We start from the raw sequence: 57,671 nt of genomic DNA, 5'->3' as shown, positions 1-57,671 counted from the left end.
CTTTTTCTAAAAGCACACCTTCTCTATTTGGATAGTTAAATCCGTAGCTTGCTTTTATACAAGTAGAAATAAATTGAACCCCTCTATCTAGAGCCAAAGGAAGGCTATCCCCTTGAAGAAGACTGCCTACAAGTACACTGGTAAAGGCATCTCCTGTACCTGGATAAAAGGTTGGTATGTGTTTACTGCTTACCTTCCAAAACACATTATCTTCTTTATTGTATGCTAATACATGGGTTTTCTTATGCTTTTTATGATTATCTGGTACGCTAGTTATTATTACTATTTTTGGTCCCATTTCACTAAGACGCTTCATCCAGCCTTTAATTTCACATTCCGATAGGCTGGTATTAACATCCTCACCTAGGAGGTATGCTGCCTCTGTAAAATTAGGAGTTATAATATCTGCCTTTTTAATTAGGCACCTCATATTTTCCACCATATCCATGTCCATAGTAACGTAAAGTTTTCCGTTATCGCCCATGACAGGGTCTATTACAACTAAGTTATCCTTTGTTCTAAATAGATCAATAAATTTTGAAACTATATTAATTTGCTTTGAAGAACCTAGAAATCCACTATATATGCAGTCAAAGTCTATATCAATTTTATGCCAATGATTCATAAAAGCTTCCATAGAGTCCGTTAAATCAACAAAAGTATAGTCTTCAAAGCCACCAGTATGAGTGGATAGTATAGCTGTAGGCATTGGACATACTTGTATTCCCATGCTAGATAAAATAGGTATTATAGAAGTAAGTGATGCTCTTCCAAAACCAGATAAGTCATGAATAGCAGCAATTCTTTTTACTGGATGCATTGCTTATACCTCCTTAATTTGTAACTCTATAAGTAAAATATCCTCTATATTCAACTACTTGCACTGAAGGGTCGTTGTTTAGTTTATTGAAATAAAAATCTATTTCTTCCTGATTGCAATTTCTATCTTTAAAAAAACTATTTATTTCAAATTGATTCATAGGGTGTCTTTTTATTATGCTTAAAATTGCATGGTAATTATCCGCAATTCCACTGGAAAAACTTCCTGTAGTCAAGGAATCTATAGAAAAACCTCCTAAAATCTTTGCGGCTCTTTCAACGCTCTCTTTAGGTGGAATAGAAATATTTTCTTCTGCTGGAGGTCTTACAGGAGCATTTATAAATATCCTTGAGTAATTTATTTTATCTATTAAAGCTTTTAATTTAATCAAGTCCTCTTCAGAGGTGTTTATTCCTTCAATAAGCATTACTTCAAGCCAAAGTTCCCCTTTAAATTCTTTAGAAAACTCTACTAACCCTTCATAAGAGTCCTGAAATTTTATTCTTCCATGAGGGCGGTGAATTTTCTTAAAGGATTCCTCATCAAAGGCATCTATGGAAGGTAACAGTATATCGCATTCCATTAAATCTTCTCTAACTTCTGCTTCCCCAAGGGTTGCCCCGTTGGTAATTACCACAACAGGCTTTGAAGTTAGCTTTTTTAGTTCATGTATAAGTCTACCTAAAGATTTATACAATGTAGGTTCCCCTTCTCCAACCACAGTTACTACATTAAAATCCTCATTATGTTCTACGTAATCTTTAAATTCTTCTATTATATCATCTAAAAGAAAAAAATCTTCTCTTTTATCTGTTAAGTGGTCCGTTCTACCTACCTGACAATAAACACAAGAATAACTACAATATTTTTTAGGAATTGGACTTACCCCTAAGGACATACCTAATCTTCTAGAGGGTATAGGTCCAAAAATAAATTTATAATCTCTCAAAATAATCCCCACCTTTTATATTTATCAAGTGATTCTTAGCTTCAGATGGAGTTTGCTTAAAAGGAATACTTACTCCAACTGAAGCTTAGAAGAACTTATCCAGGGACGTAGCATCCGTTATGCACAGCATAAGAACTCTAAATCCCTGAAGCTCAAGAGTTCTAGTATCTCCCACTTGTAGAAGATGGGAGTATTACGGATGGTAGTCATCGGATAAAATAATTATTTCATATGTTATGAGAAAATTCAAATGTATGGGAACGCTTTTTAATAAAAAAGGATATACACCCTATAAAGTGCATATCCTTTTGTAAACTTTGTTATTACATTATTTTAATTTGAATTCATTTATTTTGCTAGATACTGATTCGCTAGTATCTTTAAGTACTTTAGCGTACTGTGATAATTCTTCTATAGAAGAGTTCATTTCTTCAGAGGAAGCTGCAATCTCTTCAGAGGAGGCTGCTATTTCTTCTGATATAGAAGAGGAATTTTCTATAGAGTTTATTATGTCATCCTTTTCTCTTGCTATGCTAGTAGAAGCATTGTTTATAGCATGAATCTTTGGTATTAATACAGTTAACTCATTATTTATAGAATTAAATGAGCTTATTGCTGAATCTATATTTTCCATTTCCACATCCATGTTTTTGTCAACTTCCTTTGATAAGTTGATTATATTATCTGTGTGCTTGGACACTGTATTAATTATGCTTGTAATTTGTACTGAAGAATTTTTACTTTGTTCTGCAAGTTTTCTTATTTCATCAGCAACTACAGCAAAGCTTCTTCCAGATTCTCCTGCTCTTGCAGCCTCGATAGCTGCATTTAAAGCTAGAAGATTTGTTTGTTCTGCTATATTATTTATAAATATATTTATTTCATTTATCTTGTTAACATTTTCGTGAAGAGTAGTTATAGTGTTAATTAACTCCTCAAACTTAGTCTTTATCTCTGTAATTGAAAGGGATAGGTTGTTTATTTTGCTATCACTTTCTCCAACTAAGGTATTAATTGAGTTAGAGTTTCTTTCAGCCTCTTGTATATCACTTATTATGTTTTCAAGTTGTCTTGCAAAGTTAGCTATTATAGTGTTCATTTTTTCTAAGTCCATAGCCTGCTCAGAAGCACCTTTAGATACATTTTGTACAGAAGAAGCTACATCAGATGAAACAAGTAACATCTCTTCTGAAGAGGAGAAAAGACTTTGAGATTGTTCATCTAAGCTTCCAGCTGAATCATGTACATTTAACAATAATTCCTTAATTGAATTTTGCATTTCTACGGCAGAGTTAGCCATTAAACCAATTTCATCTTGTATATTTAAATATTTTTGGTCTAGATCTACAGTAAAATCACCTTTTCCTAAGGAAGAGAAATGTCCTGCTACAGCTTTTATAGGTGTAGTAATTTTATTTGATATATATAATGATACAAATACACCAACTACAGCACAAACTAATAGCACTAATAAGTTTCTGAAAACAGTGGAGTAGAATACAGACATAAGTTCACTGCTTTCAATAAAGTTTATATAATTCCATCCTAAACCGTTATCGGAACAGTTTGTTATGAAAATAGTATAATCTACGCCATTTATATTAGTAGTAAAGGTTTTTTCCTCTAAGTTAACGGTGTCTAGCTCTGGTATAGATAAATTTCCTATGGGTCTTCCTATAAGGCTTTCATCCTTTGAGTGTGACATTATAGTACCGCTCTTGTCCACTAAAACTGTATAACCAGTTTTTCCTATGCTTAATTTACTAACTGTTTCGTTTAAAGTATCTAAATTTATACGAAAGGCTACTACTCCCTTCAGTATGCCTTTATCATCTTTAATAGCTTTTACTAATGTGGAGCTTACTTCACCATTGGCATTTAAATATGAATCTAATATATGTACCTTATCAAAATCAGATTTTGCTATTTGATACCAATCTTCTGTTACAGGATTATAATTATTAGACTTTAGAGATAATGGATATTCTATATATCCCATATTTTCTTCTACTCCTATAGCAATAGATTGTATACCACTATTTTTATCCTTAAAGGATTGCAAAACATTTAGCAAATCCTTCTCATAAGGACTATTAGCTGTAATTTTTACTTGATTATAAGGGTTACTAACTTTAACATATGAGGTTACGTCTGAACCTACTGCTTTAACTTTTGGTAAAGAAGAAATAGTTAATAAATTATTGCCTATTGAAGATATATATTGTTGAACATAAGAATCAAGTAAATGAGCACTATTTTTAATATTTTCACTAAAAGTATTTTTATTGCTTGAATAAATATTTAGGGCAGAAAATAAGGTGCTCAAAGCTAAGCTTCCTAATGTTAGGGTAAGCATGGAAGCAACAAGTTTATGTTTTATAGATTTAACTTTAAGTTTTTTTGTTTTTGTAATTTTTTCATTTTCATTGTTGTTAACCTTATTTCCATTTTTAAATTTATTAAAATTTAGTTTTTTAAATGGGTTTATGCTTTTAATTTTTGTAAAAAGATTGTTGTTTTTAGGTTTGGCAATTTTAGTTTTTCTGTTAATAAATCTCATATTCCAATATCCCCCTTGTAAATCTTTACACGTATATCAATAATTATACAATATTTTTAAAAAAAATGTAGAGTTTTAAATAAAATATTTAAATAAAATATATTTTTAATATGATTTTTTTAAGCCATAAGTTATTATAATGAATAAATACTTTAAATGGAAAAATAAATTAAAATTGATAGAAATTTAAAAATATTTAAAATAGTTTTTGAATTATGATTGACATTATAAAAAAAGGGAACTAAAATAAAATTACAGGAAAAAATTTACAAAAGGGGGATGAATTAATGTTAAACAAAAAAACTTTTAGGAAAATAGTTTCATCATTAACATTTTCATTTGTATTAATGGGATCATTAGCTCCAAAGGTATTTGCTGCTCCTTATGCTCCAGATGATTATTATAAGCAGCCAACAGAAATAATCGAAAATTATTTTAAAAAACCTGAAGGAAAGATTTTGACTCCAGCTTTTAAAGAGGGGAAAACAGATTTTACATCCCATGAAGAAATGATGAATTTTATATATGATCTTCAAAAGTCATCATCCAATATGAAAGTTTCAATAATAGGGCATACTCAAGAAGGAAGACCGATGCCTATTATGATATTTACAAAGGAAGGGTATGAAAAACCATCTGATATATTAAAAACAGGAAGACCTGTAGTATGGCTTCAAGGACAAATCCACGGCAATGAGCCTGCTGGAGGGGAAGCTATGCTTGCAGTAGCAAAAAACTTAGCAGGTGGAAACTTAGGAAAAGAAGTTTTGGACAAGGTATCTGTAGTTATACTTCCAAGGTTTAATGGAGATGGTTCATACTACTTCCAAAGACAAACAGCTACTCTAATAGATTCAAATCGTGACCACTTAAAATTTGATCTTAAAGAAACCATAGCAGTACATAAGGCTTTTAATAGCTTTATGCCTGAAGTAGTGGTTGACGCCCATGAATATGGCGTTGACAGTAGTTTTAGAAAAGTCGGAAAGAAGGGTTCACTTACTAATTACGATCTTTTAATATCCTCTGCTAAAAATTTAAACATCCCAAAAGAAGTAAGGGATATGTCAAATAAATTATTTGTGGATAATGTTCATAAAGAAATGAAATCAAAGGATTATACAAGCTATATGTACTATACTTCTTCAGTAAAAGATGGAAACATAACTTTGTTTGAGGCTGGAGCTGATGCTAAGATAGGAAGAAATGCTTATGGATTACAGCCATCCTTCTCTTTCCTACTTGAAACAAGAGGAATAGGTATAGGAAAAGAAACTTTTGAAAGAAGAGTAATGTCTCACATATTAGCGGCTCAAAATATAATAAGAAGCACTGCTGACAATGCTAAAGTGGTTAAAAATACCATAGATGGCGCAAGAAACAATATAGTTAAGTTAGGACAAAAGGTAGAAGATAGTGATAAGGTAATTTTAAATAGCCAAAGCAAAAAAGTAGATCCAGTTAAGTTTAATATAATTGATTTAGAAACCTCCAAGAGAGTAACAGTAGATGCAGATTTCTTTAGCAGCAATGAGAGCATACCAACATTGGAAAGAGTAAGACCAAATGCTTACATACTTCCACCAGCTTACCATGAAGTTGCTAAAAGATTATCCTACTCTGGAGTAACTGTGAAGAAGTTGAATAATGATATGGAACTTCCAGTTGAAAGCTTTAAGGTTAAGAATAAGGAAGTTGAAACAAACTATTATGAAGGACACTTTAGAAATAGAGTTACTGTAGATGTGAGCAACAAATTTGTTAAATTTCCTAAAGGAAGCTATGTGTTTACTATGGATCAACCTAATGCAAATTTAATATCAATTGCATTAGAACCAGATGCACAGGATAGCTTTACAGAATTTAATATAATAACTGTAGATATTAACGAGGAAGTGCCAGTTTATAGATATATGCAAAATACTTCTTTAGATGCAAGTATTATAAGCCTAGACTAATTTAGATAAATTAATAAATTGAAAAGGATAGCCTGAATTAGGTTATCTTTTTTAATGTGAATTTTAAAAAAATACAAATTTATATAAAAAATTTTATATAAACTTTTCATAAATAATAACGATTATTGTATTATTATGAGCATTCATGGATAAGTTTAACAATATATTGAAAATAATTCATGTAACTAGTTGGAAATAAATTTTGATTATAGTATAATTATAATTAAAATTATATTTAATTTGCTATATTTTAGCATAATAAGAAAAATAAACATGGAGGGATGTTTGGATGCACAAAAGTAATAAAAAGATTCTATCTATTTGTACAATGGCGTCTGTACTTTTAACTAGTTCATTAACTACAGTAAAAGTATCAGCTGCTAACCCACCAGAAAATCCAAGACTTTGGGGTTCAGATAGATATGAAACAGCATTAAAAATTTCAAAAGAAGGCTGGACTTCATCAGAGTATGTAGTAGTAGCTAGTGGAGAAGGATATGCAGATGCACTAAGTGCTGCACCTCTTGCTAAAGCTAATAATGCTCCAATAATTTTGACACAGAGAGATAAAATAAGCGAAGACACATTAAAGGAATTAAAAAGACTTGGAGCTAAACACGTTTACATAGTAGGTGGACATGCTTCAGTATCAAAAGAAGTTGAAGGAAAAATAAAAGCTTTAGGAACTTCCATTGAAAGATTAGATGGAAAAGACAGATATGAAACTTCTGTAAAAATAGCAAAGAAGTTAGGAAATGTAAACGAAGCTATAGTGGCTAGCGGAGAAGGATATGCAGATGCATTATCAGCAGCACCAGTAGCAGCTATTAAAGGAGTTCCAGTACTTTTAACTAAAGTAAAGGAATTGCCAGGTGCTACTAAAGAATATTTAAAATCATCAGGAATAACAACTACATATGTAATTGGAGGAACAGCTTCAGTAAATGATGGAGTGATGAAAATTCTTCCAAATGCTAAAAGAGTTCATGGACAAGATAGATTCCAAACTAATGCTGCAGTATTGAAAGCTTTTGCAACAGAATTTGACTTTGCAAATGCATACATGGCATTAGCTTCAGGGGCTACTGGAAATGAATTTGCTGATGCACTTGCAGGTTCAGCTCTAGCAGCGAAGAAGGATGCTCCAGTAATTTTAACTGGAAAAACTTTAAGCGATAGCACAAAAGAAGTAGCAAGAGAAAAACTTTCACCAACAAGTACAGTAACAATACTTGGTGGAGCTAAAAATGTAGCTGATTCAGTAGTAGACAGCATAAAAATAACTGCTGAAGCTATGGATAAAGAAGGAGCTACTTTCGAAAAAGACGTTAATGGTAATGCTGTAATCACAGCTAAAAATATAACAGTAAAGAGTTCAACAATAAAGGGTGACCTTTATGTAGAAGGAACTAAAGCAAATCTTTCAAACCTAAAGGTAGAAGGAACTGTTTATATTAACCCAGGTAAAGATGGAGAAACTAACTTAGACGGAGTACAAGCTGATAGTATAGTTGTATTATCAGGAGCAGAAGGAACTGTTCGTCTAAAGAATGTAAAAACTGATAGATTAAATATAATAAGCAGAACAAACACAAGAGTATTAGCAGAATCAGGAACAGAAATAAAATCCACATCTGCACTATCAAGTATAATACTTGAAGGAGCAGGCGGAAGCTTTGGTAACATAAATATACCAAAAACAGTTTTAGACAAAACTGTAGAATTAAGAGGAACTATCAGCAAACCAGTAGTGGTAGAAGGTAACGTTACTCTTAAAGGATCAGGAAGCCTATCCAAAGTTGAAATAAGATCTGGTGCAGAAGATGTAGTAAATCTTCAAGGTTCATTAGGAACAGTAGAAGTTTACACAGCAGCAGACATTAAAGTAGCAGCAGGTGCAACAGGAACAATAAAAGCTATGAACGACACTGCTAAAAACTCAGCTAAAATATACGTTCCAAGTGGAACATCCATTAAAGTTGAAGGATTCAACGAAGCTAACGTAACAGGACCAGGAGCAGCAGATGCTATAAAACCATCAACTAGTACTGGCGGTGGAAGCTCAAGTTCTGGTGGTGGATCAACAAAGCCTACTGAAAAGAAAGTATATGATTTAGTATTTAGTAATGGAGCTAAGTTTAGATTAGGTAAGGAAGATGATACTATAAAGTCTGTTTATAATAATAAGAGAACAGCTTTAAAAGATGCAGAAGTTCAAAATAAAATTATTACAGAGAATATAGTAATGGAATTAGATAAAGTTAAAAAGGCTACAGTGGGTGAGGAAAAGCAAAATATAGTTGAGTATGTAATTAAAAGTTTAAGAAATAACAATCCAACTAGTCAACTTGCAACAGATTTAGAAGCTGTAAAGGGTGACGACAAAGATGGAAAAGACCTTGCTAAAGTAGTTCTTAACTATGTGGCAGATAAGGATTTTAAAACATTATATGAAATGTTAGAAGGTAGGTTTAATAAAATACCTAGCGATGGTGAGATTAAAATACCTGCAATAGCTATTTCAGAAAATAATACAATAGAAAAAATCACTGTAACTTTAGATGCAACATCTGAAAAACCTGTAATATTTACAAAAACAGTAAACGGTGGAGCATTTAGCATCAAAAAGTCTACACTTGAGTTTGTACGTGATGAATTTAAGATAACTGAAAGTACTACTTTAGAAGACTTAAGAAAAATAGATGTTAAAGTAGAAGCAACTACTAAAAAAGGTGCAACATATAGTATAACTGTTAATGGTGGTAAAATAACAATTGATTATAATGGTAGACCATATACAATTGAACTAAAAGTAGCTGAATAACAAGCTAGATAACCTCATACAAATAAATAACTCGGGTGTTTTCCACCTGAGTTATTTTTGTAAAAATAGTGGAGAGTATAAATATTCAATGAAAATACATTGAATTGAGGAGTGAAAAGCATGAAAAAAGGTGTAAAGATTACGTTGATATCCATAGCTTTAATCGTAGTATTGCTTGGAGTAATGACATCCCTTGCTTTTAGTAAAATAAATTATAAAAAGTGGGAGGGGGATTCCACAGAAGTTATAAGCAAAATAAGAGATGGGGAGAAAACAGGAAAAGAAGTAGAAATAAATAATGAAGAGTTAAATGAGGCCCTATCTATAATGTACAAAAATCCTATTAAAAAGGGTGGTATTATTATAAATACTCCAGAGGGATTTTTAGAAGACAACTATGTTGGTGTTAAAATTCCAGTAATTTATAAGAATAAAGAAATTGTTATATATACTAAGGGAGAGATAGATTTTGTAGAAGATAAAATAGAATACACTCCTAAAAGTTTTAAAGTTGGCAAATTACCTATTCCTAAATCTCTAATCTTTAATTCTATTAAAAAATATGAACTAAAGGGCATAGAGGGGGAGGAAGGAAAGGTTTTAATAGATAAAAAGTTAGTTCCTTTTTCTATTAGTTCTTTAGATGTAAGGGAAGGAATATTATACATAAAACTGAATAAATTTGTAGAAAGTTCATTGTTTGACAATGAAAAAAATGTTAAAATTGAACTTGATAAGATAAAAAATCAATTAGAGGAAGTAAAAAGCAAATCTAAAGATGAAAATGAAAAGTCTAAAATCGACAACATAATAAACAAAATAGAAGATAACAAGGAAAGGCCTACCAAAGATATAGTGGACAAAATAAAGGAAGATATTAAAGAGGTAGGCAAAGATTCAAAGGATGAAGAAAGTAAAAAAGAAATTGATAAAGCTGTGGACGACATAGAAAAAAGTAAAAAGGAGAAAGTAGATGCTCTTATAAATGTAAGGGGACAGTTATCTAATGCATTAGGTTCTACTGGATCAAGTGGTGGTGAAGAAATAATAGGTATAATGCTATCTACTATAGATAAGTTAATTCAGGATCCTTCCTATAATTATGGAGGAAATGTAGGATCAGTTAAAAAAATATATGGAAAACTTAGTGGAAAAGAAAAGAAAGCAGTTAAGGATTCCATATTCTCTAATGTAGATGGAGCAAGTATTGGTGAAGTAAGAAGAATGTTTGGTTTATAGATTTAAAGGAGGAATATTTAATGAAAAAAACTGCAATAGCTCTTACAATGGCTTTAGTAATGTCTACTGGATATGTTAAGGCAGAAGGAAATGTAAATGATATCAATAGACTAAGTGGTAAAAACAGATATGAAACCTCTGAGGCCATATCTAAATATGGATGGGAAACTTCTGAATATGTAATAATTGCTCAAGGAGAAAATTTCCCTGATGCACTATGTGCTGCGCCACTTGCTAAGAAATATAATGCCCCAATAATATTAACCAAGGGGGATGGACTTACAGAGGAAGGGCAAAGAGAACTTAAGAGATTAAAGCCTTCAAACGTAATTTTAATTGGAGGAGAGGGAGTATTATCTCCTAAAATTGAACAATACATAAAAAACAATATTAAAGGTGCAAAGATTGAGAGAATAGGCGGAAAAAATAGATATGAAACTTCAATAAAAATAGCTGAAAAACTAGGATTTAATGGAGAAGTAGCAATAGCATCCTCTGAATACTATGCAGATGCTCTATCTGTAGCTCCTATTGCAGCTATAAAAGGTATGCCAATAATACTTACAGATAAAAATACTTTACCAAAGGAAGTAAAAAACTATCTAAAAGATAAAGAAGTGGACAAGGCTTACATAATTGGAGGAACAGGAGTAATCTCAAAAGAAATAGGAGATGAATTAGATAATCCTCATAGATTATCCGGTAAGGATAGATTTGATACAAACGTTGAAATATTAAAGGAATTTGAAGAAGACTTAGACTATAGCAAAGTAGTAACAGCTCTAGGAGTGGGCCCTAAAGGCAATGAATTTGCAGATGCCTTATCAGGAGCGGCTCTTGCAGCAAAATATAATGCACCAATGGTACTTTCCTCAAAGGATTTGCCAAAAGTAACGGAAGACTATTTAAATACTGTAGTTAATCCAGAAGGAGACTTATTAGTTCTAGGTGGAGAAGGTATACTTCCAAACTCAGCTGTTGATAAAATCAAACCATCGGTAAAGGTATATACTGAGGATAATGCAAATCTAAAGAATTTAAACGAAGATAATAGCATTAAGATAACAGGTAAAAATGTTACTTTAGATGGAGGCAGCATCAAAGGTAATCTTTATGCCTATGGACAAAATATTACTGTAAGTAATTTAAATATTTCAGGAGCTCTTACCGTAAATCCAGGAAAAGAGGAAACTATAAACTTAAATAATGTACAAACTTCTGGTATAAAGATAAATTCAGGAGAAAATAAAAATGTAAACCTTAAAGGAAACATCAAAGGAGATGTTTTTGTAAAGGGAAAAGCTAATGTAAACATAAATGAAAATACGACAATAAATAAACTTACATTAGATGGAGAAGTGAAAATTGAATCAAAATCACAAACTCCTGTGGACAAGGTTGTTATTACAAGCAATAGAAGTGTAATAAAATTAAGCGGAAAATATAAAGAAATAGAAGTAGAAGATGGAAAAAGAATAGAATTAGCAGCTGGTACAGAGGTAGAAAAGATTGTTTCTAAATCATCTAAAGGTAAAGGAGTAGAAATAAACATACCTAAGGATGCAGTTGTAAAACAAATATCAGAAGGATTTAAGTTAGAAGGAGAAGGAGCTGCAAACGTTACTCCAGGTGGTGGAGCAGGAGGTGCTGGAGGAGGAGTAGTACCACCAGCTCAAGGAGAAATAAAAATAACTGGAATTGATATAAGTACTAGTAATGGTTCTAAAATAAGGGGATCAATAGATGGAAGTAGTATTACAATAAATGTTCCAAAGAATTTTAAAGGAAATGTAACAAGTATTAAAGTGCATTTTACTGAAGAAGTTAAAGAACTATCCTTAACCTCATTAAATGAAAATGTAAGCGAAAGCGAATTAAATAAATTAAGCAGTAGAAAATCAATTGACTTAATAGAGCTATTGAGAATTAAGGGTTATGATAAAGAAAATGATGGAATTGGAATAGACAATATAGGTCTAATTCATGCTGAAAGTATAGTTGTAAAGGGAGCTTCAGGAAATAGTTCAAAATACACAGTTTTTATTGAAGAATAATTTCTTAAGATATTTAGATGTTTAGATGTTTAGATAATAGATTTATCTAAACATCTACTAAACTAGCAAAAGGAGGAATCGACGTGGAAGAGGAAATAACCTTAGACCTGAGGGACTTTTTTCGTATATTAAGAAAAAGGGCTAATCTTATAGTACTCATTACAGCAGTATGTACATTAATATCAGGTATATTAAGTTTTTTTGTAATAGCTCCAACCTATGAAGCCAAAACCAGCATAATTGTTGGTAAGCTTGAGGGACAGGAGGGAAATCTTCAAAATAATGATGTAGTAATGTATCAAAATCTTATAAAGACTTATGCAGAAATAGGAAAATCAGATAGAGTGGCAGAAGCTACTTCAAGTAAATTAAAAGGAGAGTATACTCCAGAACAAATCAAAAAAATGCTTACAGTGACTCCTCAACAAGGAACTCAAATACTTGTGATAAAAGCGGAAAATAGAAGTGGAGAGGAAGCTGCAAAAATAATTAATGCAGCATCGGAAGCTTTTGTTGAAGAATCAAAAGAAGTATATAAAACTGGTGGAAATATAAGCATAATAGATAAAGCAAAGGTGCCGGAAAAACCTGTACAGCCTAAAAAAGCTTTAAATGTTGCTATAGCATTTTTCGTAGGCTTAATGGCATCTATAGGATTGACCTTTATTTTGGAATACATGGATAATACCATAAAAACAGAAGATGATGTGGAAAGATATTTAGGTGTACCGGTAATTGGGATAATTCCAAAAACAGAAAACTAAATATCTAACAATCTATATAAAAAGGATTGATAAATATGTTGGACATACATAGTCATATTCTTCAGGGCATTGATGATGGAGCAGAGGACTTAGAAACTTCATTAGAAATGCTTAAGATGGCTAAGGAAGAAAATATAAATAGCATAATTGCTACACCTCATTATTATAGAGGGCATTATGAAAATGATTATGAAAGCGTTTTAAAGCATGTGGAGAAAATTAATGAAAAAGCTGTTAAAAATAAGGTGGATATAAAAGTATTTCCCGGGCAAGAAGTATTTTTAGACAAATATTCTCCTAAGCTTTATAAAGAAGGAATTATAAAAGGATTAAATAATAGTAGGTTTATGTTAGTGGAGTTTTCCATGATGAATATGCCTAAGGATATTTTAGATATAATATATGAAATTAGAATTCTCGGGGTAGTGCCTATAATCGCACATCCAGAAAGATATAAGTACATAATTGAAACTCCTTCAAATATTAATGCTTTTATTAAAGAAGGGTGTTTATTTCAAATAAACACAGGAAGTATAAGGGGAGTATTTGGAGGGGATGTTAAAAAGACATCAGAGACGCTGATTAAACATGGAATTTGTAATTTTGTGGCTTCTGATGCCCATGGAATAGGAAGAAGATGTCCAGGCATATTGCCTACCCTAAAGAGGGTAAAGGATATAAGTCCTAAAGTCTACGATAATTTAGAAGAGAATTGTAAGTTTCTATTAGAAGATAAAAATATAGAGTTTGATTTTGAAGAAATAAAAGAAAAGAGAAGCTTCTTTAGTTTTTTCAAAAAGTAAACAAATGGAGTGAATGATATGGAAGGTAGAAATTTAATTACTATAGAAGATCCTAGGTCTCCCATAGCTGAGGCTTATAGGACATTAAGAACTAATATTCAGTTTTCATCCTTTGACAAAAAAATTCAAAGCATAGTGGTAACCAGCTCAGGGCCTGGTGAAGGAAAGTCCACCACCTCTGCTAATTTAGCTATAGTTATGGCTCAGTCAGGAAGTAAAACTATATTAATAGATTGTGACCAAAGAAAATCTACAGTACATAAAACCTTTGGTTTATCAAATGAAATAGGTATATCAGACCTTTTAGTAGGTAAAGTTGACTTTAAAGATGCAGTTCAAGATTCTAAGGTAGAGAATTTAGATATATTAACTGCAGGTACAAGACCTCCAAACCCATCAGAACTTTTAAGTTCAAAGAAGATGAAGGAGTTTATTGATGAGTTAAGAGAAGAATATGAATATATCATAATAGATTCTCCACCAATAATTGCAGTTACAGATGCCCAACTAATAGCAAGTTTTACAGATGGTGCACTTTTAGTAATATCATCAGGAGAAGTAGAAAGAGCAGCTGCCATTAAGGCAAAGGAACTTTTAGATAAAGTAAATGCAAAAATAATAGGCATAGTTCTAAATAAATTAGAAGTATCCGAAAAAGGATACTATGGATATTACTATCAATACTACTACGGAAAAGATGGAGACAGAAAAAAAGGAAAAAATAAATCTGGTGAAGTTGCTATCTAGAAAGATGGAGCATAATTTTTAAAATATAAAGGAACTAAATATATAGTGGAGGAACAGAACCTATATAGTTAGTTCTTATTTACAATAACCCTAATTTACTTATATTTGAAAAAGTTCATAGTTTTTCAGTAAATGCGAAAAATGTAGAAAAGTTTTTTAGAACTTTATTTGGGTAGATTTAATTAATTAAAGCATTTATATGAGAAAAACATACATTCAAAATTCAATAGCTTTTAATTTAATTTTAAATGTATTTAATAATTGATAAATAATTTTATGAGAATATTTAATCATATCAATAAAATGAATAGGAATTCATATTAATAATTTAGGTGAATTTAAAATATATCAAGAAAAATGCATAAATATGTAGAAGATTACATATTTATAATAAAAGTAACGCAGTATAGAGATTTAATTTTAATTCATATTAAATTAAAATTGAATAAAAAAGCAAAAAAATACAGTGAATTTAATAGTAAATTAAAGTTATATTAAAAAAAAGGAAGAAATTATAAGATAAATGGTATATTTTTGTTATAAAATTAAAATATAGAATTTATGGAAATATAATAAATGTTATACAATGGTAATATGTTCATAGATTGTTAATATTTTAGTTTGCTTATTTTAGTCTTAAGGGGGAAGGGATATGCGGGAAATTGAAGGAAGATTACACCGAGAGGTTAATAGAAGAATTAATGTAGAGAAGTTTATCAATTGTTGGTAGAGGGTGCAAGGAGGTGTAGAAATGGATACTATAAGAACCACAAGAAAATATATATTAATGATAGCAGATATTATATTAATAAACGTGTCTTATATTTTGGCATATTGGCTTAGATTTAATTTCAATATACCTTCACATGAATTAGTAATATTTAAAAATAATGCAATTATAATTACAATTATTTATTTGTTAATATTTTGCTTTTTCAAACTTTATAAAAGATTATGGAGTTACGCTAGTATAGATGAGTTTATGTTAGTAGTAAATGCTTGTATATTATCAAACTTATTAGGAATTATATATAGCTTTACTTTAGTACCGAGGATTCCATTAAGTGTTAATATTTTATCCGGTATGATTACTATTCTTTTAATTGGTGGATTTAGAATGTCTTTTAGAATAATTAAAAGATATCTAGATGCTAGAGTTAAGCATCACTCCGGTAGTTCTAAGAGAGTAATGATTATAGGTGCAGGTAAAGCTGGAACGATTATTGTAAATGAAATGAAGTTGTGCAGTGAAGTTAATTATCTTCCAGTAGCATTTATTGATGATAACAAATATAAAGTTGGCACACGTGTAGCCGGTATAGAAGTTATGGGAACTAGGAATGATATTGTTAAATTAGCTAAAAGCTTATCAATTGATGAAATATTGATAGCTATTGCAGCTATAGATGGAGCTACTAAAAAGGAGATTATAGATATATGTAAAGAAACAGGTTGCAAGGTCAAATTAATACCTGGCATATATGAGATCATTGATGGAAAGGTTACCTTAAATAAGATAAGAGAAGTAAATTTTGAAGATTTATTAGGAAGAGATTCAGTTAAACTTGATATGGAAGGTATTAGTGATTATATCGAAGGAAGAATTATTATGGTAACTGGAGGTGGAGGATCTATTGGTTCAGAACTATGCAGACAAATTATAAGATTTAAGCCAAAAGAAATAATAGTTCTTGATAACTATGAGAATAACGCATATGTATTGCAACAAGAATTTAAGAGAAATGGTGTAAATGAAAATATAAAATATGTTATTGCATCAGTTAGGGACAAGGATAAATTAGATTTAATCTTTAAGAAACATAGACCTGACATAGTATTTCATGCAGCTGCACATAAGCATGTACCATTGATGGAAGACAACCCTAGTGAAGCTATTAAGAATAATGTATTTGGTACTTTAAATTTGGTTAATTGTGCTGATAAATATAAAGTTAAAAGATTTGTAATGATATCAACGGATAAAGCTGTTAATCCTACTAATATAATGGGAGCAACCAAAAGAGTATGTGAAATGATTATTCAGTCTATGGATAAAAGAAGTGAAACACAGTTTGTAGCTGTAAGATTTGGGAATGTATTGGGAAGTAATGGTTCTGTAATACCAGTATTTATTGATCAAATTAAAAGTGGAGGACCAGTTACAGTTACGCATAAGGATATTAATAGATTTTTTATGACTATACCAGAAGCAGCTCAATTAGTGCTTCAAGCCGGAGTTTTTGCTAAAGGCGGAGAAATATTTGTTTTGGATATGGAAAAACCAGTTAAGATATACGATTTAGCATGCGATTTAATAAGGCTTTCAGGATATATACCAAATGAAGATATTGAAATTAAATTTATAGGACTTAGACCAGGAGAAAAACTTTATGAAGAAGTTTTAACCGAAGAAGAAGGATTGAATCAAACTGCACATAAGAAAATTTTTGTTGGCAAACCAACCTTTGATGATTTTGATACTCTAATGGTTAAAATTAATGAATTTAGGAAAATAGTTGAAAAAGACGATAGGGAAGAAATTGTTTCTAAGCTTGAAGAAATAGTTCCTACTTATAGAAGATTTGAAGCAGAAGTAGCTATGACTGAATGTGTTTAAAGTTGGGGGGATGTTGTGGATGAGAAGAATTTTTGATGCATTAATTAGTTTATTGTTTCTATTAATATCATTACCAGTATTTTTAATAATATCAATAATTATAAAATTGACTTCAAAAGGACCAGTATTTTTTACTCAAATGAGAATTGGAAAGAACAATGAATTATTTAAATTTTATAAATTTAGGACAATGAAATTAGGAACTCCAAACGTAGCAACGGATAAATTACAGAGTGCTCAAAGTTATATAACACCAGTTGGTAAAGTTTTAAGAAAGACAAGCTTAGATGAGCTACCACAATTAATTAATATAATTAAAGGTGATATGACTTTTGTTGGACCAAGGCCAGCTTTATATAATCAATACAATTTAAAAGAACTTAGAACTAAAGCTGGAGTACATAAGATTCTTCCAGGGGTCACTGGATGGGCACAGGTTAATGGAAGAGACAATAATGATGACTTTCAAAAGACGGAGTTAGATAGATATTATTTAGAACATCAATCATTTGTACTTGATATGAAAATATTAGTTTTGACTGCTTTTAAGGTATTGAGGGCAGAAGGCGTACTTGAAGGAGCTAGGGGTAGTAGTGCTAGGAGCAGTGTTAGTGAGAGTAAGAATGTTCCGATGTAGGTTAATTGAAAATATAGGAGGATATAAATGCTGTTAGTTACAGGAATAACAGGACATAGCGGCAGATATTTTCTGCAAGAACTTATTAAAAATAAATATGAAGGAACTATACGCTGCATTATTAGAGAAACATCTGATACATCAATGCTTGATAATAGTCAGCTTAAGATAGAGAAGGTTGTTGGAAATTTAGATGATAAAGAATTTATTGATAAAGCTATGGTTGGTGTGAATACAATAATACATATTTACAATATTCATCATTCGCCAGTAATTGTACAAACAGCCATTAAGAATAATGTTAAAAAAGCTATATTAGTACACACAACTGGAATTTACTCTAATTTTAAAAATGCTTCCCAAGAATATAAGGAAATAGAGAAAAAAATCATAGAGTTTGTAAAGGATAGTAATTACAAAATAAACATTACAATATTAAGACCTACTATGATATATGGAGATTTATGTGACCATAATATGAGTAAGTTTATTAAGATGATTCATAAATTACCAATCATACCTGTAATAGATAAAGGTAACAGTTTGATTCAACCAGTTAATGCTAGAGATTTAGGTAAAGCATATTATACTGTATTGAAGTTTTCTAGCAAAAATCCAGAATTGAAAGCTTATGACCTTTCAGGAGATAAGCCTATTAAGATGATTGATGTGCTTAAGTTGATAAGTCAAGAGCTTAATAAAAAAGTTATTTTTGTTAATATACCTATGGGATTAGGAGTATTTACGGCGAGAATTATGAAGGCTCTAAGCATTGGAAAATTTGATGTTATTGAAAAAGTTCAAAGAATGGGTGAAAACAGGAGTTATTCACATGGAGATGCAACTAATGATTTTGGATATAACCCAATGCCTTTTGAAGATGGGATAAAGATAGAAGTAGGACAATATAAAGTTAAACAGATGAAGGTATAAAAGATTTTGATTGGAGCTTTGATTAAATGGAGAATAAAGTAGAGGTAAAAAATAAGAAAGCTTTGGTAGTTACCACAGTCGCATCAACTATAGATCAATTTTGCATGAGTGATATTAGTATTTTAAATAAATCATATAGTGTACAAGTTGCAGCAAATTTTACAATAGGTAATAACACTTCTAATGAACGAATTAAAGAATTTAAGAAAGAGTTAAAAGAAAAAAATATTATTATCAATGAAATAAATTTTAATAGGAATCCATTTTCTAAGGATAACTTACTTGCATATAAAGAAATTAAAAAGCTTATTAATGATAATTCATTTGATTTAATTCATTGTCATACACCAGTAGCAGCTATGTTGGTAAGATTAGCTGCTAAAAAAGCTCGTAGGAAAGGAACAAAGGTTATCTATACAGCTCATGGATTTCACTTTCTTAAAGGAGCACCTATTAAAAATTGGATGTTATTTTATCCTATTGAAAGATGGCTTTCTAGATATACGGATGTGCTTATAACTATTAATAAAGAAGATTATAATAGGGTTAAAAAATCATTTAAAGTAGGAAGAGTTGAGTATATTCCTGGTGTTGGAATTGATATCAAGAAATTTAGTGAAGTTGTTATTGATAAAGAGGCAAAACGTAAAGAGTTAGGTGTACCAGAGAATGCTTTTTTAGTACTTTCAGTAGGAGAACTTAATAAAAATAAAAATCATGAGACTGTCGTAAAGACTATAGCTAAGCTAAATAATCCTAATGTTTATTATGTGATTTGTGGACAAGGTGTCTTAGATGGGTATTTAAAAAATTTGATAAAGGGACTAGGACTAGAAAAGCAAGTTAAGTTATTAGGTTATAGACGAGATATAGCAGAAATAAGTAAGGCGGCAGATGTGTTTGTTTTTCCTTCATTTAGAGAAGGATTGTCTGTGGCTTTAATGGAGGCTATGGCTCTAGGGCTTCCGATAATTTGTTCAAAGATAAGAGGAAATGTTGATTTGATTGAAGATGGTAAGGGTGGATATTTGGTAGAAGCTGATGATGTTCAGGGATTTGTTAAATATATTGATAAGTTAATATCAGATAACCAATTAAGAAGTGAGTTAGCTATAAATAACTTTAAGCAAATAGAAAATTATTCTATTGATAATGTTATATCTGATATGGAAAAGATTTATTTAAATAAAGTTAAAAGTTAGGTGGGAACTGTGAAAGTATTACATTTGATAAATAATTTAGGCTCTGGTGGAGCAGAAAAGCTTCTTGAAGATTTAATTCCACTTATGAATCAGGTAGAAGGCATAGAAGTAGATATTTTACTGCTAACAGATAAAAATAATGTTTTTTATGACTCTTTGATCAAAAAATATGTAAAAGTAGATATTATCAAATACAATAACATGTATGATCCTAGAAATGTTTTTGAAATAAAAAAATATATAGTTAGAGGTAATTATGACATTGTTCATTCTCATATCTTTCCCACACAATATTGGGTAGCTCTATCAAGGTTAATTCTTAGAAATAAGAATGTAAAATTCGTAACTACAGAGCATAGCACTCATAATAGGAGACGCGAGAAATTTTATTTTAAACCTATAGATAAGTTTATATACTCTAAGTATGATATGATTATTTCAATCACAGAAAAAACTAAAGATAATTTGATAAAATGGATAGATCCTAAACGAAAAAAAATAGATAAACATGTTATTATAGAAAATGGAGTAGATATTGAAAAAATAAAGAAAGCATTACCTTATAAGAAAAATGATTTAGCTGATGATATTGATGAAGAAACTAAGCTTGTTTGCATGGTTGGTAGGTTTTCTGAAGCTAAGAATCAATCTTCTTTAATAAAAGCTATAAGTCAATTACCAAATAATGTTCATTTAATACTTGTCGGAGAAGGATTATTAATGGATAACAATAAGGAATTGGCTTATCAGCTTGGTATATCAGATAGAGTTCATTTTTTAGGTTTCCGTCAAGATATACCTAGGATACTTAAGGCTGTAGATATTGTAGTATTATCATCGTATTGGGAAGGATTTGGATTGGCAGCGGTGGAAGGTATGGCTGCAGGAAAGCCTGTTATTGTTAGTGATATTCCAGGATTGTCAGAAGTTGTGAAAGAGTATGGAATTATATTCAAGAATGAAGAAGAACTCAAGAATATGATAAATTCTCTTTTGATTAATCATACTTTATATAAAGAAACAGCAGAAATGTGTTATTACAGAGCGGAAAAATATAATATTAAAGAAATGACGATGAAATTAAAAAATATATACTCAGAATTATTTTGCGCAAAGGTGGATAAATAGATGTACTATATATTTAGTGGGTTATTGATATATGTATTTTTTTTAAGTATTATTACTAAAAAGAATAAGGTGCTAAGTGAAATATTAGGGCTAGTTTTGTTAACATTCTTTACGGTAGCTTTGGGACTAAGATACGGTGTGGGAATAGACTATTTTTCTTATGAAAATAGTTTTAACATACATTATAATACGTTTACTTATGAACCTCTGTATTCTTTATTAATGTATATTATAAAACTCTATTTTGATAAATTTTATTATTTAACATTCATAATGTTGTTCTTAACAAACTTATTTATTTATTTAGGATTAAAAAAGAGAAAAATAGAAGGTATCTATATATTGCTTGCTCTTTTTATCTATTTTTCCAATACAGCTATGACTTTTATCAATTTGATGCGGCAAGGATTGGCAGTGGCTATATTTTTCTATGCTAGTACTTATATAACAGAAAAGAAATTCAAGAAATATTTAGCATTTATCTTATTAGGCGCGGGTTTTCACTATTCAATATTGCTTTTATTACCTTTGTATTTTTTTAAGTTTAAATTTACTAAAAGGAGATATTTAATTAGTGTTATAATCTGCTATGTCTTGGTCTATACAAAAGCTGCCTTGAAACTAATAAATTATGTAGCTAGTAAAATACCAATGTATTCACATTATTATAACAGTCATTTCTTCAGAAACGATGAAATAAGTATATTATCATTTGGAGTTTTGTTAAATATAGTCGTTATATTAACATTATTATTAGTAAAAGAAAACAAAAATCTAGAACATAGCAATGATGTTAATTATTATTTGATAGGAACTTTATTTAATGTTATGTCATTATCAACGTTTATATTTGATAGAATTGGGATGTATTTTTTTGTATTTGGAATTTCAGGGATACCTATTTTGCTAATGAGTATTAAACGAAGAAAATTAAGAAATATTTTATTTATGTTTGTATTTTTCGCTATAGCAATATATTTCAGCCAAGTTTATTTAATGATTACAGAATCAAGTTCTCTTTATTATAGATCAATATTTTCAAAATAGATTAATTATGCAAAAGGAGAAGAAGGTATAAAACATGGAGATAAGTATAATTGTGCCGGTATATAATGTAGAAAAATATTTAAAAGAATGTATAGATTCTTTGTTAGATCAAGATTTTAAAGGTCAATATGAAATCGTATGTGTCAATGATGGGTCAACGGATAATAGCTTAGAAATATTAAAAGAATATGAAAATATAAATGATAAAATCGTGCTTGTTAATCAAAAAAACAAAGGTTTAAGCGGTGCTAGAAACGCAGGATTTAAAAACTCTAAAGGAAAATATGTCATGTTTCTAGATAGTGATGATTACCTTAAGAATAATAAAGTATTATCTTTGATATATGACGAGATAGAAAAGAATAATTTAGATTTTGTGATAGCAGATTTTGAATATGATTATGAAGATAAAACTAAAAATTATAGAAAAAAAAGATCTGAAAGTATAAAAAATAAAGTTATGAATGGTATAGAGTTTTATGATTTAGGAATTAAAACAAAATCTATAATGTCAGTAGTTTGGAATAAATTATACAGAAAAGACTTTTTAGAGCAAAAAAATTTACATTTTTATGAAGGTATTATTTATGAAGATATGGAGTTTACCCCTAGAGCGTATTACCTTGCTAAGAGAATTAAATATATTGACGAAGTAATTGTCATGTACAGGCAAAGAGAAGGCTCTATTATGAGCGATATAAATATCAAAAAATTAGATAATTATTTGCTAGTAGCAGAAAGTTTAAGTCAGTTCAATAAAGATTATAATTCTAAAGTGCTACATAATTCTGAACTCTATATGTATGTTACGTTAATAAAAAAATTAAAGTATTTAAAAGATAAAAATGAGTTCAACACACTAAATAGTGAGATTAAAGAAAAAAGAGTAGTATATAAGTTTATGAAATCTAATAAATTGAAGTATAAAGTTTTTGGATTACTATACTTAGCAAATTTAGTATAAATAATTTGTAGTTAAGGATAATCAGACTATGATACCCCAAAAATTCATTATTATTGGTTTGGTCGCGTAGAAATGCCTGAATTTGCAATAAATTGTATAAATTCATGGAAAAACATTTACCTGAATATGAATTGATTCTGCGGAATGAAGATAATTTCGACATTAATATTAATCGATATGTAAGGAAGCAGGATTAAAATGTACTTATGTATAGGATAAGAGAAAGTAGCATATCAAGAAGTTATATTCTTGAGCAATTTTTAAAATTAAGAGGAATTCTTAAATTATATAAGTAAAGTCAGCTTGAGGATTTTAAATTGGTAAAAAAGTAATAAACGATTCACAAAAAGTTGATAGAAAAGCTAATGAAGCAATAAATTTAATTAAAAACCACAAAAAATTAAAAGGTATTTTAGAAATATTAATTAACAAATATTATGGTTTAAGTATATTGATATTTTCAAATATAAAATAATAAGTTTTCTAAATTTATAAGTGAATTTTATGGCGTCTTAAAATCTATTATGTGAATAGGTAAAGAGGAAAAGTGGGCAGCATTAGAATAGCTCTTGATTATAAAGATGAAAACAAATTGGAAAGATGGTGAAATATTAATGCAGATAGATAATTTACGAGTTGTGCAAAAAAGAGAATTAGATGTGTTAAGAGCAATAATCGAAATTTGTGAAAGGCATGGTTTTCGTTATTTCGCTGTTGGGGGGACATGCTTAGGAGCCGTTCGGCATAAAGGTTTTATTCCATGGGATGATGATATAGATATAGGAATGCCTAGGAAAGATTTTGATCAGTTTAGGGAAGTGGCAAAGCATGAATTGCCCAAGCATTTATCTGTGAATGATTTTGAAGAACTTCAGCACTCAAATAGGTTATATATAAAAGTATATGATAATACGACTACATTTGTTGAAAAAAATTGTGAGAAATTTTCAGATCAATATACTGGCATATTTGTGGATATTTTTCCTTATGATGGTCTACCTTCTGGTAGCATACGAAGAAAATTTAATAATTTCAGGATGAAGGTCCTAAGTAAATTGAGTTTTTACCGACGTATGCCTTATTTTAGTATGAATAAATTAAGCGATAAAATATTATTTTTTTTGATTTATCCACTTAAGTGGTTGTTGCCGTTCAATTGGGCATCTAAGAAAATTGAAGAGATTCTGAGAATGTATCCGCTTGAAAAGAGTTTATATAGTATAGCAGCTGGATATTATGTATTCAAAAGCCATTATTTCTTAGAAACAAAAAAGATCAGGTTTGAAGACTTGATGATGCCATGTCCAGAAGATTTTGATGGCTATTTGACTGATCAGTATGGAGATTATATGCAGTTACCGCCAATTGAAAAGAGGAGAACAGATCACGATCTGCTGTTTTTCAGCCTCGATGAACCATATACTAAGTATATTAAAAACAAGCAATAGTACGTTAAAGGAATTGACGAGGTGGTATTAATGAATGGATTAGGAAAATTTATCAAATCAACAGGGATATACTTGCTTGGAAGTGTTTTAACAAAAGTTACTTCTTTTCTTATGCTTCCTCTGTATACGAAGTACTTAACACCGACTGAATATGGTAATTTCGATTTATACACGGCGTACATTACATTCCTTTGCTCAATCTTATTTTTGGACATTTGGGGTGGAGTAATGCGCTTTATGTTTGACTATAAAACAAATGAAGAAAAAGCAAAGCCTGTAACGATTGGACTTTTTATATTTACATCGTCATCCATAGTATATGCTTTGGCCGTTATTTTGTTTGGTACAGTAATGAATATTCCATTTAAGGGGTTACTTTTGCTATATGGGCTCACAATGAATATGGTGCAGTTTGTTGGGTATATTGCGAGAGCACAGGGGAAAAATATCGGATATGCACTTGGTGGGTTGGTCGGTACTATAATTTCAATTTTACTGAATATTCTTTTCATTGCTGTACTGAAGAGAGGATATCAATATTTGTATATTGCATATTGTATCGGCAATATTGTAAATATATTAATTGTCGGTAGCGATGCAAAAATATTTGATCTAATCATATTTAGAAATTTTGACAAGGTTTTATTGCGGGAAATGCTAAGATTCTCATTACCGCTTTCAATTAACTCTGCAGCATACTGGTTTCTTACAAGCTACAATCGGGTTGTGATTTCAAACCAATTATCAACTGCTGATAATGGTTTGTATGCAATTGCTAATAAGTTTGGAAGTATGGTTAACCTTTTTACGCAGTGTTTCCAAATGGCATGGCAGGAATTATCATTTTCAAAAGCAGGGAGTAACAAGAAAGAAATGGACAAATTCTATACTACAGCTTTTAACGAGTATTTACGTTTAATGTGGATTGGAACACTGATAATAATCTCGTGTGTTAAAGTGATTTTCCCAATCATGATTGGTTCGGAATTTGAGTTGGCAGAACCCATAGTGCCAGGGGCATTATTGGCAACATTTTTTACATGCATCAGTTCATTTTTGGGGAGTATTATGACAACTATAAAGAAGAATGATGTTCTGTTCTTCTCAACTGGGATTGGAGCAATTGTTAATGTTATACTTATTAATTTTTTGATTAAAATGTATGGAATACATGCAGCAAACATTGCTTTAAGCTGTGGATTTGCTTGTGTATGTATTGCTAGAGTTCTGTTGTTAAAAAAGTATCTTGACATAAAGTTGAAATATAGATGGGTTGTTTTACTGATATTGGGTACATGTATTGTTTTTATTGTGTATTTGAATGCATCAAGGTTTATAAATGCTATTTTAGGAATCGTAATAATCACAATAGCTTTTTTTATATACAGAAAACAAATCTACAATGGGCTTAATATCGTGACTAAAAGATAATAGAAATAGGAGGAAGTGTAAATGAAGAAATTTGGAATAGTAAGCTATAATATACACTGTAATTTTACTAATTATGGTTCTGCTCTACAATCTTGGGCTTTGCACCAAGCGGTAAATAAAATAGGGAATGGAAGATGGCAGGCAGTTTTGGTAGACTATTGCCCTGAAATCTTAAAAGATAAAAATGCTCTTAATCCGATGGTACATATGTGGGACACAGATACGGAATCGAGAAAAATGTGTGAGCTGAGTTTACCGGCTATACGTGAAAACTACAAGAAATTTGATAGATTTTATCATGAAAAATTCTGCAGGACAGCAAAAAAATATATTCCAGAAAATTTTAACCAAATAGTACAGGATGAGGCACTGGATGGCTTTATCTGTGGCAGTGACACGATTTTTTGCATTGATGAGTTTGGGTTTGATGATGGATACTATGCAAATTACTCATGTATGAAGAATGGATATTCTGTTTCTTATGCAGCAAGTTTTGGAGATGCTCATTTTACTACCGATACATATAAGACTTTAAATGAAAGGCTTCAGAATTTTAAAGCTATTGCATTGAGAGAAAGTAAAATGGTTCCTTATGTGCAGGAACATACATCAGTTCCTGTTCAACAAGTAGTAGATCCTACGTTGTTGTTAACCTCGGAAGATTATGACAAAATAGTTGCTCCTAAGCAAGAAAATGATAAATATTTGTTGCTATATGCGCGTAGGTATAATCCAAAAATGGAAGCGTTCGCTGAAAAAATGGCTGCAGAGAATGGATGGAAAATCATTGAAATTAGTTTAAGAGCTACAAATGCGGAGCGACATAGGATGTTCTATGAAGCCGGTGTAGAAGAGTTCTTGTCATTGGTAAAATATGCGGAGTTTATTGTTACAAACTCATTCCATGGGATGATTTTTAGTGTTCAATATCGCAGACCTTTCTATGTTTTTTCACGAGAACAGTGCGATACAAAGATTATAGAACTTTTAGGATTTTTGGGGCTTTCTGATAGACTGCTCTTTACCGGAGAAGAAAGAGATGCAATGGCAATAGACTATCTAGATGTACATAATAGAATTAGTCAGGCTAGAAATCAATCAATACAGTTTTTAGAGAACGAATTGTCTGGCTGTGAATAATTTATACTCGTATTAAGGAGAAAAATGATGGCAAGCTATTTAAACACAAGTGTAAAAAATGGGTGCTTTGGCTGCGAAGCTTGTGCTCAGGTGTGTAGTAAAAGAGCTATACATATGGTTGAAGATGAAGAAGGATTTCGTTATCCCCAGGTAGATCAGAGTTTGTGTATAAATTGCAGAATGTGCAATAAGGTCTGTCCATATGAGAATATGCCACTGAAGTCACAAGAGGAAAAGGTTGCTTTTGGTGGCTATATTAAGAATGAAACTGTACGTAGAGAAAGTACATCCGGGGGAGCTTTCTCAGCGATTGTAGATACATGGTGTGACACAAATTATGTTATTTTTGGCGCTGTAGCTGATGGAGTGAAGGTGTACCACAGTTACACTACAGATAAAACGGATATGGGACGCTTTCGAAAATCCAAGTATTCGCAGAGTTGCATTGGAAGTGCCTATAAGGACGCGAGGAAATTTTTGGATGAAGAGAAAAAGGTTATCTTTTCAGGAACTCCCTGTCAAATTTCTGGATTAAAAGCGTTCCTGGGAAATACTAATCAGGATAATCTTCTCACGGTTGAAGTTATCTGCGAAGGTGTTCCCAGCCCACACTTTGTTCGAAAATATGATGAATGGATGCAGTTAAAACACGGTTCAAAGATCAAAGTGTTAGATTATCGCTACAAAGACGGTAAGAAATGGGATTTTCAAGTGATGTATACATCACTTGAAAGTGGACATCGCTTCAAAATAGATCGTTGGTTTAATCCTTTTTGGTCTATTTGGCTGAATCATCTTATGAGCAGACCAGCGTGCTATGAATGTCCGTTTACTACTATTGGACGGGTGGCGGATATATCGCTAGGCGATTTGTGGGGAGTCCATCTTTATTGTCCTGAACTTTATGGGGGAAATGGTGGTGCATCACTGATTATTTGCAATACGAAAAAAGGAAAACGGGCTTTAGCCTCGGCACAGCGAGAGCTATACGGCCATGAGTTGGATTTTACTACAGCTTTGAAATATCAATCGCCTATGTGTAAAGCAATCAATCAGAACCCACAGCGTGAAATGTTCATGAAGGATCTTTTGGAGATGGATTACAAGACGCTTTGTATGAAGTGGGCGAAGAAGCCAACGTTTAAACTTTTGTGGGCGAAATATGTTTGGGGTAACAGACAGAAGGTATTTGTATGGAATCTAAAACAAAAATTATGGAGATAAAAGGTAGGTAATAACTATGCAGAATTTTACAGTAGGTCCTGTTCAGTCAAATGAAGCAGTCAGGGCAATTGGCTATGAACAGGTTCCTTATTTTAGAACACCAGAATTTTCAGCTGTGATGTTGGAAAATGAAAAACTTGTAAAGAAATTTGCAAAGGCTGATGATGATGCACGAGTTGTATTTATCACGGGTTCTGGTACGGCTTCTATGGAAGCAACAGTAATGAACGTGTTCACAGAAAATGATAAAGTGTTGATAGTGAACGGTGGTAGCTTTGGGCATCGTTTCGTCCAGCTGTGCCAGATTCATGGTGTACCGTTTACCGAAATTAAGATTGATTCCGGTAAAGCACTGACAGCAGAGATGCTTCAGCCGTATGAGAGTCAAGACTATACCGGTTTTATTGTGAATGTCCATGAAACCTCAACTGGTGTTCATTATGATATAGAAATGATCAACGATTTTTGCAAACGTAATAGTCTGTTTTTAGTGGTAGATGCAATTAGCTCATTCCTAGCGGATCCTTTTAATATGAAAGCACTGAATGTCGATGTGATGATTACTGGCTCTCAGAAAGCATTAGCTTGCCCACCAGGAATTTCTGTTATTGTACTTTCACCTAGAGCAGTTAATCGAGTTAATAAGAATTCTGCTAAGTGTATGTACTTTGATTTGAAGAGTGCACTGAAGAATGGAGAACGTGGACAAACACCTTTTACACCTGCTGTGGGTATACTGCGCCAGATTAATGCAAGGCTGAAAGAAATAGATGAAGCTGGTGGTGTAGAGAGCGAAATAAATAAGATTGCTATGGTTGCAAATGATTTTCGGGAAAAGATCAAGGATATGCCTTTTGAGATTGTTTCAGAATCTATGTCGAATGCTGTGACACCATTGCAACCATTGAATGCATCTGCATATGATATTTTTACAATTCTCAAGGATGAATATGAAATCTGGGTATGTCCGAATGGTGGAGAGTTAGCGGATAAACTGTTTCGAGTAGGTCATATTGGTGCGCTTACTAAGGACGATAACACTAAATTGGTTGAGGCCATGAAGGATATGCAGAGGAGAGGATTGCTGTAATTATATTTGATGAGTGGAGGTGTTCAGCATGACGAAAGTCATCACATATGGTACATATGACTTGTTACACTATGGTCATATTAGATTGTTGGAAAGAGCAAAGGGGCTAGGTGATTATTTAATTGTTGGTGTGACTGCGGATGACTTTGACAAAACACGTGGGAAAATCAATGTACAACAATCATTGATGGAGCGAATCGAAGCTGTTCGTTCCATCGGTATTGCAGATGAAATAATTGTCGAGGAATATGAAGGGCAGAAGATTGATGATATCAGAAGATTAAACGTTGATATTTTCACAGTTGGCTCTGATTGGGTTGGAAAATTTGACTACTTGAACGAGTATTGCAAGGTCGTTTATTTGGATAGAACACAAGGAGTTTCCAGCAGTGATATTCGCACACAAAAGCGTGAAATTCGTATGGGATTAGTTGGAGAATCAACAGTTCTTGATAAATTTGCCGAAGAAAGTACCTATGTGAATGGAGTGAAAATTACTGGTATTTGCACTCAGAACTTAAGCTATCTTTCGAATGCACTAAAGCAATTGCCTTGTGTGACGCCAAATTTTGATGAATTAGTGGAACAAGTTGATGCATTATACATAATTTCTCATCCGGATAGGCATTATGATCAAATTCGAAATGCACTCAAAAAAGGAAAGCACGTGCTTTGTGAATCCCCCATTGCTATGAGTTTTGAACAATGTAGGGAGCTGTTTCAACTTGCAAAAGAAAATAACTGTGTTTTGATTGAATCAATAAAGACAGCATATTCGACAGCGTATTCCCGACTTCTTCTTCTTGCTAAAAGCGGACGGATTGGTCGAATAGTTTCTGTTGATGCAACATGTACAAGCTTGCGAAAAATCAACTTTGAAGATAGAAATGAGATGGATATAACATGGAATAGTCTTTGTGCTTGGGGACCAACAGCTTTGTTGCCCATTTTTCAGCTGCTTGGTATCGATTATGCAAGAAAACAGATTATTTCATGTGTAGCAGAGGAAGAGAGAAAGTATGATGCATTTACTAAAATAGATTTTATTTATCCTAATGCAGTTGCATCTGTCAAAGTTGGAAAAGGTGTAAAATCAGAGGGAGAACTTGTAGTGTCCGGCACACAAGGATATATCTACGTCCCTGCTCCATGGTGGAAAACAGATTATTTTGAGATTCGATATGAAAATCCGGAACAGAATAAAAGATATTTCTATCAACTGGATGGAGAAGGTATTAGGTATGAAATTGTTGCATTTATTAAATCGATAGAAACAGGGAAGAGTAATTCGTATATTGATGAACAGGTGTCTGAAGCAATAGTAGGTATTGTTGAAGATTTCTATAACGGTACTGATGTGGTGAAAATCTGATTTCTATGATTCATATGAATAGTAGCAAGCTTTATCAGGCAAAGTCTTCCTTCGTAAAGACTCCAGGGAATTATGAACAAAATGTGAATAAAAAAGAATAGGCAGTCAGAGAAATCTGACTGTTTTTATGAAAACAAATAAATGAATAATACATAATACAGTTTGGTTATATAAGGAGGGGAAAAGAATGAACATATTAGTAACCGGCGGAGCCGGATATATAGGCTCACATACATGTGTAGCTTTGATTGAAGCAGGGCATACAGTTATTGTTGCAGATAATCTTTGTAACAGTAAAGCTGATACTATAGATAAAATAAAACAAATAACAAATGGAAAAATAATTTTTTACAAAATAGATGTTACCGATGAAATAGCAGTAAATACTATATTTGCTACTCATCAGATAGATGGAATTATTCATTTTGCTGGTCTTAAGGCTGTAGGTGAATCTATAGAAAAACCTCTTGAGTACTATTATAACAATTTAATAAGTACAATGATTCTTTGCAAGGCGTGCCAGAAATATGGTGTAAAAAAAATTGTTTTTAGTTCCTCAGCTACAGTATATGGAAATAATGTTGTACCTTTTAAAGAAACTATGGAATTATTGCCTACTACAAATCCTTATGGTGAAACTAAAGCTATGAGTGAAAGAATTATAACAGATATAGTTAAAGTGAATCCATATATGTCTGCAGCACTCCTCAGATACTTCAATCCAGTAGGGGCTCATGAAAGCGGATTAATTGGTGAAGCACCTAATGGAACCCCAAACAATTTAATGCCTTATATAACTAAGGTAGCTAAAGGACAACTAGAAAAATTATATGTTTTCGGAAATGACTATCCAACAGTGGATGGAACAGGAGTAAGGGATTATATTCATGTTATGGATCTTGCAGAAGGACACGTAGCAGCTCTAAATTGCATTAGTGAAGGTGTACATATATATAATTTAGGTACAGGTCAAGGGACCTCTGTTTTACAGCTTGTTAAGGTATTTGAAAAAGCAAATGCTACTGAAGTACCTTATGAAATTATAAATCGTAGACCAGGGGATATTGCTGAATGTTATGCCAATGTTTCAAAGGCTGCGAAAGAATTAGGCTGGAAAGCTAAACGAGGAATAGTAGAGATGTGTAGGGATGCTTGGATATTTGAGAAATATAGTGAACTAAGTAAAGAATCTGATATTGAAGTTGCAGCGACTAAAGAGAGATAAATATTAAGCTCAATAATCTAAATAGTAAGCTCGTCTACGCCTCGCTAAGGGGCCAGACCTCGCTAGAAAATTATAATTTCAAAGCAAAGATAAAATTATATTAGATATTTAGACTCTATACTTAACAATGCGACAATATAACTTGTTATTTGAGAATAGTAACAAGATTAGGAGTAAAGTAAATGCGTAAATTTCTACCATGGATAGCTATTATTTTTTGGATGGTAGTTATTTTTAAACTATCATCTCAGCCAGCAGTTCAATCTGGTGAATTGAGTGGAATGATAACGAATATCAATATAAAAATCATAGAAAAGATAAGACCTAATACACAATTAAATATAATAAAATTTCATCGTATAGTAAGAAAGAATGCTCATTTTTTTATATATTTAGGACTTGGAGTATTAACTATAAATTTTTTAAAAAGAAGAGGAGTAAAGGGATATAAGAGTATAATTTTTGCTTTACTTATTTGTATCCTTTATGCTATAAGTGATGAAGTGCATCAAATTTTTGTACCCGGCAGGGCAGCCCAAGTTAAGGATGTAATAATTGATAGTGCTGGAGCTTGTTTTGGAATTTTGTTGTACATAGGATTAGGCAAAATAAAAAAATGGAAAAAAATAAGGCATGGACATTCATCTATTAATGACAATACAAATATATAATCAAGTACAAAAACAGAGCAAATTAATGCTCTGCTTTATTTTTATGAAAAATAAAATACAAACCAACTAAAAAGAAGGTGGTGTAACAGCGAAAATAACGCTTGTGTTTTCATTAAAGGGATTTTCTCATTTATGGTTCATATGAGGGAAAGTTCTAATACTATCACCTGTATTAAGTATATAGACATATTCAGCTAAATAGAGACGAACCTTACCTTCTATTACATAAGCGGCCCCTTCTCCGCCATGACACATGGGCTCATCTGAATAACAATAACCAGGGATTAATTTCATTAGACCATATTCAATATCTCCAGATAAATCAGGAGATAAGAGTTCATATGAAAAACCTTTGCTTTCAGGGAAAATTATTCTTTTCCTTTTATCAGCTCTAACTATTAGATTTTTAGTATCAGTTGAACTTATAAAAAAATTAAACAATGGAATATCTAAAGACTTTGCTATGAGTTTTAAAATGTTTATTTAGGGATTAGCTAAGCCTCTTTCAATTTATTAGATAAAAATAACATATAAAAATACATAATTTAAAAAATAAAATATATAATTACAACGGATGAAAACCACGTTAAGTAGAAACTTAGCGTGGTTTTTTGATTTTAAAAGAAATATTTACATTTCGTCAAATTCATTCATTATTCTTTTTTCAAACCCTTCTATTCCCATATGGCCACTTATAAAAACCCTTCTTAATTCATATAATCCATCACTTATATTTGCAAATCCTCTTTTTGTAGTTAAGGCCATTTTGTATCCTGCTTCTTTTATGTCTTCTATTACTTCTTTGTTGAATCTTCCAAAGGGGTATGTTATATAGTTAACTTCTTTATCTAATAATTTTTCAATGGTATTTTTTGATTTCTTTAAGTTTTCTAATCTATCATCTTTTGATAGCTTGTCTAATTTCGAATGATCAGTGGTGTGATTTTCTATATCTATTCCATTTAAAGATAACTCTTTTAATTGGTCTGAGTTCATAAAATATGAACTATTGTCTATATAATCTGTTATAGTAAAAATAGTAGCCTTAAGTCCAAATTCTTTTAATATAGGATAGGCATTTTCATAATTATCAGTGTACCCATCGTCAAAGGTTATGACTACAGACTTGTCCGAAAAAGGTATTTCATTTGTTAAATGACTATATAGCTCATCTAATGTTAATGTTTTATAATTATTATCCTTAAGGTATTTCATATGCTCATAAAAAGTATCCTTTGGCACTGTAAATAATCCTTTTTCATCTTTAGATATAGAATGATACATTAACACTGGAATAGAAAATTCTTTTTGATTTTTTGAATAGGAAGGATTCAAAAATCCAGGTAAAACAAACACAGCTATTAATATAGCTATTAAAACTTTATATCTTTTCTTCAAAGGTCTCACTTCCTTAATGTAATAATATGATGTCTTCTGTTGTCTTATGCTGTCTTGTACTGTCTAATTCATTATATCACTATTACAAGTATATGGCATAATTTCCATGGAAATGTGTATAAATTTTTTCATTCATCTACCCTAATCTTCCATTCTCCCTCCATAAAAACTAATTTTTTTCGCAACCTATATTTTAATTTTCTAGCGGTTTCGTAGGTGATGTCATTTTTAACTGCAAATTCTTTAATGCAAAAATCCTCATTTGTTAATAGTTCTAATAAGTAATTTCTTAGTCTTGGGGGAAGCTTGCCTGCTAAATAATTTTCTATAGTTTGGCGAAGTAGTATTTCAGCATAGTGATCATTGTTGGTTTTATCCTCTATTGTATTTATTCGCTCAACACCTTCATATATTTCATCATTGATACTAAAAACAGTTATACCATTTTTGTATTTTCTTAGAGTTTTTGTGATCATGTGCCTAAAAGAATTATCTATGGTCCTATAGCAAAATTTATAAAAGCATTTTAGGTTATCTCCTTGAAAATTTGGTATGCTCCTCCAAAGGTAAACGTATACATTTTGAGTGGCGTCTTCAAGCTCAATATTTTTTATTTTACCAGAATAGCATTTTTTATAATACTTGCTTTTAATATAAGTCTCAAAGGTGTTGATTAAAATTTTCCCACATATATTCTCAGCCTTTTCAACCTTCCTTAAAAATTTCTTAACCCCCATAGTTTCAATTGTCAATATAATCCCATCCTTTCATACATTATACTTTCATATATAACATATAAACGCATAATTTCCGTAAAATGGGTAATGATTGAATGAAAAATAAAGGCAAAGAGTGATCTGTCCTTCATCTTTTCATCACCTCCTTATATAAACACAAAGAGGGAAGAATTTGTCTTAAAATGCAAATGTAATGTTTTTAATAATATATTAAATAGAGAAAAAATATCAAAAAATAATTGGAAATTATTTCTGGATTTTGACAAAATAATACTTGGTTATGACTTATAATAAAGGAGTAATGATTAAAAAAGGAGGAATATTATGAAGAAGAAAATATCAATAATTACTGCTCTAGGCTTAACAATGGTGCTCGCCACTTCTGCTACTATTTATGCAGGGGAGAAGCCATTAAAGCCAAATGGACCTTGGATAACTGAAACTCAAAATGTAAATTTAAGCAGCCTACATAACTACGAGGAATTAACAAAAACATTAAAACAAATTGAAAAATCATCAAAGGGAGCTATGGAGTTAACTGTAGCTGGGAAGTCAAATCAAGGAAAAGACATATACCTAGCTAAGGTTGGAAATGGATCTAAGAGTGTTATGATAATAACCCAACAGCATGGAAATGAGCCCCTTGGAACAGAAGCTGCATTAGAAGTACTAAAATTTTTATCTACAGGGAATAAAAATGTTCAGGACATATTAAAAGAAGTAACCGTTTATATTGTGCCTAGGGTAAATGTAGATGGAACAGAAGTACAGCATAGATACAATGTAGACCCAACAGCTCCTAAGGTTAATTATGCAGTAGAAGGTGTTGGTTATGACATGAACAGATGGCATTGGCAGAATTGGGAGGATAGTCCTCTCTATAAAAAGGATGGAGGGAAAACTTACCCAACAAATCCAGTTCCAGAAGCTGTAGCTGTATTAAATGCATATAAAGAAATTAAGCCAGAATGGGTAATAGACTTACATCATCAAGGAACTTACATTAATGAGGAAAATGGTAATATGATAAAAACTTCAATACTTTGGCCTACAGATCCAAAAGCTAAGCCAGAAGCTGTAGAATTATCTAAAAAGATGTGTTCTGTTATTTATACTGATTTAGAGAAGTATGGATTTGCAGAAGTTAGCTTATATGATGGCGGAGCTTATGAAGGTATAGCTAGAAATTCATATGGTATTGCAGGTTCAGGAAGTGTTTTAATTGAAATGAGAGGAAATATGCAATCCCTTGGACAAAAATCTTCAGGATATTTAACAAGAACCTTTGTGGAAGCTATGATGTCCTTAATTTCTTCAACTGCTGATGGTTCTTTATATGAAGCTGATATAAGTATAGCAGAAAATATTCCGAAGACAGGACCTTCTGTAAAGAAATAAGTTAGTTTCACTTAGGCGTGTAGGTAGATCTTACTCAAAATATGATTATAGGGGATAACTCTAACTTAAATTTTATCTAGAGTTATCTCTTTTGTTGTTTATAGAATTATAAAGGCAAAGGGGGTTTTGGCCTTTGCCTTAAGAGTAAAATGTTTTTAGATTATGCTTAATCAATTTCTCTAGTTGTTCTATCAACTATTTTAGCTGAGTCCTTGGATACTAAATCTCCGTCCTTAGTTTGAAATACATTTTTATCTATGACTACATCCATTGCTTTATTGATTTCTTCAGCGGTTAAGCTTTCTTTAACATTATTAAGTGTGATGTTTGATTTTTTACCACCTACGTTTACAAAGGTCATAACTAAACTTCTAGCCAACTAAAACCCCTCCTTTAATTTTAATGATCAATTATTACGCTATCATCTTGCTTTTTAAGACCTATAACCTCATGTTCTAATAGTGGAGAGAATGCATTAGCTATTTGGAAAAGATCATCATCTAAAGCGTCAATTTTAATAGAAGAAAATCTTTGTCTTCTGATTATATCCTTTCCATCCTCGTTTTGACCAATGCTGTACTCCAAAATTAAACTGGTTTTGAACTTGTCTGCTCTAGCAGCCATGATATCAACTCCCTTCACTATTACATATGCACTATTTAAAAAAGTGAGGAAGTTTTTAAATTTTATATTACTGAAACTTCACTATATTTAATCTCTCCATCTCTTTTTAATAGAGCTTTCTCCAGAAGTTAAAAATTATATTTTCTTTGGGGGTAGTCACTAAACCTATCTAACTTAGATTTATATGTTTTACTTTCTTTTTTAGTTGATTTGGTTTTTATGTTATCTATGATGATGTTATATTTATCTATGTAAAGTTTCTCAGTTTTCCTAACTAATGTATAAATGCTTGAGTTTGAGCCTCTTCTTTGTATTCTAATTAAATTGTTAAACTCTAATTCTCTTAAATATCTTCTAATGGTTCTAGTGCATTTTCCCATATCATTAGCTAGAGTTTTTTGAGAGGGAAAACAACTATCCTTTTTTCCGTAACAATAAGTTGATAAAATGCTGTATAGCTTAAAAGCTCCCATGCTTATGTCCATATGTATTATTTCCTTTGATAAAAGAGTAAAATTATCCATCCATCATAGCCCCCTTAAGTTTCTTAATAGTTTTATCTTTTAAATATCTAGCTTTGTTGTAGGAAATATTGTTTTTTATGGCATAGTCCTTTAATTTTTTTCTCTCAAAATATATCCAGTTAATTATATATATTTCTTCTTTGGATAGCTTTTTTAAAGCAGAATATAGATTTTTATACTCCTCTTTTTTAATAAAATCCTCTTCTATATCCTCTGTGCTTTTTAGAGTATCCTCTATATAAATATCCTCGCCTATTTCTTTATTTAGGCTTGCCTCATAGTTTTCCTTACATTCCTTTCTTATCAAATAGTAAAAATTATTTTTAATTGCCATAGCTGCATATCCAATAAAGTTTTTCTTGCTCATATCGTATTTATCTAGAGCCTTTAATAGAGATAGATTTCCTATTTGAATTAAATCTTCCCTATCATAGCCTTTTAAGTATACCTTCGATGATTCTTTCATAATTAAAGGGGTTAAAGCTTTAATCAACTCCTCTAAAGAAGACTTATCTCCCTTTTTAGCTTTATCAACTAAACTCTCCACATCCCTCATTAATTCATCACCTCGTATATGTATAAACACAAAAGACTAGGAAGGTGTCCATTTTTTATATACTATTAAGTTTTAATTATTCTCTTATATTTATTCTATGGGCATTTTTGTCCTATTGTATAGGACATGTATGTAACATTATGGGGGACAGTTATGTCCTATTAATTGGGGGAAATATCTAATATGAAAAAGAAGAACTTAGATGTTGTTTTCTTAATATTATATATTAGCAAAGGAGTAGATGATTGATATGAAATTTATCAGTAATATGAAGATTAGAAGTAAATTAATGTTATCTTCTCTATCTATGCTTATAATCATTGTAGCGGTAGGAGTTATTGGGATAATTGGCATAAAGATAATTGATAGGAATACTGATACTATATATTCATACAATTTGAAGAGTATAGATAATTCGCATCTTATAATGGAAAATATATTAAATGACAAAGCAGAATTACAAGGAATAGTTTTTATTAAAGATAAAGCAGAAATAGAGAAGAGAATTGAGAATATAAATAAAATAAAAAATGATAATATAGAGATAATGAATAATTATGAAAAACATCCGTTATCCACTGATGCTATAGGGCTTTGGAGTGATTTTAAAGACAAGTTTTTAGAATATAGAAAAGTTCAAGATAATACAATAAAGCTTATGAAAAATCTTCAATATGAACAAGCACATATATATCTGCCTAAAGTTCAAGAATCAAGAGAAGAGATGTTTACACTACTAAATGAATTAATAGATATGAACTATGAAATTGCTAAAAAAAATAACGAAATGAACAATGCAATATGTAATAAAATAATAATTACAATGATTATAGTTATCATATTAGGATTAGGGATATCAATAGTTTTATCCATAATAATATCAAAATATATAGCTAATTCCATTGAAGAAGGTTTAAAATCTGCAAAAGCTGTGGGGGAAGGAGACTTAACTTATAAAATTGATATAAAATCTAAGGATGAGTTAGGTGAATTAGAAAGAGAATTAGATGTGGCAGAAAATAAGGTTAAAGATTTGGTAGAAAATATAATTAAACAATCCAATGAGGGAAATATACAAAGTGAAGTACTGTTAAATAGTATAGAAAATATAAGTAAAAAACTTCAGAATATAAATGCCTACGCTCAAAAGATAGTAGATGAGATATTGGACAATAATGATATAGCAGAAGAGATTACAGCTTCAATTGAAGAAATAAACACAGCTGTTAATGAATTATCACAAGAATCTATAGAAGGAAATAAGGAAAAAGAAAAAAATATAATAGAAGCTATAGAAGATGATAAGGTGGTTAAAGAGATTAAAATAATGGCAGAGGCTATTGCAAATATTGCAGATCAAACTAATCTTTTAGCTTTAAATGCAACTATAGAAGCAGCTAGAGCAGGGGAGACAGGAAATGGTTTTGCAGTGGTTGCAGATGAAATAAGAAAGCTTGCAGAACAATCTAATGCCAATGTTTATAATATACAAGAGGTCATTGAAAAAGTAGAGAATGCCTTTGAGAATTTATCATATAATTCTAAGCTGTTTATGGATTTTATTAATAATAATGTTAGAAAAGATTATGATTTATTTTTAGAAATGGGAAATAATTATGAAAAGGATGTAAAGTCTATAAATGAAATGTCTCAGAATATCGCAGCCATGTCTGAAGAAATTAATATAACTATAGAAGAAATATCAAAGCTTATTCAAAATATATCAAAATCTTTAAATAATAGTGGGGAAAGTTCCGATGAAATATTATCCAGTATAAATGAAACCACAGATAATACGAGTAAAATAACAACTGAAGCAGAAGAGCAAATAGAAATAGCTACTAGACTAGATGACTTAGTTAAAAAAATTAAAGTTTAAATGGATCTTCAATGAATATTTTAAACGATTAAAAGGTGGGTAAATTTTTAAAAAATAAATATAGATAGATTTTATCTTAATCATAAAAATCACGCTAAGCGAAAATTTAGCGTGATTTTTTATTTTTGTATGAAACTTTATTTTAAAAAGTTAAAATAAATAGGGATGTGTGTTTAATTTTACTATAATGTAATGGAATGGAAAGTTTTGCGTATTAACATATGAAGATTACTTAGCTAAGTAAAAAAGTTAAGGCATATGAAATGAAATAATAGTTCAAATGAGTTAATCTATTAGTCTTTTGAATATGCCTAATGAAAGGAAGAAATTTTAAATATGCAGCAGCTTGCAGTGAATGATTCTCTTAATGAAAGAGAAATCAAAAAAATAGTATGTGCAGAGGAAGAACTTACTAATATATTTAATAATTATTACAAAAGAGTCTACAACTATATATATTATCGAGTTAATTGCGATTATACAGCAGAAGACTTAACAAGCCAGGTTTTTGAAAAAATAATGCTTAAAATTAAAACATATTCAGAGGGAAAAGCTCCCTTTGAAGTGTGGGTGTTTGCTATAGCTAGAAATGTAGTAAATGATTATTTTAGAAGTTTAAAGAAACATCAATTTTTTTCTCTTGACACAATTAAGGAATTAGTATCGAAAGAAAAAACTCCGGAAAGTATGGTTGTAACAGCAGAAACTAATGCTAAACTTTCAAAAGCCTTGGATATTTTGAATAAAAGAGAGAGAAATATTGTAGCACTTAAATTTGGGGCAAATATAAAAAATAAGGAAATCGCACAAATATTAAATATTAGTGAAAGTAATGTTGGGGTAATACTTTACCGTACAATGAAAAAATTAAAATCAGAAATGGAGAAAGGGGAGTAGCCATGAAGAAAAAAAGCATTGAAGATAAATTTTCATTAGACATAGACGCTTACTTTAATGGCATAGAAGATCCTAATAACTTAAATTCCCAAGAATACAATGAAATTTTAAAGTTGGGAAAGACTTTAGTGGAGCAAGATTTTAGTAAAAACAGTAATAAGGAAGCTGTGTTCGATAGAGTTTTAAAAAATATAAATGAAAATAAAGGAGATAATAATATGAAAAAGTTAAATAAAAAGTCTTATATAGCTAAAATAGCATCAGTTGCAGCAGTAGGAGTAATCAGTGTTTCTTTAGTAAAACCAGCATTTGCACGTGAAATAGCAGATAAAATAATAAAAACAATATCTTTAGGGCATATAAGTGTTGTACAGGTAGAAAGTTCTAAAGTGGAAAGTATGCCTGTTCCAGAAGAATTTAAAGGTAAAATTTTCGATAAACATGGAAATAAAATAGAAATAGTTACAAAGGAAAATGCTGAGGATATGTATACAGCAAAGGGTGAAAAAATTGCTAACCTTTCAAATGGAAAAATAATCACTGTAGAGCAAGAGGAAAAAATGAGAAAAGAAGGAATGTTGGAATTAAAAGATCCTAATGAATTAAGCGATTATCTTAGTTTTGAAGCTAAGCTTCCTTCTTATCTGCCAGAAGGTTATAAATTTGAGAGAGCAGAACTTTACAAGAGAGAGGATGGAAGCATAGGCGATAAAGTTATTGATTTATGGTTTGTTAACGAGAAAACAGAAAAAACTATTTATATGCAACAAAGATTTGCTTGTGAAGAAATGAAATATGCGGATGGAACAGAGGGAACAGTTGAAGAAGTAAAGATTAATGGTGTAGATGCAGTAATAATTGATGATAGATCTATTGACTGGGAATATAACAATGTACTTTATGGTTTATCAGGTAGAGGAAATATTTCAAAGGATGAACTAATAAAGATTGCAGAATCTATTAAATAATATCTATGTTCTATTATTAAAAATTAATATTATATTCAAATTGTAAAATTATCAAACCTCAGCTATAGGTAATTGCCTTTAGCTGAGGTTTTTACTTAATATCTTAGAATTAACAAGTTTATCTAAGCAGTGTTTAAACATTACATAAACTAGGATATAATAAGACTATAGTATTCTGAAGGGTTTGATTAATATGATGCCATTTAAAGAAGAAATAGATAACATTAAAAATCAAATAATTAATAGATATAAACCATATAAAATAATACTTTTTGGTTCTTGTGCTACTGGGTGTGCTAAAGAAGATAGCGATATTGATTTATGTATAATTTTAAATTATGAAGATAAGCAGGAAGCCTTAATGGATTTGTTAATGAACATAGAATATGATAGAGATGTGGATTTTATTCTTTATAGACCAGGGGAATGGGAGAAATATAAAGAAGATACCACTACTTTTGCAAGCTTAATTAATAGAAAAGGAGTTACAATCTATGGTTGATACATTAAAATATAAAGATTGGTCTGAAGTAGCTAAAAAAGATCTACATGGAGCTAAAATTCTTTACGAAAAAGCATCAACACATGATAAAGAATTTAGAAAGTTTATAAAGGATTGCGCATTATTGAATGGATATTATATTGAAACTAGATATCCAGCAGAAGATCCACTAATTGCAGAAGAGGAAGATGTTAAGGATGGATTTAAATTTGCAGAAGAAATAATAAGTTTTATTGATATGAGTATTCAATAGTAAATTAGGAGAGGGATCAATTTTATATGAATAAAAATATTTACTGGCAGCAAAGATTATCTAATTATAAAAAAGCTATAGCGCAGTTGACAGAGTTTATAGAAAAAGATGAGTTAGATAGATTTGAAATTAAAGGTTTAATACAATGCTTTGAATATACTTTTGAGTTAGCATTGGAGACTATGAAAGCGTATCTTGAACAGGAAGAGTTTGAGGTGAAAAGTCCAAGAGCTACAATGCAAAATGCTCTTAAAATTGGGTTGATCGCAGATGAGAAGATTTGGATTGATGCACTAGAAAAGAGAAATTTAATTCAAAATACCTATGACGTAGAGGTGGCAAAAGAATCAGAAGAACTTATTCGTAAATCTTATTATCCTATTATTAAAGAATTACATTCTAAATTGGGAGAATGTATATTGAAAAAAGATATAGAAGAATTAGGTATGCCAATCATATCACTACAAACAGATAGTTTTCATATATTTGCAAATCCAGTAAAAATGATTGACTTAGATGTAAGTTACGTTTTTGAGGATGAAAACAATAAAATAATTGCGTTTTTTCTAAAAAAAGGAATAAGTTTAGAACCTTGTCTTAAGCCAGCAAGCATAGATGACTGTAAAAGATGTTATAAGGTTTCAACAGATTCAAAAGGATTCATAAATACATATATCTATTGGCGATAATATAAAGATATATAATTAAATACAAAATGGAGCAGGTTAAAGAAAGATTAATCTGCTCTGTTTTTTTATGTGTGCCCAAGATGAACTACAGTATAACATTTTTGATTGATTGCATATTATATAATTACAATGATTAATATCATTAAATAATATTTTTAAATCTAAAAACTTATTAAAAATAGAAAAATATTTTAATTTTATTAAAACATTGAATACGAATATCATATTATGATACAATATAAAAGAGGAGAGTGATAGATATGATGAATTTTACTAAGAATATTAATGATTACGTTTCATTTTATAAAATAAAGCAAACATTTATTGTTAATCAAACAGGAATTGAAAAAAATAAGCTTTCAAGGTTATTGAATGGTAAACAAGATATTGTGTACGAAGATATGATTTTGATTTCGAAAGCCCTAGGTAAAGAAGTAGAATATTTTATGCAGGACAATCTAAAACTAGAGGCCTCAGAATATAAGGACACATCTTCCATAGCTTTCTATATGGGAGAACCTGACCAAAGTAAAATAGAATTAGCTAACAAAGTTTTTGATTTTTTAGAGCACATTGATGCTATTTTAGGAGTACGCAAGAAAATAGAAAAGGATTCATTAGAGGTTTTAGATTATGGAATTTAATAGATTTAAGAGAACTATAACAAACAATAGAAAGTTTGAAACGAGTGTCAAGGAAGCACTAAATGAGTTTAATAACAGAGTTCAATGGTCTGGTGATATCCCTAAAATTATGAAGGAAATAGGTAAAAAACTAGATGTGTTGATTTTTGAAATTCCTATGAAAGATAGTGAATTTGGAGCTGTATATTTGGACACAACATATAGTAAATATTTGCTTTTAAATTCAAATCAACCTAGAAGTAAGATGTATTTTTCTTTTTGTCATGACCTTTACCATATCATAAAAGGTACACCAGATTATATTAATGAAAGAAGAGAAGTATATTTTAATCATGAATATACTGGCGATGAAAATGAATGTAAAGCTAATTTGTTTGCAGCTAATTTATTAATGCCTGAATATGAATTTAAAAAAATGTATGAATTATATAATAACGATAGTGAAGATACACTTTATACTATCATAAAATTGATGAATTATTTTAATTCACCATATGTGGCGGTATTATTAAGATTGTTTGAGTTAAATATTTTTGGAAATGATGATTTGAAAGGATTAAATAACTTTTTAGAATTAGAAATGAATGATGTTGAAAAACTGTTTGATGAATTGTGGATTGATAAGGAAATATTAACTCCAACTTTAAAAGATGAGATGGGACACATTTTTAATATTATAAAAAAAGAAGGGGAATATCTTCTGAAAAAGCAGTTGATTTCAGAATACGATTTTAAAAACATTCAAAAAAATATAGAACTATTCTATAATGAAATTAAACTAGAGGGGAAAGATGAATAAAAAATATACAGAAATCCCCTTTAATTTTAATGATTTTAAGAATTATCTTGTAGTTAATAAAGTTGAAGTTATAAAATGTATTTTTAATTCTGAAAAATGTTTTTTCTATGATACTTGTTCTATTCAACATCACTCTAATTCTAAAAATAGAAAATATATTATTGACTATTTAAAAAGTAAGAACGCAACCATAATACTTACTAGAACAGTTTTAATGGAGTTAAGTCCAAATTCTTTTGAAGTTAATGAAGTACAAATAGAATATTTCAAGGAATTGTACAATAATGGAGTAAAAATTTTATTGTTTGATGAAGAATACGTGTATGATTGCTTGAAAGAAGTTTTTAGCAAAAGTAATGAAGAATTAAATTTATTGTTAGGATATGCAGTAAAAGAAGTTAGCAAGCATAAAGGTAAAGTTTACCAGATATTAGAAGGTATGGATACCTCTTTAAAAGTGAAAATAAAAGGTAATAATCCTGGTAAATTAGAACTTTTTTCAAGGTTTTTTAATGAGGCCAGAAGTAATAAACAGGAACATGACAGCTTAGCAGAAGAATTAATTTTTATTTGTATCATAATACTTACAAGCATACCATATTTAGCAGATGATATTAAATATATATTCTTTAGCAACGATTTGGCTACAAGAAGTAAGGTTATTCAACTAGTAGATTATATATTAAAGAATCATAATAAAAGGGAACCCTATCAATTAACTACAGCTACAATGGTCTATAAAATGCATAGGGAAAGTATTTTGAATAGCAAGGAAGAAATGATAGAAATTATGAGCAGTACATATGGCATAGGTAATGCTAATATATATTATGTAGGTGAATATGATATTACTCAAGTAAATGGTAAATTTACATTAGAAGAAATAGTAGATAAAATAATTAATGATAATGGCTTTAAAATAATGTACTAAATTTAAAAAATGCCTTAGGTAAAAGACTAGCTTACTGTAAGCATAATAAGCTAGTCTTATTTCAATATTGTATATAATGCTTCTTTTAAAATTTACATATTTATTTTGCTAAATTAGTTAAAACGTTTGCATAATTAATATACCAGTCTTTAACGTTACTAAATGTACCTACTATATCCATATGATCCGTGTTTATAATTAGAGGCATTGCATTCCATTGACCAATTTTAGCTCCACCATTATATTGTTCAATAACATCATGGGAGCCTAATTTTGGCCCACTTTGACTGATGCAATTTACAACACCATCATTTGGAAACCATTTATTATCAATAGTAGGAAGACCTTCTTCGTTACGTGTATATCTACCCATTAAGTTTGCTGTTACATAAAACAACGGATTCATTGGACCAATTTGTGCTAGAGAGTTACCAGTAAGTATTGATTCTATAGTGGCTTGGGTTGTCCAAGAAAAATAATATACATTTGGTTGAGCCTTTACCCATGAATTAAGCTCCTGTGCACCCTTTGTTGATAAATCATAGGTTGCGATATCTGTTGTGCTATCCCAGATATCGCTTTCTAAAACTTTTTTTATATAATCAAGTTGAGATTCATCTTCTTGTTTATTTAGTCCCCACTGATCTAATTTAAAATCATATAATGAACTAAAGAAATCATTTGTACCTGTTATTGTTCCTAATACACCAAATGCAGTACTTAATAAATCTATTGCTGGAATTAAATCTGCAAAAGTTGTTCCATCATTAGGTGTGGATATAGTGGTAACACTATGAACCCAGTGTTTTCCTCCTTCAAATAATGGGGAAATATTTTCTTGTCCGCAATTTATTTCATCTTTACTACCTTCACTTAATAGTTGGGTAAGTGTACGTATAGTTTGTCCACCCATACTGTGGCCTATTAAATGTATTTTATTTTCATTACTTATGTTTTTGTATAAACCTGGATATGTTCTACCATATCTATTATGTCCAAATTTTTTAGCGTGAGCTTCGCCGTAATCTACTGTTCCACCCACTATGTAAGCATAAAGTTCGCAGGCTCTATCCCAGTTACTAGATACTGGACCTACTGTTGCTGTATAGGTTTCATAGCCTGAAGTAATTAACTCTTCTTGAAGATCTACTACTCCTCCCCAATATTTGTATGATAACAATTCCTCTCTTCCAAATCCCATAAAACCATGAACTAGAATGATGGGATAATTGTTAGCTTGTGTCATATTCAGAGCATTAAGTTTTGGAAACTCTAGTGGAGCTATTTCATTAACATCTTCTTGGTTAAATTCTTCTTTTTCCAGGTCTATTAGATTATTCATCTCTTCTATTTTAGGTAAATTTATTATATCTTCTGTAGATCTTATGTCTTCTTTATCAGGAGTTACTTCCACACTTTGTTGAGTGTTTTCTTTTTCCCCTACAGCCCTAACATTTGTTGAAAGACCCGTCAGTACCATGGAAAATGTTAATAAAGCGATACTTGCTATTTTGGTTAAAGTTTTCTTCATTTTAATCCCCCCAATTTTTATTTTTCTCTTAAATACTATTCCGTAAATTTAATATAATTACTAAATAAAGAAAATTGTATACAATTTCTTTTTGGAATAATTTATAGGTGATTAATTAGTTTTTAAGGGGGAAGTGAATTGTTCGCATACTAACCATTTTTTTCAAAACTTCCGAAAAAATTTTTAATACAAATAAAAAATACAGCATAAAATGTCAAAATATGAAACTATTATTAAAAATATTTGTATTTTATTCGACAATATAAGTATTAAAGAAAGGAGTAGTTAGATGAAAAAGTTGATATTTTATGAGGAGGTTGAAAGGCGCAGTGAAGAAAATAAAGCTAATAAAAAATAAAAGTAACAAAAAATCTATTAAATCTAAAACCTTAATGACACCATTAGTTATAATGCTAATCATAATTTCCATATTATCAGGTGCAGCAATAAATGTATCTAAGAGAAAGATAATGGATCAGATGAGAATGGATGGTATGAATTTAGCAAAGCAAGTATCCAATGATATTGGGAAAAATGAAGAAATCTTAACTGAATTAAATAAAATTGTAGAAGATAATATTAGAAATATAGGTAAATTAGTAAATGGGAATATATCATCTATGAATAATGACTATCTAAAAGATGTAGCAAAAACCTTTAATATAGATGAAATTAATGTATCAGATGCATCAGGAAAGGTTATATATTCTAATATACCTGCTATTATAAATACTAGCTATAATGATCAAGAGATGGTTCTCCGTATTATAAAAGGTGAGAAAGATGAATTCATGGAGGACATAAGGAAAAGTGTAGATGATAATAATTATTATAAATATGGATATGTTAAGAAAAATGGCGGAGGGGTTATACAAATAGGTATGCTCGCCAATAAAATTGAAGAAATGAGCAATAGCATGGATTTACAAAAGCTATTGGATGATTTGGCAAAAGATGAAGGTATGGAGTATGCATTGATTATAGATAAGAATTTAAAAATTACCGCTCATAGTGAGAGGGATAGAATTGGCAACACCGTAGATGATATAGGTAGTAAGACTGCAGCGGTAGACAGTGAACCATATTCTTCAACTATTCTATATAAAGATAGTATAGAGGTTTATGATGTATTAGTTCCTTTATATAAATCTGGAGTTCATATAGGGGCATTGAATATAGGACTTTCTATGGAAAATGTACAAAATGCTATAAAAGAAATGGGAACCATTATAATTGTAATATCTATAATATGTTTTATTTTATTAGCATTAATTATGATATCTGTATCTAAAAGTATTATTAGTCCTATTAATGATCTGGTTCAGGTATCAGAAAGAGTATCTAAAGGTGAATTCGATGTAGAGATTAATGTTAAAAATGATGATGAATTAGGAATTTTAGCAAAAGGCTTTAAAGAGATGTGTTATAGCTTAAAACATACTATAGGCATTATAAAAAATGAAAGTGATAAAGTAAATATTGGATCTCGAAGCTTAAATGACAATGCAGATAAAATGACTAATATTACTTCAGAGGTAGCTTTAGCAGTACAGGATATAGCACAGGGATCTTCAGAACAAACAGGAGATTTGATGGAAACCGTAAATTATATGGCTAATTTATCTGAAGAGCTTCAAAATATTCATGAAAAAATAGTTATTATAAAAAATAATTCTAATGAGACAGAAAATAAAGCTAGAGTAGGAAAAGAAGAAATAGATAATTTATTAAAATCTATAGAAAATATAAAAGATGCTTTTGATGTAGTTTCCAATAAGATTAGTGGATTAAATATTAGTGTGTTAAAGATAGGAAGTATAACTGATGTTATAAATAATATATCAGAACAAACAAATCTTTTAGCTTTAAATGCGGCTATAGAAGCGGCTAGGGCTGGTGAGGCAGGAAGAGGTTTTGCTGTAGTGGCAGATCAAGTTAGAAATTTGGCGGAGCAATCAAAGAACTCTATTTCTGAAATTCAAGGTTTAGTACATAATATAAAAAATGAAACTGACAATGTAATGGAAACCTCTAATAGTGTTAAAAATCTTGTAGAGGATCAGACAGGCATAGCTGAAAACACTAAAGTATCTTTAAATGATATGTTAAATTCTGTAGTTGGTATAGCTCCTCTAATAGATGATTTATATAAATCTGTTGAAAACACTGTAGAATCTAAGGAAATAGTATTAGAAAAGGTAAAAACTATATCTTTAGTATCTGAGAAAAATGCTGCAGCTTCAGAGGAGATTGCAGCTTCAGCAGAGGAGATGACTGCAGGAGCTTCTGAATTATCTAGTTTTTCTTTTGATCTAAAAGAAGTAGCAGAAAAACTTAATGAAGAAACGGAAAAATTTAAAATATAATAAGGATTTTTTGAATAAGCTGAGAAATAGAGTGGCAAGCCACTCTATTTCTTTTCCACATATGAATCAAATATATCTGCACTTAACTGTATAGCTTCATATAGGGAGTCATTATGATCTCCATCTATAACTATTAGTTTATATGGTACATCAAATTTTTTTGCTTGCTTTTCAAATTGTTTTGATAAGTACATTATTCCTACATCGTCTTTACCCACGAAGGAATAAACAGGTGTTTTTATACTATTTGCATATTCATAAGATGAACGTATATGTATTTCGTCTTCATTATATTCAAATGGTATACGTTCTTTTCTTTGCTCAAAATAAATTTCAGTACCATAGGATGCACCGTTAGTAGCAATGGCTTTGTATGGTGAATCTGTTAATGATGCTAAAACTCCTAAAGAGCCTCCTGCACTATGGCCCATTAAAAATATATTATTCTCATCAACATAAGGAAGCTTGGCCAAATATTTTCCAGCAGCTATACAATCCTTTACTTCACCATAAAAGTATTCAAAATTACCTGGATTCCCATTTTCACCACGAACCATAGGCGTCATAACTACATAGCCGCGATCAATATAGTCCTCTGCAACAGCCCAATCAATTTCATCAAATGCAAAGCCGCCATGCATGAAAACCACAGCAGGATATTTATAACCATCCTTTGGGTCATTTAAAACCCATGCCTTTAGTTTTAATCCATTAGACTCATATTCAACTTGTGAAACATATGATGGAGGAGTTGAATTTTCATATTCATCAATTGAAGGAGCTTTTTTTACAAAAGATGATTGAAAAGTTTGTATATCCTTCTCGTAAGAGCCAGAGAAGTTATTATTCTTAGGGGAATTACTACTAGAACAACCCGCTAAAAATATTGAACACAGTAAAATTATCGCAAAAATATTATAAGTTTTTTTACTCATAGAATCTCCTTTGCTTTTTAACTTTTTTTCTAAATTATAAACAGTTATAAAATAAAAATATGAATTTACTAAAAGATTAGACCTGGGATAAATTTTAATAAAATTCTATTGATGTATTTTCTTTATCTTTCATATTTTTATGATAATAAAATGTTCCTCTTATTCCTTGTATATAAATTCCACCAGCTATAATTAACCATACAGTACCAGTAACCCTTCCTTGGGAAATTATCATAATAATTTTGTCTATTATAAAGTAAATAAATAGTAATATTGCACACACTCTACTCTTTTTATATACTCCAAATGCAAGTCCCAATACCATAAGAATATCAATAATGATCAAATAGTTCATGTACACATCCATAAGGCCTACTTGAGATAATATAAATAAAATAAACATTACAGAACTAGAAAAAGTTGCCCACATCCATGCATTTTTTATAGAATTTAGTGCTTTTTGCTCGTCCATAAATTTTCCTCCTTTAAATAATTAATTATATATTAATTTAAATTTTGATTTCCATAATAAATATACATTCTATATTTTTACAAAATCTAGAATATTATATCATAAATTTAATATATTTCAAAGATATATTAAAAATAAATTAATATAATTTAAAATTAAATTATAAAATATATTAAAATGTTACGAGGAAAAAATGATAAAAGAATATAATAATATAAAATATTCTGAAAAAAACAATGAGAAATGCAGATAAACATGGTATAATTTGTTTAAAGAGTATTTGGTAATATAATCAATTTATTGCAGTATATTGTTAAAACATTTTGGGGAGGGAGTAAATTGAAAAAATTATTTAAGAATTTGAAAGTATCTACTACTATGATAATTTTGTCAATTATTGCGATAATCTCTAACTTGATTATTGGGGCATATGGCGTAACTGGTATAGCTAGAATCAACAATAATGCTTTAGCTATCTATGAAGATGGGTTGATTCCTATCACTAACATATCTGAAATAAGAGAAAATTTTGTGTTAATAAGACTAAACTGTGCAAATGCGGATTTAAATTTTGATGAAAAATATATGAGCCGCATAGATGAAAGTGATAAGAAAATAATGAAAAACATTAATGAGTACAAGTCTAATTCTGATGAAACACAATTAAAATATCTAAAGACTTTTGAGGAGAGTTATAAAACTTATTTAGACATAGCAAAAAAATCCGTTATGTCCTCTAAAGGAGGGAGTCCTTTATCAAAAGAAGAAGCAGATAAAATAACAGAAATGGGGATGCAAATAGAAAGTTTTTTAAATGACTTTCAAGATTACAATATTAAATTGGCAGAAAAACATAAGAGGGAAAGTAATGAAATATTTACTAGCAATAGAGCTATACTTCTAATAATTATAGCTTCTTGTATAATAATTTTTGCTTCATTATCCATGGGCACTGTGAAGAATTTCAAAAGATTTTTAAAAGAAATAGATTGTACATTAAAGGAAATGTCCTCAGGAAATTTAGATTTAGAACTTAAAGAAGATGGAAGAAATGAATTTGAAAAAATGAAAATGTACATACAAAATACAATAAATAATTTTGGAAATATTATAAAAAGCTTAAAGGAGAAAAGCAATTTAATAAATGCATCATGTGAGAATTTAAGTGCAGTTTCAGAGGAAATGGCATCTTCCTCTGAAAATATATCAACTGCTATAAATGGTGTGGCAAAGGGTACTGGGGAGCAAGCGGAAAATTTAGTGGGCATAATTAGTATATTAGATAGATTTGACAACAACATTAAAGAAATGGTTAATAGATTAAATGAAGTGAACAATGTTTCAAATGAAATTGCTACTACTGCCAATGGAAGCAGCAATAAGATGAAAAACTTAGAGGGTTCCTTTGAATATGTAGAACAATCCTTTGAAAATTTTGTAGGGAAGATAGACAGTTTGGGTAAAAATATAAATAAAATAGACGAGATAACTATACTTATAAATAATATATCCGAGCAAACAAATTTACTTTCATTAAATGCGGCAATTGAAGCTGCAAGAGCAGGGGAGTCCGGCAAGGGGTTTGCAGTAGTTGCAGAGGAAATAAGAAAATTAGCAGAGCAAAGTAAAAAGTCATCAAACAATATAAGTGTCCTCATAAGTGAAATATCAAAAGAGACTAAAAATATTGTACAATCTACTGGACATATAGATAAAGAGTTAAAAGATTCTTCCTATGTAATAAAGGATTCATTGGATTCTTTTGAAAATATTATTATATCTATTGAAGAAATAGTACCTAAGATAAATGCTTTAAATAAATCAGCAACATCTATAGATGAAGAGAAGAATAGTATATTTGAAAAGATAGTAGGAGCATCATCTATTGCTGAGGAGACATCTGCTTCATCAGAACAAATAGCAGCTTCTTCACAGGAAATGAATTTTTCAGCAGAAGAGGTAGCAAGAACGGCTACGGATTTAGGTGGATTAACTAGTGAATTATTAAAAGAAGTAAATGTGTTTAAAATTAAGGAATAAAGCTTTCCATATAATCACTTAAATATTTATTGTTGCTTGTTTTTATTCTATAGTTAGTACTGTAATTGTGAGATATAATAAAATTTATTATATGATTAATTATACAAATAAGGTTGATTTTGTATTAAATGGATGTTATACTGAACGCAAATGAAATAGTTTTATAGAAGTTTTATTTATAAATTAAAAGGGAAGTTGGTGAAAATCCAACACGGTCCCGCCACTGTAATGGGAAGTTATTTTCAAATTGCCACTAGATATTATCTGGGAAGGTATAAAATAACGTTGAACCTAAGTCAGGAGACCTGCTTCTATAATTTCTAGTGTTTTTTATTCACGGTGTATGAATTAAAAATACGTTGACTTGTTTTAAAGCGATTTATTAAAATCATAATTAATTATAGACAAGCAGTATTTTTATAGCCTATACAGTGAGTATAGGCTATTTTTAATGAGAAGAAATAAGAAAGGAGGGGATTATTATGCACTTGTCCGATGGTGTTTTAAATTTACCAGCAGTTGCAGTTACATCAGTAGTAGCAGGTGGGATGGTAGTTAACTCATTTAGAAATATAAAAGAAGAGGAAATTCCTAAAATTAGCCTTATGACAGCGACTTTTTTTACATTTGCTCTTATAAGTTTTCCAGTAGGGCCTAGTTCAGTGCATCCTTTATTAGGAGGACTTTTAGGGATTATTTTAGGTAAGCGAAGTACAATTGCAGTATTTATAGGCCTTTTACTCCAAGCCGTCATATTTCAACATGGTGGGCTGACTACCCTGGGTATGAATACCATAATGGTAGGGTTGCCAGCCATTGTTGCTTACAAAGTATTTTCTAAATGCATGAGGAAAAAGAAATCAATTACTCTTAGTGCGGCTTTAGTAGGTGCATTATCTGTATTAGTTACTGTTTTGATTTTAGTAACTGTATTATTTTTTACTAATAACACATATAGTGAAGGATTTTTTTCAGTTATTAATGTGCTAGTTTTAGGGCATTTGCCTCTAGCTATTTTAGAAAGTTTTATTACGGCAATTACCATAAGTTTTATATATCGCGTAAGGCCTAAGGTTTTAGAAACCTATGTAGAAAATTTAAATTTATAAAAGGAGTTCTCTTATGACATTAAAGTCTATACCATCAATAAAAAACGCTATACCAACTACAACAAAAGACTCTTGGATTCATCATTGGGAATCAAGAACAAAGACTATTTCATGTATAATAATGGTTTTTACCTTAGTTTTTCTAAAAACACCTTTATTGTTAATATTATCTTTTGCTATTTTAACAGCAATTGTACTGTCCATGGGAGTTTCTATTAAACAAATTGTCATAAGAGTAGTATGTTTTCTACCTTTTTTACTTTTAATGTCCTTGCCTATAATGATAGGTGGAGGAATTCCGCCAACTCAGGAGAGAAAGACACTAGCTTTATTATTAATTTTTAAGAGCTTAAATGCTTTATTTATTATGTTTATTATGTTTTTTAGTCAACCTGTACCTGCGCTATTAAATGGTCTGGCTCATATGAAATTGCCGAGCTCTTTTATTTCAATCATTTTTTTATCTTGGCGCTATGTGTTCATACTCAGTGAAAGACTTAGCCAATTTTATAAATCTTTAAAATCAAGATTATTTCAACCGAGATTTCATAAAAACTCCTTTAAGGTTTATGGGGAAATCATGGGAGGAATGTTAGTGAAATCTATTGATACTTCAGAAAAGGTATATAGAGCTATGGCTTCGCGAGGATTTAATGGAAAGATGCCCACATCAAAACCAAAGAGCATTACAATAATTGATATATTAAAATCTGTTCTTTTTATAAGCAGCGTAATTTTACTACATATTATTGAAAAGTGGTGGTTCTAATGGATATAGTAGAAATTAAAAATTTAAGTTATGCTTACACACATGAAACTATTGCATTGCAAGATATATCGATTAATATAAAAGAGCAAAGGAAGATAGCTATATTAGGAGCTAATGGTAGCGGTAAATCTACTTTATTACAGCATTTCAATGGGTTGATTTTGCCACAGAAGGGTTCTATTAAAATTAAAGGAACTTCTGTTTGCAAAGAAAGTCTATATGATATTAGAAAAATTCTGGGGATTGTATTTGATAATCCAGATGACCAATTATTTTCTACTACTGTATATGAAGATGTAGCCTTTGGGCCTAGAAATTTAGGTTACAAAGAAGAGGAAGTAGAAAAAGCTGTTGAAAATGCATTAAGCTTGATAGGTATTGAAGATTTAAAACATCGTCAACCCTATAACCTAAGTCTTGGACAAAAAAAGAAGGTTGCTATAGCAGGAGTTCTAGCTATGGAGCCAGAGATTATGATATTTGATGAACCATTTTCAGGGCTAGATCCATATTCATTACAGCAATTTATATACATTCTAGAAAAGCTAAATAGTAAGGGACGGACCCTGATTATTACTACTCATGATGTGGATATTGCCTATAGTTGGGCAGATGAATGTATTATTTTAAAAGAGGGCAAAGTCTTGGCTGAGGGATCTATAGATCTATTAGAAGATGAGATTTTGATGGAGGAAGCAAAATTGAAAACTCCTAACTTATATGAAGTTTTTTCTAATACTTCTATGAGGCCTAAAAACATAAATAAAGCAAAAGAATTATTAACAAAACTTTTTAAAAAAGAAAATTAATTTGTATAGCATGTGCTGCATCATAAGAAATTAGGAGGAAATTTAAATTATGAAGAATTTAAAAATGTTTTTTCTTGTAAGTATTATGTTATTATTATTCACTACACCTGTTTATGCTCATAAGATAGCTATAGAGCCAGTGGAAGATGGAATTATAAAAGTTCATTATGATGATGGAAGCTTTTCAGAAAAAACTCAAATAATATTATACGATGCTAATGACAAAGAAATTGAAAGAGGAAAACTAGATGAAAATGGACAGTTTAAATACGATAAGAATTCCGGTGTAGCCTATATTGTTGCAGATGATGGAATGGGACATACAGTTAAGTGGAAAGTAGGAGAAGAAGTAAGTCACCACCATAAAGGTTCTAAATGGATTAAAATCGGTGGAGTTTTAGTTGTATTTGCAGCAGTAGGGGGAATATTTTATAAGCGTAAAGATAAAAATGTAGAATCTGCTTAAATACTCAAAAAATATAATGCTTTAAAATATAATTAAATTAAAAAGCTAAAAGCTTAAAAACTAAGAGCTGAGCATTAAATGCTCAGCTCCTTTCATACCCTAAAACCAGATACTTTATTATGTAAATCTAAAATCATAGAAAACAAGTTGTCTATAGAAGAAGACATTTCCTCTGAAGAGGCAGATTGCTCTTCTGCGGCTGCAGCTACATTTTGCATATTTGCTGAATTTTCTCTTGTTATATTCATTATATCTATAAATATTTCTTTTATATTTTCAAGGTTGTTATCTAAATTCATCATTATACCTTTTGCACTATCTATTCCTAAAGCAGTATTTTTGCTTCCTTCTAGTATAACATGTAGAGTATCTATGGTTTCATTCAATACGGCGAATTCTTTATCTAATTCCTTTATAACTTCTAACATGTTGTCTTTTATAGAATACACATTTCCTTGAACTTCTTTGATAAAAGGTACTATTTGTCTTGCTGCATCTTCTGTTTCATCAGCAAGTTTTCTTACTTCTTCAGCAACTACAGCAAATCCTTTACCAAGCTCACCAGCTCTTGCTGCCTCTATGGAAGCGTTGAGGGCAAGTAAATTAGTTTGACTGGAGATATTAGTTATAAGCTCAATTATTTTACTTATTTCCTTTGAGTTAGTATCCAATAATGTCATTTTTCCATCCATTTCATTTATGGTTTCTCTTACTAAATCTAGTTGCTCCTTCGTTTCTACAATTTTATCATTTCCATTTAAAGCTTCCTGCTCTGATTGCTTTGAGTTACCCGCTACATTTTTTATTATAGTATTTATTTCTTTAATTTCATTTGTTACCTCTTCTACTTTAGAAAACAAGTTTTCAACCTCATTAGTTTGCGTATTGCTTCCAGTGGAAACACTTTGTGCAGATAAGGAGATGGTTTCAGTAGCTTCCGTGTTTTGAATAGCTATGGCTGATATTTGCTCTGAAGTTTCCTTTGTATTTTTTGTAGTTATAACCACGTTAGACACTATAGTATGAATATTTTCCACAAAGGAATTAAACCATAAGGCTAATTCTCCTATTTCATCATTGCTCTTTATAAGTATTCTTTTTGTTAGGTCTCCCTCTCCGGAGGCTATATCTTTCATGTTGTTTTTTATATTTTCAATTGGCATTATTATAGTATTTATTATGAATCTAAAGATAAATAGCAAGATACCCAATGCAAGTAAGAAAAATACAATACTAATGTTTTTAGAGAAAGTTACTTTTTTAGCTGAAATATCATCAAGATTATTTACTAATTCATTAACTTCTCCTACAACATCATTAACATTTTCAATTATGTATTGAGAATTATTTTTTTGTAAATTTATATCTTCTGTATTGATAATTGAATTATAGGTTTCTTTCATTTTGCTCCACTTACTATTAATGGAGTTTAGCTTTTCAATGCTGTGTTCATCCTGTACTGGAATTAAATTTAATTCCTTATCTCCCTTTTCTAAACCAATTAATATCTTATCAAATGTATTTATTT

The 57,671-nt window shown here is 30.4% G+C and carries 52 protein-coding genes and 1 riboswitch (2 of these 53 cut by a window edge); of the genes, 38 read left to right on the top strand and 14 right to left on the bottom strand.

Translation table 11 applies throughout. The features are described from left to right. From KQI86_RS15790 to KQI86_RS15780, 3 genes are all read right to left on the bottom strand, one after another. Positions 1-820, bottom strand: partial view of a pyridoxamine kinase gene (locus KQI86_RS15790; RefSeq protein WP_216440372.1) — the 5' portion only. 53 nt of this gene lie to the left of the window's left edge; 820 of the gene's 873 nt are visible here — the first part of the coding sequence; the start codon lies at positions 818-820; the stop codon falls past the left edge of the window. A gap of 13 nt (positions 821-833) precedes the next feature. After that, positions 834-1,769, bottom strand: coding sequence for a radical SAM protein (locus KQI86_RS15785; RefSeq protein WP_216440370.1), 936 nt, complete (start codon positions 1,767-1,769; stop codon positions 834-836). Positions 1,770-2,097: 328 nt separating this feature from the next. Then, positions 2,098-4,329, bottom strand: coding sequence for a methyl-accepting chemotaxis protein (locus KQI86_RS15780; RefSeq protein WP_216440368.1), 2,232 nt, complete (start codon positions 4,327-4,329; stop codon positions 2,098-2,100). Between the two features lie 287 nt (positions 4,330-4,616). On the opposite strand from KQI86_RS15780, the gene KQI86_RS15775 reads away from it, so the two are divergent. The 22 genes from KQI86_RS15775 (at position 4,617) to KQI86_RS15670 (ending at position 32,847) form a co-directional block, all read left to right on the top strand. After that, on the top strand, positions 4,617-6,287 hold the full coding sequence (locus KQI86_RS15775; RefSeq protein ID WP_216440366.1) for a M14 family metallopeptidase: 1,671 nt from the start codon (positions 4,617-4,619) through the stop codon (positions 6,285-6,287). Between the two features lie 289 nt (positions 6,288-6,576). Then, on the top strand, positions 6,577-9,111 hold the full coding sequence (locus KQI86_RS15770) for a cell wall-binding repeat-containing protein (RefSeq protein ID WP_216440364.1): 2,535 nt from the start codon (positions 6,577-6,579) through the stop codon (positions 9,109-9,111). A gap of 120 nt (positions 9,112-9,231) precedes the next feature. Next, positions 9,232-10,350 (top strand): hypothetical protein, encoded by a 1,119-nt coding sequence (locus KQI86_RS15765; RefSeq protein ID WP_216440362.1) that lies wholly within the window; start codon positions 9,232-9,234, stop codon positions 10,348-10,350. A 20-nt stretch (positions 10,351-10,370) separates the two neighbouring features. Beyond that, the gene (locus KQI86_RS15760; protein ID WP_216440361.1) at positions 10,371-12,404 is read left to right on the top strand and encodes a cell wall-binding repeat-containing protein; all 2,034 of its coding nucleotides are present in this window, start codon (positions 10,371-10,373) and stop codon (positions 12,402-12,404) included. Positions 12,405-12,487: 83 nt separating this feature from the next. Next, the gene (locus KQI86_RS15755) at positions 12,488-13,168 is read left to right on the top strand and encodes a YveK family protein (protein WP_216440359.1); all 681 of its coding nucleotides are present in this window, start codon (positions 12,488-12,490) and stop codon (positions 13,166-13,168) included. A gap of 35 nt (positions 13,169-13,203) precedes the next feature. Then, a complete protein-coding gene (locus tag KQI86_RS15750; RefSeq protein WP_216440357.1) occupies positions 13,204-13,971 on the top strand; it encodes a tyrosine-protein phosphatase in 768 nt (255 codons plus the stop codon). Between the two features lie 18 nt (positions 13,972-13,989). Further along, complete coding sequence (locus KQI86_RS15745; RefSeq protein WP_216440356.1) at positions 13,990-14,718, top strand: CpsD/CapB family tyrosine-protein kinase; 729 nt, start codon at positions 13,990-13,992, stop codon at positions 14,716-14,718. Positions 14,719-15,469: 751 nt separating this feature from the next. Then, the gene (locus tag KQI86_RS15740) at positions 15,470-17,335 is read left to right on the top strand and encodes a polysaccharide biosynthesis protein (RefSeq protein WP_216440354.1); all 1,866 of its coding nucleotides are present in this window, start codon (positions 15,470-15,472) and stop codon (positions 17,333-17,335) included. A 19-nt stretch (positions 17,336-17,354) separates the two neighbouring features. Next, positions 17,355-17,972, top strand: a complete 618-nt coding sequence (locus tag KQI86_RS15735) for a sugar transferase (protein ID WP_216440351.1) — start codon at positions 17,355-17,357, stop codon at positions 17,970-17,972. Between the two features lie 27 nt (positions 17,973-17,999). Continuing rightward, the gene (locus tag KQI86_RS15730; protein ID WP_216440349.1) at positions 18,000-18,905 is read left to right on the top strand and encodes an SDR family oxidoreductase; all 906 of its coding nucleotides are present in this window, start codon (positions 18,000-18,002) and stop codon (positions 18,903-18,905) included. A 26-nt stretch (positions 18,906-18,931) separates the two neighbouring features. After that, a complete protein-coding gene (locus tag KQI86_RS15725; RefSeq protein ID WP_216440348.1) occupies positions 18,932-20,107 on the top strand; it encodes a glycosyltransferase family 4 protein in 1,176 nt (391 codons plus the stop codon). 9 nt (positions 20,108-20,116) lie between these two features. Then, a complete protein-coding gene (locus tag KQI86_RS15720; RefSeq protein ID WP_216440346.1) occupies positions 20,117-21,235 on the top strand; it encodes a glycosyltransferase in 1,119 nt (372 codons plus the stop codon). Then, positions 21,236-22,282, top strand: coding sequence for an EpsG family protein (locus KQI86_RS15715; RefSeq protein WP_216440344.1), 1,047 nt, complete (start codon positions 21,236-21,238; stop codon positions 22,280-22,282). Positions 22,283-22,316: 34 nt separating this feature from the next. Next, the gene (locus KQI86_RS15710; protein ID WP_216440343.1) at positions 22,317-23,246 is read left to right on the top strand and encodes a glycosyltransferase; all 930 of its coding nucleotides are present in this window, start codon (positions 22,317-22,319) and stop codon (positions 23,244-23,246) included. A gap of 581 nt (positions 23,247-23,827) precedes the next feature. Beyond that, positions 23,828-24,694, top strand: coding sequence for a LicD family protein (locus tag KQI86_RS15705; RefSeq protein WP_216440341.1), 867 nt, complete (start codon positions 23,828-23,830; stop codon positions 24,692-24,694). 30 nt (positions 24,695-24,724) lie between these two features. Next, positions 24,725-26,125 (top strand): lipopolysaccharide biosynthesis protein, encoded by a 1,401-nt coding sequence (locus tag KQI86_RS15700; protein ID WP_216440340.1) that lies wholly within the window; start codon positions 24,725-24,727, stop codon positions 26,123-26,125. Between the two features lie 21 nt (positions 26,126-26,146). Continuing rightward, positions 26,147-27,265: a polysaccharide pyruvyl transferase family protein gene (locus KQI86_RS15695; protein WP_216440339.1), complete on the top strand. Its 1,119-nt coding sequence runs from the start codon at positions 26,147-26,149 to the stop codon at positions 27,263-27,265. Between the two features lie 27 nt (positions 27,266-27,292). Next, positions 27,293-28,489 (top strand): Coenzyme F420 hydrogenase/dehydrogenase, beta subunit C-terminal domain, encoded by a 1,197-nt coding sequence (locus tag KQI86_RS15690; protein ID WP_216440338.1) that lies wholly within the window; start codon positions 27,293-27,295, stop codon positions 28,487-28,489. Positions 28,490-28,505: 16 nt separating this feature from the next. After that, a complete protein-coding gene (locus KQI86_RS15685; protein WP_216440337.1) occupies positions 28,506-29,579 on the top strand; it encodes a pyridoxal-phosphate-dependent aminotransferase family protein in 1,074 nt (357 codons plus the stop codon). Positions 29,580-29,607: 28 nt separating this feature from the next. Beyond that, positions 29,608-30,951, top strand: coding sequence for a Gfo/Idh/MocA family oxidoreductase (locus tag KQI86_RS15680; RefSeq protein ID WP_216440335.1), 1,344 nt, complete (start codon positions 29,608-29,610; stop codon positions 30,949-30,951). A 187-nt stretch (positions 30,952-31,138) separates the two neighbouring features. Continuing rightward, positions 31,139-32,176, top strand: a complete 1,038-nt coding sequence (gene galE / locus KQI86_RS15675) for a UDP-glucose 4-epimerase GalE (protein WP_216440334.1) — start codon at positions 31,139-31,141, stop codon at positions 32,174-32,176. 182 nt (positions 32,177-32,358) lie between these two features. After that, positions 32,359-32,847 carry a VanZ family protein gene (locus KQI86_RS15670; protein ID WP_216440333.1) on the top strand — a complete coding sequence of 163 codons (489 nt, stop codon included), beginning with the start codon at positions 32,359-32,361 and terminating at the stop codon, positions 32,845-32,847. A gap of 126 nt (positions 32,848-32,973) precedes the next feature. Here KQI86_RS15670 and KQI86_RS15665 read toward each other — a convergent pair whose 3' ends face one another. The 3 genes from KQI86_RS15665 to KQI86_RS15655 all read right to left on the bottom strand — a co-directional run bounded on the left by KQI86_RS15665 (position 32,974) and on the right by KQI86_RS15655 (position 34,997). Continuing rightward, positions 32,974-33,288: a cupin domain-containing protein gene (locus tag KQI86_RS15665; protein ID WP_216440332.1), complete on the bottom strand. Its 315-nt coding sequence runs from the start codon at positions 33,286-33,288 to the stop codon at positions 32,974-32,976. Positions 33,289-33,477: 189 nt separating this feature from the next. Further along, positions 33,478-34,245: a polysaccharide deacetylase family protein gene (locus KQI86_RS15660; RefSeq protein WP_216440331.1), complete on the bottom strand. Its 768-nt coding sequence runs from the start codon at positions 34,243-34,245 to the stop codon at positions 33,478-33,480. Between the two features lie 128 nt (positions 34,246-34,373). Beyond that, positions 34,374-34,997: a sigma-70 family RNA polymerase sigma factor gene (locus tag KQI86_RS15655; protein WP_216440330.1), complete on the bottom strand. Its 624-nt coding sequence runs from the start codon at positions 34,995-34,997 to the stop codon at positions 34,374-34,376. Positions 34,998-35,306: 309 nt separating this feature from the next. Here KQI86_RS15655 and KQI86_RS15650 point away from each other — a divergent pair, with 309 nt between their 5' ends. After that, entirely contained in the window at positions 35,307-36,380 is a 1,074-nt protein-coding gene (locus KQI86_RS15650) for a M14 family metallopeptidase (RefSeq protein WP_216440329.1), read from the top strand. 166 nt (positions 36,381-36,546) lie between these two features. Here the strand turns inward: KQI86_RS15650 and KQI86_RS15645 are convergent, their stop codons facing one another. From KQI86_RS15645 to KQI86_RS15630, 4 genes are all read right to left on the bottom strand, one after another. Beyond that, positions 36,547-36,759, bottom strand: coding sequence for a DUF2922 domain-containing protein (locus KQI86_RS15645; protein WP_216440328.1), 213 nt, complete (start codon positions 36,757-36,759; stop codon positions 36,547-36,549). A 20-nt stretch (positions 36,760-36,779) separates the two neighbouring features. After that, a complete protein-coding gene (locus KQI86_RS15640; protein WP_216440327.1) occupies positions 36,780-37,004 on the bottom strand; it encodes a DUF1659 domain-containing protein in 225 nt (74 codons plus the stop codon). 128 nt (positions 37,005-37,132) lie between these two features. Next, positions 37,133-37,528, bottom strand: a complete 396-nt coding sequence (locus tag KQI86_RS15635) for a helix-turn-helix domain-containing protein (RefSeq protein WP_216440326.1) — start codon at positions 37,526-37,528, stop codon at positions 37,133-37,135. After that, positions 37,521-38,075 (bottom strand): sigma-70 family RNA polymerase sigma factor, encoded by a 555-nt coding sequence (locus tag KQI86_RS15630; protein ID WP_216440325.1) that lies wholly within the window; start codon positions 38,073-38,075, stop codon positions 37,521-37,523. The genes KQI86_RS15635 and KQI86_RS15630 overlap by 8 nt, the downstream gene beginning before the upstream one ends. Before the next feature lie 277 nt (positions 38,076-38,352). On the opposite strand from KQI86_RS15630, the gene KQI86_RS15625 reads away from it, so the two are divergent. The 9 genes from KQI86_RS15625 to KQI86_RS15590 all read left to right on the top strand — a co-directional run bounded on the left by KQI86_RS15625 (position 38,353) and on the right by KQI86_RS15590 (position 45,646). Continuing rightward, complete coding sequence (locus KQI86_RS15625; protein WP_216440324.1) at positions 38,353-39,963, top strand: HAMP domain-containing methyl-accepting chemotaxis protein; 1,611 nt, start codon at positions 38,353-38,355, stop codon at positions 39,961-39,963. 336 nt (positions 39,964-40,299) lie between these two features. Continuing rightward, positions 40,300-40,860, top strand: a complete 561-nt coding sequence (locus KQI86_RS15620) for a sigma-70 family RNA polymerase sigma factor (protein WP_216440323.1) — start codon at positions 40,300-40,302, stop codon at positions 40,858-40,860. Positions 40,861-40,862: 2 nt separating this feature from the next. Continuing rightward, positions 40,863-41,828: a DUF4367 domain-containing protein gene (locus tag KQI86_RS15615; protein WP_216440322.1), complete on the top strand. Its 966-nt coding sequence runs from the start codon at positions 40,863-40,865 to the stop codon at positions 41,826-41,828. A gap of 193 nt (positions 41,829-42,021) precedes the next feature. Next, positions 42,022-42,330 carry a nucleotidyltransferase domain-containing protein gene (locus tag KQI86_RS20235; RefSeq protein ID WP_246582856.1) on the top strand — a complete coding sequence of 103 codons (309 nt, stop codon included), beginning with the start codon at positions 42,022-42,024 and terminating at the stop codon, positions 42,328-42,330. Further along, complete coding sequence (locus KQI86_RS20230) at positions 42,323-42,583, top strand: HEPN domain-containing protein (RefSeq protein WP_246582855.1); 261 nt, start codon at positions 42,323-42,325, stop codon at positions 42,581-42,583. Before KQI86_RS20235 ends, KQI86_RS20230 begins: the two co-directional genes overlap by 8 nt. Before the next feature lie 26 nt (positions 42,584-42,609). Continuing rightward, positions 42,610-43,272: a nucleotidyltransferase substrate binding protein gene (locus tag KQI86_RS15605; RefSeq protein ID WP_216440320.1), complete on the top strand. Its 663-nt coding sequence runs from the start codon at positions 42,610-42,612 to the stop codon at positions 43,270-43,272. Positions 43,273-43,532: 260 nt separating this feature from the next. Next, positions 43,533-43,916: a hypothetical protein gene (locus tag KQI86_RS15600; RefSeq protein ID WP_216440319.1), complete on the top strand. Its 384-nt coding sequence runs from the start codon at positions 43,533-43,535 to the stop codon at positions 43,914-43,916. Next, complete coding sequence (locus tag KQI86_RS15595) at positions 43,906-44,715, top strand: ImmA/IrrE family metallo-endopeptidase (protein WP_216440318.1); 810 nt, start codon at positions 43,906-43,908, stop codon at positions 44,713-44,715. The genes KQI86_RS15600 and KQI86_RS15595 overlap by 11 nt, the downstream gene beginning before the upstream one ends. Beyond that, entirely contained in the window at positions 44,708-45,646 is a 939-nt protein-coding gene (locus tag KQI86_RS15590) for a transposase (protein ID WP_216440317.1), read from the top strand. The genes KQI86_RS15595 and KQI86_RS15590 overlap by 8 nt, the downstream gene beginning before the upstream one ends. Before the next feature lie 100 nt (positions 45,647-45,746). Here the strand turns inward: KQI86_RS15590 and KQI86_RS15585 are convergent, their stop codons facing one another. Next, entirely contained in the window at positions 45,747-47,177 is a 1,431-nt protein-coding gene (locus KQI86_RS15585; protein WP_216440316.1) for an esterase/lipase family protein, read from the bottom strand. Between the two features lie 329 nt (positions 47,178-47,506). On the opposite strand from KQI86_RS15585, the gene KQI86_RS15580 reads away from it, so the two are divergent. Beyond that, positions 47,507-49,543 carry a methyl-accepting chemotaxis protein gene (locus tag KQI86_RS15580; RefSeq protein ID WP_343216186.1) on the top strand — a complete coding sequence of 679 codons (2,037 nt, stop codon included), beginning with the start codon at positions 47,507-47,509 and terminating at the stop codon, positions 49,541-49,543. Positions 49,544-49,587: 44 nt separating this feature from the next. Here the strand turns inward: KQI86_RS15580 and KQI86_RS15575 are convergent, their stop codons facing one another. Then, complete coding sequence (locus tag KQI86_RS15575; RefSeq protein ID WP_216440313.1) at positions 49,588-50,478, bottom strand: alpha/beta hydrolase family protein; 891 nt, start codon at positions 50,476-50,478, stop codon at positions 49,588-49,590. A 94-nt stretch (positions 50,479-50,572) separates the two neighbouring features. Then, complete coding sequence (locus KQI86_RS15570) at positions 50,573-50,950, bottom strand: hypothetical protein (RefSeq protein ID WP_216440312.1); 378 nt, start codon at positions 50,948-50,950, stop codon at positions 50,573-50,575. Between the two features lie 339 nt (positions 50,951-51,289). Here KQI86_RS15570 and KQI86_RS15565 point away from each other — a divergent pair, with 339 nt between their 5' ends. The 5 genes from KQI86_RS15565 to KQI86_RS15545 all read left to right on the top strand — a co-directional run bounded on the left by KQI86_RS15565 (position 51,290) and on the right by KQI86_RS15545 (position 56,143). Continuing rightward, positions 51,290-52,990 (top strand): methyl-accepting chemotaxis protein, encoded by a 1,701-nt coding sequence (locus KQI86_RS15565; protein ID WP_246582854.1) that lies wholly within the window; start codon positions 51,290-51,292, stop codon positions 52,988-52,990. 150 nt (positions 52,991-53,140) lie between these two features. Continuing rightward, a riboswitch (cobalamin riboswitch) is annotated at positions 53,141-53,317 on the top strand. A 134-nt stretch (positions 53,318-53,451) separates the two neighbouring features. Further along, positions 53,452-54,099, top strand: a complete 648-nt coding sequence (locus KQI86_RS15560; RefSeq protein WP_343216193.1) for a CbiM family transporter — start codon at positions 53,452-53,454, stop codon at positions 54,097-54,099. 13 nt (positions 54,100-54,112) lie between these two features. Beyond that, positions 54,113-54,868: a cobalt ECF transporter T component CbiQ gene (gene cbiQ, locus KQI86_RS15555; RefSeq protein WP_216440310.1), complete on the top strand. Its 756-nt coding sequence runs from the start codon at positions 54,113-54,115 to the stop codon at positions 54,866-54,868. Next, positions 54,868-55,677, top strand: coding sequence for an energy-coupling factor ABC transporter ATP-binding protein (locus KQI86_RS15550; protein ID WP_216440308.1), 810 nt, complete (start codon positions 54,868-54,870; stop codon positions 55,675-55,677). Before cbiQ ends, KQI86_RS15550 begins: the two co-directional genes overlap by 1 nt. Before the next feature lie 49 nt (positions 55,678-55,726). Continuing rightward, positions 55,727-56,143, top strand: coding sequence for a hypothetical protein (locus tag KQI86_RS15545; RefSeq protein ID WP_216440307.1), 417 nt, complete (start codon positions 55,727-55,729; stop codon positions 56,141-56,143). Between the two features lie 92 nt (positions 56,144-56,235). Here the strand turns inward: KQI86_RS15545 and KQI86_RS15540 are convergent, their stop codons facing one another. Then, positions 56,236-57,671, bottom strand: partial view of a methyl-accepting chemotaxis protein gene (locus KQI86_RS15540; RefSeq protein WP_216440306.1) — the 3' portion only. It continues 256 nt past the right edge of the window; the window shows 1,436 of its 1,692 coding nt (coding positions 257-1,692); its start codon lies beyond the right edge, outside the window — the gene reads right to left on this strand; it ends in the stop codon at positions 56,236-56,238.

It is taken from the genome of Clostridium mobile (genome assembly GCF_018918285.1).
Classification (GTDB): Bacteria; Bacillota; Clostridia; order Clostridiales; family Clostridiaceae; genus Clostridium_AW; species Clostridium_AW mobile.
The sequence above is the reverse complement of the archived record's forward strand: the minus strand, read 5'-3'. Positions and strand labels throughout refer to the sequence as shown.

Coding starts and splice junctions, on each gene's coding strand:
- KQI86_RS15780 (WP_216440368.1), bottom strand. CDS start 4,329: ATGAGATTTATTAACAGAAAAACTAAAATTGCCAAACCTAAAAACAAC.
- KQI86_RS15775 (WP_216440366.1), top strand. CDS start 4,617: ATGTTAAACAAAAAAACTTTTAGGAAAATAGTTTCATCATTAACATTT.
- KQI86_RS15770 (WP_216440364.1), top strand. CDS start 6,577: ATGCACAAAAGTAATAAAAAGATTCTATCTATTTGTACAATGGCGTCT.
- KQI86_RS15765 (WP_216440362.1), top strand. CDS start 9,232: ATGAAAAAAGGTGTAAAGATTACGTTGATATCCATAGCTTTAATCGTA.
- KQI86_RS15760 (WP_216440361.1), top strand. CDS start 10,371: ATGAAAAAAACTGCAATAGCTCTTACAATGGCTTTAGTAATGTCTACT.
- KQI86_RS15750 (WP_216440357.1), top strand. CDS start 13,204: ATGTTGGACATACATAGTCATATTCTTCAGGGCATTGATGATGGAGCA.
- KQI86_RS15745 (WP_216440356.1), top strand. CDS start 13,990: ATGGAAGGTAGAAATTTAATTACTATAGAAGATCCTAGGTCTCCCATA.
- KQI86_RS15740 (WP_216440354.1), top strand. CDS start 15,470: ATGGATACTATAAGAACCACAAGAAAATATATATTAATGATAGCAGAT.
- KQI86_RS15735 (WP_216440351.1), top strand. CDS start 17,355: ATGAGAAGAATTTTTGATGCATTAATTAGTTTATTGTTTCTATTAATA.
- KQI86_RS15730 (WP_216440349.1), top strand. CDS start 18,000: ATGCTGTTAGTTACAGGAATAACAGGACATAGCGGCAGATATTTTCTG.
- KQI86_RS15725 (WP_216440348.1), top strand. CDS start 18,932: ATGGAGAATAAAGTAGAGGTAAAAAATAAGAAAGCTTTGGTAGTTACC.
- KQI86_RS15715 (WP_216440344.1), top strand. CDS start 21,236: ATGTACTATATATTTAGTGGGTTATTGATATATGTATTTTTTTTAAGT.
- KQI86_RS15710 (WP_216440343.1), top strand. CDS start 22,317: ATGGAGATAAGTATAATTGTGCCGGTATATAATGTAGAAAAATATTTA.
- KQI86_RS15705 (WP_216440341.1), top strand. CDS start 23,828: ATGAAAACAAATTGGAAAGATGGTGAAATATTAATGCAGATAGATAAT.
- KQI86_RS15700 (WP_216440340.1), top strand. CDS start 24,725: ATGAATGGATTAGGAAAATTTATCAAATCAACAGGGATATACTTGCTT.
- KQI86_RS15695 (WP_216440339.1), top strand. CDS start 26,147: ATGAAGAAATTTGGAATAGTAAGCTATAATATACACTGTAATTTTACT.
- KQI86_RS15690 (WP_216440338.1), top strand. CDS start 27,293: ATGGCAAGCTATTTAAACACAAGTGTAAAAAATGGGTGCTTTGGCTGC.
- KQI86_RS15685 (WP_216440337.1), top strand. CDS start 28,506: ATGCAGAATTTTACAGTAGGTCCTGTTCAGTCAAATGAAGCAGTCAGG.
- KQI86_RS15680 (WP_216440335.1), top strand. CDS start 29,608: ATGACGAAAGTCATCACATATGGTACATATGACTTGTTACACTATGGT.
- galE (WP_216440334.1), top strand. CDS start 31,139: ATGAACATATTAGTAACCGGCGGAGCCGGATATATAGGCTCACATACA.
- KQI86_RS15670 (WP_216440333.1), top strand. CDS start 32,359: ATGCGTAAATTTCTACCATGGATAGCTATTATTTTTTGGATGGTAGTT.
- KQI86_RS15650 (WP_216440329.1), top strand. CDS start 35,307: ATGAAGAAGAAAATATCAATAATTACTGCTCTAGGCTTAACAATGGTG.
- KQI86_RS15640 (WP_216440327.1), bottom strand. CDS start 37,004: ATGGCTGCTAGAGCAGACAAGTTCAAAACCAGTTTAATTTTGGAGTAC.
- KQI86_RS15635 (WP_216440326.1), bottom strand. CDS start 37,528: ATGGATAATTTTACTCTTTTATCAAAGGAAATAATACATATGGACATA.
- KQI86_RS15625 (WP_216440324.1), top strand. CDS start 38,353: ATGAAGATTAGAAGTAAATTAATGTTATCTTCTCTATCTATGCTTATA.
- KQI86_RS15620 (WP_216440323.1), top strand. CDS start 40,300: ATGCAGCAGCTTGCAGTGAATGATTCTCTTAATGAAAGAGAAATCAAA.
- KQI86_RS15615 (WP_216440322.1), top strand. CDS start 40,863: ATGAAGAAAAAAAGCATTGAAGATAAATTTTCATTAGACATAGACGCT.
- KQI86_RS20235 (WP_246582856.1), top strand. CDS start 42,022: ATGATGCCATTTAAAGAAGAAATAGATAACATTAAAAATCAAATAATT.
- KQI86_RS20230 (WP_246582855.1), top strand. CDS start 42,323: ATGGTTGATACATTAAAATATAAAGATTGGTCTGAAGTAGCTAAAAAA.
- KQI86_RS15605 (WP_216440320.1), top strand. CDS start 42,610: ATGAATAAAAATATTTACTGGCAGCAAAGATTATCTAATTATAAAAAA.
- KQI86_RS15600 (WP_216440319.1), top strand. CDS start 43,533: ATGATGAATTTTACTAAGAATATTAATGATTACGTTTCATTTTATAAA.
- KQI86_RS15595 (WP_216440318.1), top strand. CDS start 43,906: ATGGAATTTAATAGATTTAAGAGAACTATAACAAACAATAGAAAGTTT.
- KQI86_RS15590 (WP_216440317.1), top strand. CDS start 44,708: ATGAATAAAAAATATACAGAAATCCCCTTTAATTTTAATGATTTTAAG.
- KQI86_RS15585 (WP_216440316.1), bottom strand. CDS start 47,177: ATGAAGAAAACTTTAACCAAAATAGCAAGTATCGCTTTATTAACATTT.
- KQI86_RS15575 (WP_216440313.1), bottom strand. CDS start 50,478: ATGAGTAAAAAAACTTATAATATTTTTGCGATAATTTTACTGTGTTCA.
- KQI86_RS15570 (WP_216440312.1), bottom strand. CDS start 50,950: ATGGACGAGCAAAAAGCACTAAATTCTATAAAAAATGCATGGATGTGG.
- cbiQ (WP_216440310.1), top strand. CDS start 54,113: ATGACATTAAAGTCTATACCATCAATAAAAAACGCTATACCAACTACA.
- KQI86_RS15550 (WP_216440308.1), top strand. CDS start 54,868: ATGGATATAGTAGAAATTAAAAATTTAAGTTATGCTTACACACATGAA.
- KQI86_RS15545 (WP_216440307.1), top strand. CDS start 55,727: ATGAAGAATTTAAAAATGTTTTTTCTTGTAAGTATTATGTTATTATTA.